The following is a 57,671-nucleotide window of genomic DNA, read 5'->3' on the forward strand; positions in this document are numbered from 1 at the left end:
TGGGCGAAACCCGCGAGGAAATCTCCGAAGCCCTCCGAGACCTCCACCAGGCAGGGTGCGACCTGATCACCATCACCCAATACCTGCGCCCCAGTGAGCGGCACCTGCCCGTGGACCGCTGGGTCAAACCCCAGGAATTCGTCGACCTGCAGCACGAAGCCGAAGAAATCGGCTTCCTCGGCGTCATGTCCGGCCCCCTGGTCCGATCCTCCTACCGCGCCGGACGCCTCTGGGCCACCGCCATGCGCAAAAAAGGCCGCGACATCCCCGCCGAACTCGCCCACATCGCCGAAGGCATCCAGGACTCCGGCACCACCCGCCAGGAAGCCGCAACCCTCCTGGCAGCGCACTCCTGACCTCGGATTCGTGAAGCCGCCAAGGGCCGGACGCCGGAAGTTCCCAGCGTCCGGCCCTCGCGTTTAAGTCACGTAGAATTGAGGCACTATGGCGAAATCCCCTGACTCCAGCAACTCCACCTCCGCGGGCTCAAGCGCGGTGAAGCGCAGCATCTTCTCGCGCAAGCCGAAGGAAGCAAAGGCCAAGAAGCCCAGCAGGCTCAAGCAGATCGGCGAGGTCTTCACCATGACCCGCCGCCACGACCCCATGGTTCCGTGGCTGATGCTCGCAGTCTTCCTGGGTGTTGTGGCCGTGAGCTTCCTGGTGGGATTCTGGCTGGATAACTGGATCACCGGCCTGATCATCGGCATTCCGCTCGGCCTGCTGGCCGCCACCTTCATCCTGTCCCGCCGCGCCGAACGTGCGGCGTTCGCGCAGATCGAAAACCAGCCCGGTGCCTCCGGTGCCGCTCTGGGGACCCTCCGCCGTGGCTGGATTACCGAAGAACAGCCGGTGGCTGTCAACCCCCGCACGCAGGATGCCGTCTTCCGCGCGGTAGGACGTCCCGGCGTCGTCCTTGTCAGCGAAGGCCCCACCCACCGGGTGAAGCCGCTGCTCGATGCTGAGCGGAAGCGCCTGGCGCGCATCCTGCCCAACGTCCCCGTGCACACCATCCAGACGGGACGCGGCGAGGGCCAGGTGCCGCTGAGCCAGGTGGCCAAGCAGATGGGCAAGATGAAGAACGAACTGACCAAACTGGAAGTCAGCACCGTGTCCAAGCGCATCGCCTCCATGGGCAACAGGCTTCCAATCCCCAAGGGCATCGATCCCTACAAAGCCCGCCCCAACCGCGGGCGCTAGCCAAGAGGACGCCCCGGTACCGGCACAGCCGGCCGCCGGGGCGTTTTTTCTTGCGCCCGGACCGGCCCCGCGCTTCCAGCTATGACAAGGACTTGACCATGCCCCTCAGGACAACAGTGATCCGTGCCTTCCGTATTCTCGCAGTGGCCGAGGCCTGCAGTTGGGCTGCACTCCTGGCCGGGATGTACTTCAAATGGATTGCCGGCACCACGGAGGTTGGCGTGGAGATTGCCGGGCCTGTCCACGGTGCGTTGTTCATCGGCTACGGGGTGGCTGCGCTTACGCTGTGGCGCCTGCAGCGCTGGCCGTTCCTGGTGGCTGTACTGGCCGGTGTCTCCGCTGTCTTCCCGTTCGCCACCATCCTCTTTGAGCGCTGGGCCGGGCGGCGCGGCTACCTCACTGCTTCCCGGGCAGACCAGGCCGACGCCACCCTCGAACCCAGCCGGGCTTAGCTGATCAGGACCCCTGACGTGAAGTCAGTTGAGGCAGGGACTGCGCCGGTGAAGGGCACCCAGGGCCGGCGGCGGGTGGTGGCAGTCCTCTCCCTGCTCGGGGCAACGCTCTTTTGGGCCGGCAACTATGTCGTGGGCGCAGGCGCGGTCCAAAGCATCGACCCCCTGAGCCTGGTGTTCCTGCGGTGGGCCATCGCGCTGGTGCCGCTGCTGGTGATTGCCCAAGTGGTTGAGCGGCCGTCCTGGCGGTCCGTCCTGGCCGCCTGGCCCTGGTTGCTCGCGTTGAGCGTCTGCGGCCTGCTCGGCTACAACCTCCTCCTGTACTTCGCCCTGAAGCACACGGACGCGTTCAACGCATCGCTGATCAACGCGTTCAATCCTGCGCTGATCACGCTTGCCGCTGCGGTCTTCCTGCGTGAGCGGCTCACACCGCTGGCGGTGGCAGGCGTCCTGATGGCCCTGGCCGGCGTCCTGATCGTCATCAGTGGAGGAAATATTGGGCGCCTGGTGTCCACCGGTTTCGGCCCCGGTGAGGTGATCATGGTGGGCGCCATCGTGGTCTGGACGGCGTACACCATCATCGGCCGGTTGGCGCCGAAGATCCCGCCTATCACCGCAACGGCGGTCCAGGCAGCGGTGGTCGTGGCTATTCTGGGCCCGGTCCGCTTCGCCACGGGCGGCGTGGCGCTTCCCTCAACGGGCACCGTGCTGGCATCACTGCTGTTTATCGCCATCTTCCCGTCAGTGCTGTCCTACCTGCTGTGGAACCGCGCACTGACGGTCCTGCCTGCGGGCGGTGCAGGAGTGTTCCTCAACCTCATCACCGTCTTCACCGCGATCCTGACCGTCCTTGCCGGACAGGTGCACACCACCGCCCAACTGGTGGGCGGCGCCGTCGTCATTGCGGGCGTGGTGGTGACCAACGCCCCGGCGTTCCGGCGGCAGAAACGGATCAGGGAACTGCCGGGAGCATAAGCGGGACCAGCTAGCGCCGGATCAGGAGCGTATTCATGGCCTTGTCGTGGAGGCCGCGCTGGTCCGGGTCGAAAATCACGGCGGGGATCACCAGGCACAGCAGCACTGTCCTGACCAGGGCGGCCAGCGGGCCGGGGGTACCGCCGCCCGGTTTGATCACGGCAATGCCCATGATGCGGTGGCCGATGCTGTAGCCGAGGGTTCCCACCAGCAGGATCTGTTCAATGGCGAATACCGCCAGGGTGGCCCAGGAGTCGCCGCCGAAAGCGAAGTTGCTGATCAGCAGCGCGATGCCCCAGTCGATGCAGAGGGCCGCGATGCGCCGGCCCGCCCGGGCGATGGACCCGGGGCCGGACTCCGGCAGGCCCAGGCGCTCCCCCGGATACTTCGAGATGCCGGAGGTGTCTGGTCCGCTGAGCCAGGAGCCAATGTCTTTGCGATCTACCACCACCCAAGTTTACCGGGCATGGCAGGTCCACCACGCCCACAGTGTGGATGGGGCTCGACCACAGTGTGGACGGACGATAGCGTGGTCATAGCAGGGCATTCTGTAACCTGCCCGAAACAATGCGGACACGGACGGGAAATGCCGTATCCATAGGCTGTTAGCAGTTTCAAGCAATCCCCCGGCAGGTAAGCGCAGCAGGGAAAACCCCGCGTTCTCCCTGCTTTTGGATTGCGCTGGGTCGTATGGCTTGCATGCCAGATATTTACATATGCGTTAGGAGCATAGATGTTCAAGACTGCGGACGAAGTCCTCAAGTTCATCAAGGACGAAGATGTAAAGTTCGTCGATATCCGCTTCACCGATCTTCCGGGCGTCCAGCAGCACTTCAACGTCCCCGCCAAGAGCGTCGACGCGGACTTCTTCGTCAACGGCCAGCTCTTCGACGGTTCCTCCATCCGCGGCTTCCAGGGCATCGCCGAGTCTGACATGCAGCTGATCCCGGACGTCACCACCGCGTTCCTGGACACCTTCCGCATGGAGAAGACCCTCGCGCTGAACTTCTCGATCGTGAACCCCCGCACGGGCGATCCCTACCACCGCGACCCCCGCGGCGTGGCCGAGAAGGCTGAAGCCTACCTGGCCTCCACCGGCATCGCCGACACCGCATTTTTCGCTCCCGAAGCCGAGTTCTTCGTGTTCGACAACGTCCAGTACCAGTCCTCGCCGCAGGGCAGCTTCTACAAGATCGACTCCGAGGAAGCCCACTGGAACACCGGCCGCGAGGAAGAGGGCGGCAACCTGGGTTACAAGACCCCCGTCAAGGGCGGTTACTTCCCGGTCTCCCCCACCGACAAGCAGGCTGACCTGCGTGACGCCATGTGTGTTGCCCTGGACGAAGCCGGCCTCGAGGTCGAGCGCAGCCACCACGAAGTTGGATCCGCCGGCCAGGCCGAGATCAACTACAAGTTCACCACCCTGACCCACGCCGCCGATGACCTCCAGAAGTTCAAGTACGTCATCAAGAACACCGCTGACGCCTGGGGCAAGTCCGTCACCTTCATGCCCAAGCCGGTCTTCGGCGACAACGGCTCCGGCATGCACTGCCACCAGTCGCTGTGGAACGGTGGCGAGCCGCTGTTCTACGACGAGAAGGGCTACGCCGGCCTGTCCGACACCGCCCGCTGGTACATCGGCGGCCTGCTGAAGCACGCTTCCGCCGTCCTGGCCTTCACCAACCCCACGGTGAACTCCTACCGCCGCCTGGTCAAGGGCTTCGAGGCTCCGGTCAACATGGTCTACTCGCAGGGCAACCGCTCCGCCGGTATCCGCATCCCCATCACCGGTTCCAACCCGAAGGCCAAGCGCATCGAGTTCCGCGCTCCGGACCCCTCCTCCAACCCGTACCTGGCGTTCGCTGCCCAGCTGATGGCCGGCATCGACGGCATCCGCAACCGCATCGAGCCCCCGGCTCCGATCGACAAGGACCTCTACGAGCTGCCCGCCGAGGAAGCCAAGGACATCCCCAAGGCTCCGGGCTCGCTTGAGGAAGCCCTCGAGGCACTGCGCGAGGACAACGAGTTCCTGCAGGCCGGCGGCGTCTTCACCCAGGACCTGATCGACACCTGGATCGAGTACAAGTACGAGAACGAGATCCGCCCGCTGTCCCTGCGCCCGAACCCCTACGAGTTCGAGCTCTACTACGGCGTCTAGTCAGCAGCCTGCCCTGCAGGACAGCTGATACAGCAAAGGCGGCCACCGGTGTTCAACCGGTGGCCGCCTTTCGTTGTGTCCGGGGGCGTCGCGGCCGCGGACGGAGACCATAAGGTGGGGGCCCGCCTCCAGACGTGCTGAGACCGGGAGCCGGACCCCCTGACGAATGCCCCCCGAGACGAAGACTATCCAGCCTTCCCCCCAACAAGGTTGGAGAACACCGCCAATCCACATAATCGGGCAAACGCTTGCTAAGCGCAATGCCGGCACGGCGGGTTACGTCAAACGCCTTACGGATGCAGGTTTTCGGCGAAGCTGTGGAACATGGTCCGCTGCGGCCCCGCCGGGCCGCCCAGGTAGGGCCCTGCATCGACAAAACCGGCACGGCGGTAAGCGGACAGTCCCGCCGGGTTCTCGTCGTTGACGGAGAGTACGACGCCGGTCTCGCAGCTTTGGTGCCGGTCGGTAAGTTTGCGGGCTGCCTCCACGGCCGCGGCCGCTGCCAGGGTCCCAAGCCCTTTGCCCTGGTGCCGCCGGTCGATGAGGAACCCGCGCAGCAGCCAGGCCGACTGGTCGTCGGGCCAGCCGGCGAGCCCCGCCGCCCCTGCCTGCAAAGTCAACAGCCCAACGGCGGCACCGCCGGCCTCCACGACGTACGGCCGGCGTGATGCTTCGGCCAGTCCTGCCAGGGCCATCCGCAGCGGGTCGCCCACGAAGCGGTCCTGGCCCGGCAGCAGCGACATCCCCGCAATGGCTCCGAACTGTATGGCGCGGGCATCGTTGTCCAGGTCCCGCAGCGGGATGAGCCAGACCCAGTCAGTGCCCATAAAAGACACGCTCGAAAACAGCACGTGCCCGCCGGCTCACCCGCAGGTAGTCCTCCTCCAGGGCGGCAGCGTTTCCGGGCTCGTAGCCGCACCAGCGCGCCACGGCCTCCAGGTCCCGGCGGGAGGAAGGGAGAAGGTCGGAGGCCTTGCCATTCCAGATGACGTTGGCGGACCGGATGCGGCTCGCCAGCCGCCAGGCCTCCGCCAGCAGCTTGGCATCCGCAGCATCAAGCAGGCCAAGTTCCGCGGCAGCGAACAGGGCCTCCAGCGTGGACGTGGTCCGGAGCTCCGGATGTTTCCCGGCATGCTGGAGCTGGAGCAGCTGGACCAGCCACTCGACGTCGCTGAGGCCACCGCGTCCCAGTTTGAGGTGGCGCGCGGGGTCGGCGCCGCGCGGCAGCCGTTCTGATTCCACCCTTGCCTTGATGCGCCTGATCTCACGCACGTCCTGCTCCGCCACGGTTTCCGGGTACCGGATGGGGTCGATGAGGGAGAGGAAGTCGGCTGCCAGGGTGTCGTCGCCTGCCATGGGCCGTGCCCGCAGCAGGGCCTGGGCTTCCCAGATGAGGGACCAGCGGCGGTAGTACTCGGCGAAGGAGTCCAGGGAGCGCACCATTGCGCCGTTCTTGCCCTCGGGCCGTAAGTCGGCGTCCATCTGGAGGACCCGCTCTGCCATGATGGCCGGCTTCAGCGGCTGGGTGAGCAGGCTGGACACCTTCGCCACGATGCGGGCGGCCTGTTCCTGGGCCTCAGCGTCGGAGAAGCCGGGAAGGGCGCGGTGAACGTACATGACATCAGCATCGGATCCATAGCCGATCTCGCGGCCGCCCTGGCGGCCCATGGCCACCACCAGGACCGTGGTCTTGAGCGGCCCGCCGGCGGAGACGATGCCTTCCGCTACGCGCAGGGCGCCCAGGACGGCCGCCCGGTCCGTGTCCGCCAGGGCCCTGCCTACCTGGTCCTGGTCAAGGAGGCCGGCTGAGTCAGCAATGGCGATGCGGAGGATCTCCCGCCGCCGGATCAGCCGGATAAGCCGCATGGCGCTTTCCGGGTCCGAGTGCCGGGACATCTTGGCGGTGATCTCCTGCCACTGGGCTTCGAAGCCCACGGGCACCAGGTCCTTGTCCTGTCCCAGCCATGCCACGGACTCCGGCGAGACTTCCAACAGGTCCGCGATCAGCCGGGAGTTGGAGAGCATGTGGCACAGGCGTTCGGCGGCGGCATTGGAGTCGCGCAGCAGGCCGAGGTACCAGTGGGTGGTGCCCAGCGCCTCGCTGACGCGGCGGAAGGCGAGCAGCCCCGCATCAGGGTCCACACCTTCGGCGAGCCAGTCGAGCAGGATGGGCAGAAGCTGGCGCTGCAGGGCGGCGCGGCGGCTCACCCCGGCCGTCAGGGCCTCGATGTGGCGCATCGCTCCCTGCGGATCCCGGTATCCTAGGGCGGCAAGCCGGCCCTGCGCCGCTTCGGGAGTCAGCCTGGCGTCCTCGCTGCTGAGCTTGGCCGCCGAATTCAGCAGTGGCCGGTAAAAGATGCGCTCGTGCAGTTCGCGGACCGAGCGCTTGGTGCGCTGCCAGGCGGAAAGCAATGAGTCCGGGGTGGGCCGCTCATTGGAGAACGGCCCCAGCACGGCCTTGGCCAGGGAGCGCAGCGCCGGCTCAGCCACCGGCATGAGATGGGTGCGGCGCAGCTGGAACAGCTGGATCCGGTGTTCCAGCAGCCGCAGGTAGCGGTAGGCGTTGTCGAAGGCTGCGGCGTCGGAGCGGCCGATGTAACCCCCGGCGGACAGTGCGGCGATCGCGGAAGTAGTGTCCCGCCGTCGTAATGACTCGTCCGCCTTGCCGTGCACCAGCTGGAGCAGCTGCACGGTGAACTCGACGTCGCGCAGTCCGCCGCGGCCTAGCTTGATCTGGCGCTGCTCCTCGGCGACCGGGATGTGCTCGGTCACCCTGCGCCGCATCGCCTGGACGGATTCAACGAAGCCCTCGCGCCCCGCGGAGTTCCAGATCAGCGGCGCCACGGCGTCCTCGTAGGCCTGGCCCAGTGCGGCGTCGCCGGCGATGGCTCGGGCCTTGAGCAGCGCCTGGAATTCCCAGCTTTCCGCCCACCTGGCGTAGTACGTCTCGTGGGAGGCGAGGGTGCGGACCAGGGGCCCGGACTTGCCCTCGGGCCGCAGGTTGGCGTCCACCTCCCAGAGGCCGGGTTCCCGGGCCACGGAGGAAATGGCACGGGAGATGCCGCTGGCCAGGGCCGTGCCGATGGTGTTGGCGTGGGCGTCCTCCAGGCTGCCCGGGTCCACCACGTAGATGACGTCGACGTCGGAGATGTAGTTTAGTTCCCGGGCTCCGCACTTGCCCATGCCGATCACTGCCAGGCCGACGTCGGCAACCTCCGCAGGGCTGTGCTGCTCCGCCGCTTCCGCGCGGGAGACTGCCAGGGCGGCCTCGATGGCGGCTGCGGCCAGGTCGGCGAGTTCCCCGCCCACGGCCGGCAGGAAGTCCAGCGGATCCGCGGCGCACAGGTCCTTGACGGCGAGGTCCACCAGGCCGCGGCGGTAGGCCGTGCGCAGGGCTGCGTAGGCGTCCACACCGGTGACGGAAGCAACGGGCCGGGCGGCGCGGGGGTCCGCGCCGACGGACTGCAGGAGCGTGGCGCGCAGCCGGCCCGGGTCGGCGGGCAGGGGTTCGGGACTGGCCCGGACCCGGAAAGCTTCCAGGTGCTCAGGGTGCCGGATGAGGAACTCCCCCAGCGCTTCCGAGGCGCCGAGGACCCGGTACATCGGCTCGCTGGCCTCCGGCTCGGCGGCGGCCAGGTCGCGCAGCTGCGGGTGCTTTTCGATCAGCCGGACCAGGGACTGCAGGGCGGTGTCCGGGCTGGCGGCAAGCTGCAGCCCGGCAAAGAGCCTGTCCTGGTCCAACCCCTCGAGTTCGCGCGCGGCAAGGAACCGCTCGCCCTTTTCCAGGTCGCTGAATCCGGCCGCGATGAGGCGGCGGGCCAGGCTCACGCCGGGCACCTAGAGGATGCCGAGGTTGCGCTGCAGCTCGTAGGGCGTCACCTGCAGCCGGTAGTCCTGCCATTCGGCGCGCTTGTTGCGCAGGAAGTGCTCGTAGACCTGTTCACCCAGGATCTGCGGCATCAGCTCCGAATCCTCCATGGAGCGGATGGCGTCGTGCAGGCTTGCCGGCAGTGGATCGTGGCCCATGGCGCGGCGTTCGGCCGAGCTCAGCGACCAGACGTCGTCCTCGGCAGCGGCGGGCAGGTCGTAGCCTTCCTCGATCCCCTTGAGGCCGGCGCCGAGGAGGACGGCGTAGGCCAGGTAGGGGTTGGCGGCGGAGTCGATGCCGCGGTACTCGATCCGGGCTGACTGGCCCTTGCCGGGCTTGTACAGCGGCACGCGGACCAGCGCGGAGCGGTTGTTGTGGCCCCAGCTCAGGTAGCTCGGGGCCTCGCCTCCACCCCACAGCCGCTTGTAGGAGTTCACGAACTGGTTGGTGACGGCGGTGAACTCCGGGGCGTGCTTGAGGATGCCCGCGATGAACTGGCGGGCGGTCTTGGACAGCTGGAACTCGGCACCGGCCTCAAAGAACGCGTTGCTGTCGCCCTCGAACAGGGAAAAGTGCGTATGCATGCCGGAACCGGGGTGGTCGGTGAACGGCTTGGGCATGAAAGTCGCGTAAGTGCCCTGCTGGAGCGCCACTTCCTTGATGACGGTGCGGAACGTCATGATGTTGTCTGCCGTCTGCAGCGCATCCGCGTAGCGGAGGTCAATCTCGTTCTGGCCCGGGCCGGCCTCGTGGTGGCTGAACTCCACGGAGATGCCCACTGATTCCAGCATGGTCACCGCGGTGCGACGGAAGTCCTGCGCCACCCCACCGGGGACGTGGTCAAAGTAGCCGCCTTCATCCACCGGAACCGGAGCGCCGTTGGGGCCCGGCTCATGCGACTTGAGCAGGTAGAACTCGATCTCCGGATGGGTGTAGCAGGTGAACCCCATGTCAGCGGCCTTGGCCAGGGTCCGCTTCAGCACGTTGCGCGGGTCAGCGGCGGAGGGCTCGCCGTCAGGGGTGAGGATGTCGCAGAACATGCGCGACGTCTGTTCAGTCTCGCCGCGCCACGGGAGGATCTGGAAGGTGGCAGGATCGGGCTGGGCCAGCATGTCCGATTCGAAGACCCGGGCCAGGCCTTCAATGGAGGAGCCGTCGAAGCCCAGCCCTTCCTCGAACGCGCCCTCGACTTCCGCCGGGGCCAGTGCCACGGACTTCAGCGATCCCACGACGTCGGTGAACCACAGGCGTACGAAACGTACGTCGCGCTCTTCGATTGTGCGCAGGACAAACTCTTGCTGGCGGTCCATGATGGCCTCTTCTCCGGTCAACGTCCATGCTCCGGGCCCATGCAAGGGGAAAGCCGGCAGCAGTTCATCAACACTGTACTAATCATTCTGCGCCGATGCCGAAGCCTGCGCCGTGCGTAACACAGCATTAACCTCCCAGTCCCATAATCCTGCCTCCAGGCCACCCCCGGGTCCCGTTTCCGGCGCCCGCTGCCATGCGCAACCGACCACGCCATGACGCATATCACTGCTCCCGGGAGGATGGGCGCGGTAGCTAGGACGCCCGGTACCGCATTACGCTCATCCCATGGCCTCCAACAGCTCCGACTCCAGCGCGTCCGCAGAAGTACCCGCCCCCTACGGCAGTGGCCCCGGCGTGCCGGCCCCGGCCGAACGGAAGCCGGCAAAGGTCCGTCTCCACCACCTCCAGCAGGCAAAGCGGGACGGCACCAGGTTCGCCATGCTGACCGCGTATGAGCAATACACGGCCGAGATTTTTGATTCCGCCGGCATCGAAGTGCTCCTGGTGGGAGATTCGGCCTCCAACAATGTCTTCGGCAACGAGACCAGCCTCCCTGTCACCGTGGACGAACTGCTGCCCCTGTGCCGTGCCGTGGCACGCTCGGCACGACGCGCCCTGGTGGTGGCGGACCTGCCCTTCGGCAGCTACGAGGTCAGCGCCGAACAGGCCGTGGCAACCGGTGTGCGGTTCCTGAAGGAAGGCCTGGCGCACGCGGTCAAAATGGAGGGCGGGAAGTACTACGCACCCACGGTCCGGGCCATGGTGCAGGCGGGCATTCCCGTCATGGCGCACATCGGCTTCACACCGCAGAGCGAGCACGCACTGGGTGGCTACCGCGTGCAGGGCCGTGGCGACGACGCCCAGCGGCTGATTGACGACGCCCGCGCACTCGCCGATGCCGGGGCGTTCTGCGTGCTGATGGAAATGGTGCCTGCAGAGACGGCAGCGGCCGTGGACGCAGCTGTCAGTGTTCCCACCGTAGGAATCGGTGCGGGGAATGCAACTACCGGACAAGTCCTGGTGTGGCAGGACATGGCCGGACTGCGGGGCGGCCGGATGGCAAAGTTCGTGAAGCAGTACGCGGACCTGCGCAAAACACTGCTCGACGCCGCCACCGCCTATGGCGACGACGTCAGGTCAGGCGAGTTTCCCGGCCCGGAGCACTCCTTTTAGGCCGGCACCCACCCGACTGTTCAGTCGTCGTCGCCCTTTTCCCAGGCCTCGTTGCGCGCCCTGACCTTTTCGATGGCGTGCTCCGCTTCTTCGCGGGTCTTGTACGGCCCAATGAGCTGGCTCCAGTCCGAGAGCCGGTCTTCTTCCACTTCGTGGGTGTTGATGTTGAACCAGTACTCAGTCATCGTTGCTCCTCGTTCCGTCGACAGGGGAAGCGGGAGGTGATCCACGTAACACAAACACTTACGCGTCCCTCCGCCGCTTGTCGGTTGTTAGGCCTTCTGTGGTGCCTTATATGATCAATCTATGCCTTCCCTTGCCTCGACTGCACCCATTGGCACCCTCACCCCGGGTACCCTGAGCCCGCAGCGTCCCGTACCGGCGTCCATCCCCCGTCCCGAGTACGTCGGCAAGCCTGCCCCGGCCAAGTTCACCGGTTCGGAGGTCAAGTCCGCCGAGACCATCGAAAAAATCCGGATCGCCGGAAAGATCGCAGCGCAGGCCATCGTGGAGGTGGGCAAGCACATCCAGCCCGGTGTCACCACGGATGAGCTGGACGAGGTGGGCCACGAATTCCTGCTGGACCACCGCGCCTACCCGTCCACCCTCGGCTACCGGGGCTTCCCCAAATCGCTGTGCTCGTCGCTTAACGAGGTCATCTGCCACGGCATCCCGGACAGCACGGTGGTCCAGGACGGCGACATCCTCAATATCGACATCACCGCGTTCATTAATGGCGTCCACGGCGACACCAACTACACCTTCCTGGTGGGTGACGTGGACGAGGAATCGCGGCTGCTGGTGGAGCGCACCCAGGAGTCGCTGAACCGTGCCATAAAGGCGGTGGCGCCGGGCCGTGAAATCAACGTCATCGGCCGGGCCATACAGTCCTACGCCAAGCGCTTCGGCTACGGCGTGGTGCGCGACTTCACCGGCCACGGTGTTGGCGAGGCCTTCCACACCGGCCTGATCATCCCGCACTATGATGCCGCCCCCGCCTACAACACGGTAATCGAAACCGGCATGGTGTTCACGATCGAACCGATGCTCACCCTGGGCACCGTGGAGTGGGACATGTGGAGCGACGACTGGACCGTTGTCACCCGGGACCACAAGCGCACCGCCCAGTTCGAGCACACCCTGCTGGTCACCGAGACCGGCGCCGAGGTCCTCACCCTGCCGTAGCCTGTCCCATGCCCGCAGGGCATGGCTGCCGGTGCAGACCGGACACCTGTTATGGGCCCCTACCGGCCCCTTTATCCCGCCCGCCCCTGTCAAGAACGGAATCCCATTGGCCAAGAAGGACGAGAAGTCGCACAAGAACGCACCGCTGATCGGAATCGACATCGGTGGTACGGGCATCAAGGGCGGCATTGTCGACCTGAAGAAGGGCAAGCTCCTGGGTGAACGCTTCCGCGTGCCCACTCCCCAGCCTGCTACCCCGGAGGCCGTTGCCGAGGCCGTGGCCCTGGTGGTGGCCGAACTCTCGGCCCGCCCTGAGGCCCCGGAAGCCGGCTCCCCCGTGGGCGTGACCTTCCCCGGGATCATCCAGCACGGCGTGGTCCACTCGGCCGCCAACGTGGACAAGAGCTGGCTGGATACCGACATCGACGCCCTCCTGACGGCACGGCTGGGCCGCCCCGTGGAGGTCATCAACGACGCCGACGCCGCCGGCCTGGCCGAGGCCCGCTACGGCGCAGGCGCCGGAGTGTCCGGCACCGTCCTGGTGATCACGCTGGGCACCGGCATCGGTTCAGCGTTCATCTTCGACGGCAAGCTCGTGCCCAACGCGGAGCTGGGCCACCTGGAAGTTGACGGCTTCGACGCCGAATCCAAGGCGTCCGCCGTGGCCCGTGAACGGGATGGCCTGTCCTGGGACGAGTACAGCGTCCTGCTGCAGCGCTACTTCTCGCACGTGGAGTTCCTGTTCTCGCCGGAACTGTTCATCGTGGGCGGCGGCATCTCCAAGCGCGCCGACGAGTATCTTCCCAACCTCAAGCTGCGCACGCCGATTGTTCCGGCCGTCCTGCGCAACGAAGCGGGAATTGTGGGTGCGGCGCTGGAAATAGCCATCAAGCACCAGCTGTCCAAATAGGAGTGGTGCCGGTGGCGGCTGCGGCTTCCCCTCCGCTGCCGCCACCGGAGTCTAGAGGGGGCTCTTCTCGGAGCTCTTGGCGCCTGCCGTGCCCTTGGCTTCTTCCTCCGCCTCGTGGCGCAGCAGGGCAATAGCAGTTTCAAAATCCTCAAGGGATTCGAACGCCTGGTAGACACTGGCGAAGCGCAGGTACGCAACCTTGTCGAGCTTCTGCAGCGGCCCGAGGATCACCAGCCCAACCTCGTGGGCGTCAATCTCGGCGGCACCGGATGCGCGGATCTGCTCTTCCACTTCCTGCGCCAGCATGGCGAGGTCGTCCTCGCTGACCGGGCGGCCCTGGCAGGCCTTGCGCACACCGTTGATCACCTTGCTGCGGCTGAAGGGTTCACCCACGCCGGACCGCTTGATGACGGACAGGCTGGTGGTTTCCACGGTGGTGAACCGGCGGCCGCATTCAGGGCACTGCCGGCGGCGCCGGATGGCGGAGCCGTCATCCGCCATGCGGCTGTCAACAACACGGGAATCGGGGTTGCGGCAGAACGGGCAGTACATGGCGTTCCCCCTTTTCGCTTGTGGTGTGCAACGTCTGTGAAAGCCATCAGCACCGCCGGGGGGCGATGCCGTGGCGTCTTTCAGTTTACGGGCAGATGTGGGGTAATAACAATCCTGTAATTACTACATGTAGTGGTGTCATCCAAGGCCCGGGAAACGCGCTGTGACCGCGTCGCCGTGGGCGGGAAGGTCCTCCGCCCGGGACAGGCTCACGATGTGCCCGCTGACCTCGGCGAGGGCCTCCCTGTTGTAGTTGATCACCTGGATGGCCCGCAGGAAGGTAGTGACGTTCAGCCCTGACGAGAAGGCTGCGGTGCCGCTGGTGGGCAGGACGTGGTTGGAGCCCGCGCAGTAGTCGCCCAGGCTGACAGGGCTGTAGTCGCCCACGAAAATCGCGCCGGCGTTGCGGATGCGCGCGGCCACGGCTGCTGCGTCCCGGGTCATGATTTCCAGGTGTTCGGCTGCGTAGGCGTCACAGGCTGCGATGCCCTGCTCCAAACCGTCCACCAGCACCACGCCGGATTGGGGGCCGGACAGCGCCTCCTGCACCCTGGCCGAGTGCTTGGTGGCTGCCGCCTGGAGCGCCAGTTCCGCGCGCACCGCCGCGGCCAGCTCCTCGGAATCGGTAATGAGGACCGATGCCGCCTTGGGGTCGTGCTCGGCTTGGCTGAGAAGGTCCGCGGCTACCAGCGCCGGCTGGGCGGAGTCGTCGGCCAGGATGGCGATTTCCGTGGTTCCAGCCTCCGAATCGATGCCCACGACGCCCTTGACCAGCCGCTTGGCCGTGGCCACGAAGATGTTGCCCGGCCCGGTAACCACGTCCACCGGCTCCAGTGCCGGGCCGGCGTCCGTGGCTTCAACGCCGTAGGCGAAGGCGGCGATAGCCTGGGCCCCGCCGATGGCGTAGACCTCGGTGATGCCCAGCAGGGCCGCGGCGGCCAGGATGGTGGGGTGCGGCAGGCCCCCGAACTCCTTCTGCGGCGGCGAGGCCAGGGCGATGGATTCCACGCCCGCCGCCAGGGCGGGCACCACGTTCATGATCACCGACGACGGGTACACGGCAAGGCCGCCCGGAACGTACAGTCCCACGCGGGCCACGGGCACCCAGTTCTGGCTCACCACAGCGCCGTCGCCCAGTTCGACATCGACGTTGCGTGGCCGCTGCCCGTCGGCGAACTTCCGTGCCCGGCTGATGGACTCCTCCAGGGCAGCCCGCACGGCCGGGTCCAGCTGGTCCAGGGCCTCGGCGATGGCCTCCTGCGGTACCAGCGGGTGTTCCTGTGCCACACTGTCGAACCTCGCGGCAAGCTCGGCCAGGGCAGCAAAGCCGCGCTGCCGGACGGCCGAGATGATCTGCAGGACCTTGTCCTCGGCGTCCGCCACGGTCTGGCCCTTGGCGCGGGGAACAGCCGCGCGCAGGGCCGCGAGGGTGAGGTTGCGGCCCCGGAGATCGATGGTGCGGAAGTCGACGGCGGCTGTCACGGGGGCGGGAAGGTCCGGGGAAGTGGTCACCCGTCTATTTTACGGGGCTGATGGTGCCGCCGGTTCCGGGACCGCCGGCGTGCGGCTTCCTGCCCGCCGTGCCCACCAGTTCCAGGACGAAGACCGACACGGCCGCGGCGGCCGGCCACAGCAGCAGCACCGGCCACGCCCGCAGCGAGAAGGCAATGCTCGCGTTGGCGGAGGCATCCACTGCCGGGCCCCACAGCCGGGCTGCCAGGATGCCTGTCCCCCAGGCCACCAGGCTGCCGGCCGCGGCTCCCAGCAGGCCGGCCAGCAGCGCTGCCTGCGGGTCAGGGCGTTTGCCGTCGGCCAGGAACACGGCCAGCAGGCAGCCGGCCAGCACCAGGATGCCGGCGAGGGTAAGGTCGCGCGGCAGCCAGACAAGGGGGGCGTTGCCGGAGGCCAAAGCTGGATCGCGCGTGATCAGGTTCAAGCCGCCCGGCGCCAGAAGCCACCACAGGAGGCCGGCCGGAATTCCCGCCGCCGCCGGGACCAGCAGCAGGGACCATGGCAGCAGCCGCCTGGCGGGGCGGGCGAAGTTTGTCATGCAACACACCTTAACAAAGCTTCCTGGGACGCCATCCTGCGTGCTGACGGCGCGGCCGGTTTTCCCGCCGTGACCGCGGGCCAATACGCTTGGAGAAAGAGATTCGCCCCCTAGTACAGGAGTCCCGGTGACCGACAACAGCGAGCCGTTCGAGCAGACCTTCAGGGAGATGTTCCGCCGGCACGCTGCGGGCGTCGCCATCATCACCGTGAACTACCAGGACGAGCCCTACGGTTTCACCGCCACCTCCGTGGCCTCACTGTCCGCCAAGCCGCCGAGGTTCACCTTCAACATGGCGCGCAGTTCCAGGTCCTGGCCCGCGGTGGCCAACACCCAGTACCTGGGCGTGCACATGCTCGGGCTGGAGAACCAGGAGTTGGCAGCGCGCTTTGCCCGGCCCGGCAACCGGTTCGAGGGCAACCACTGGGAGACCGGCCCGCACGGGGTGCCCATCCTCAAGGACGTCGCCGGGTGGCTGATCGGCGAGGTGCAGATGCGCCTCTCCTTCGAGAACAACGCAGTGGTGGTGGTCCAGGTGGTGGACGGCCAGGTGGGCGGCGAAGGGTCACCCCTGCTGTACCACGGCGGCGCCTACGGGCAGCCGGTGCCACTCGACTACGAAATCTAGCCCCGGGTAAAGCGTCCCGGACCAAAAGACGCGGACGACGGCGGGAAGCGCTTCCCGCCGTCGTCCGCGTCTTTGTCAGGCGCCTGGTCTGTCAGGCGTCCAGGCAGGCCGGACCCAGCAGGACCTTCAGGTCACCGAACAACGACGGGCTGGGGTTGACCCGGAGGTGGACGGGAAGGCCCATGATTTCCGTGCGGGTGTCGCCCTGGAGGTGCAGCCTGACCTCCGAGTTGCCCCGGTGGGTGCGCAGCACGTCGCCCAGCTCGGTGACCACCGCTTCGGTGGCCTTGTGCGTGGGCATGGTGATCACCAGCGGCCCGTGCAGCCCTTCACTGAGGTCCGGCACGGACAGCTCCATGCAGTTCAAGGTGATGGCGCCGTCGTCGCGCTTTTGCAGCCTGCCTTTGACCACCACGATCAGGTCCTCGGCCAGCACGGATGCGATGGGCCCGTAGACCTGGCCGAAGAACATGACCTCGATGGAACCGCCCAGGTCCTCCACCTCGGCCCGTGCGTACGCGTTGCCGCTGGCCTTGGCGATGCGCCTGCTCAGCGAGGTGATCATGCCGGCGATGGTGATGATCGCACCGTCCTGCGGCCCGTCCTCACCCAGGATGGTGGTGATGCTCATTTCGGCGTGCTGGCTGAGCAGCCCCTCCAGGCCCTGCAGCGGGTGGTCCGACACGTACAGGCCCAGCATGTCCCGTTCGAAGGAGAGCTTGTCCTTTTTCTCCCACTCGGGCAGGTCCGGGATTTCGATGCTCAGCGAGGCCTCCGATTCGGCCTCCTCGAAACCGGCGAAAAGGTCGAACTGGCCAATCGCCTCGTTGCGCTTCAGGGTGATGACGGAGTCGATCGCTTCTTCATGGATCATCGCCAGGGCGCGGCGTTGGTGGCCCAGCGAGTCGAAGGCACCCGACTTGATGAGGGACTCGATGGTCCGCTTGTTGCAGACCACGGCGGGAACCTTCATCAAGTAGTCCTTGAAGGAGGTGAACGCGCCTTCGCTTTCCCGGGTAGCCACCATGGCTTCTACGGCGTTGACGCCCACGTTGCGGATGGCGCCCATGCCGAAGCGGATGTCGTTGCCCACCGGGGTGAAGTTCAGCGCGGACTCGTTGACGTCCGGCGGAAGCACCGTGATGCCCATGCGCCGGCATTCGTTGAGGTAGATCGCGGACTTGTCCTTGTCGTCGCCCACCGAGGTCAGCAAGGCGGCCATGTACTCCGGGGCGTAGTGCGCCTTGAGGTACGCGGTCCAGTAGGAGATCACGCCGTACGCTGCCGAGTGGGCCTTGTTGAAGGCGTAGTCGGAGAACGGCAGCAGGATGTCCCAGAGGGTCTTCACGGCCTCCATGGAGTACCCGTTGTCCTGCATGCCCTGGGAGAAGCCGGCAAACTGCTTGTCCAGTTCGGACTTCTTCTTCTTGCCCATGGCGCGGCGCAGAATGTCTGCCTGGCCCAGCGAGTAGCCGGCGAGCTTCTGTGCCACGGCCATGACCTGCTCCTGGTACACGATCAGGCCGTAGGTACCCCCGAGGATCTCCTTGAGCGGCTCCTCCAGCTCAGGGTGGATGGGGATGACTTCCTGGATGCCGTTCTTGCGCAGCGCGTAGTCGGTGTGCGCGTTGGCGCCCATGGGGCCGGGCCGGTAGAGCGCCAGGACGGCGGAGATATCTTCGAAGTTGTCAGGCTTCATCAGCTTGAGCAGCGACCGCATGGGACCGCCGTCGAGCTGGAACACGCCCAGGGTGTCGCCGCGGGCCAGGAGCTCGTAGGACGGGGCGTCGTCCAGCTCAAGGTTCTCCAGGTCCAGGTCGATGCCCCGGTTCATCTTGATGTTCTCAAGGGCGTCGGAAATGATCGTCAGGTTCCGCAGGCCCAGGAAGTCCATCTTGATCAGGCCCAGGCCCTCGGACGTGGGGTAGTCGAACTGGGTGATCACCTGGCCGTCCTGGAAACGGCGCATGATGGGGATGACGTCGATGATCGGGTCCGAGGACATGATGACACCGGCGGCATGGACGCCCCACTGGCGCTTCAGCCCTTCGATGCCCAATGCGGTCTCGAAGACTTTGGCAGCCTCGGGGTCGGTGGCAATCAGCTGCCGGAAGTCCCCCGCTTCGCCGTAGCGCTTGGCTTCGGGGTTCTGGATGTCCGCCAGCGGAATGTCCTTGGCCATGACGGCCGGCGGCAGTGCCTTGGTGAGCTGCTCGCCCATGCTGAAGGGGTAGCCCAGCACGCGGGAGGAGTCCTTGAGGGCCTGCTTGGTCTTGATGGTGCCGTAGGTGACGATCATCGCCACGCGCTCGTCGCCGTACTTGCGGGTGACGTAGTCGATGACCTCGGAACGGCGCCGGTCATCGAAGTCGACGTCGAAGTCGGGCATGGAGACGCGGTCCGGGTTCAGGAACCGTTCGAAGATCAGGCCGTGGCGCAGGGGGTCCAGGTCGGTGATGCGCATGGCGTACGCCACCATGGACCCTGCACCCGAGCCACGCCCGGGACCTACGCGGATGCCGTTGTTCTTGGCCCAGTTGATGAAGTCTGCAACCACCAGGAAGTAGCCCGGGAACCCCATGGAGGTGATGACGCCAAGTTCGTAGTCCGCCTGCTTGCGGACCGCGTCCGGGACGCCGCCGGGGTAGCGGTACTGCAGGCCCTTGTCCACTTCCTTGACCAGCCATGAGGTCTCGTCCTCACCGGGCGGGCAGGGGAACCGCGGCATGAAGTTGGCGTCGGTGTTGAAGGACACCTCGCAGCGCTCGGCGATCAGCAGGGTGTTGTCGCAGGCATCGGGGTGGTCGCGGAACAGCTCGCGCATCTCCCGCGGGGACTTGAGGTAGTAGCCGCTGCCGGAGAAGGCGAACCGGGACCCGCCGTTGTCATAGGTGGGTTCCAGCAGCGTCGAGCCTGACTGGATGGCCAGCAGCGCCTCGTGTGCCTTCGCGTCATGTTCGTGGGTGTAGTGGAGGTCGTTGGTGGCCACCAGTGGCAGGTTCAGGTCCTTGGCCAGCCGCAGCAGGTCGCCGGTGACCCGCCGTTCAATGTCCAGCCCGTGGTCCATCAGTTCGCAGAAGTAGTTCTCCGCACCGAAGATGTCCCGGAATTCTGCCGCGGCTTCCAATGCTTCGCGGTACTGGCCCAGCCGGAGCCGGGTCTGGACTTCGCCGGAGGGGCAGCCCGTGGTGGCGATAAGTCCCTCGGAGTAGGTGTTCAGCAGCTCCCGGTCCAGCCGTGGCCACTTGCCGAAGACGGAGTCCAGGGAGGCGATGGATGAGGCGCGGAAGAGGTTCCGCATGCCCACGTTGTTGTAGCTCAGGAGCGTCATGTGGGTGTAGGAGCCACCGCCGGACACGTCGTCCTTGCGCTGGGATTCATCGCCCCAGCGCACACGTTCCTTGTCCGTACGGGCGGTTCCGGGCGTCACATAGGCTTCGACGCCGATGATCGGCTTGATGCCCTTGTCCGTGGCTTTGCGCCAGAAGTCGAACGCGCCGAACAGGTAGCCGTGGTCGGTGGTTGCCAGCGCCGGCATGCCCAGCCGCTCGGTTTCATCGAACAGCTCCCCCAGGCGGGCAGCTCCATCCAGCATGGAATATTCGGTGTGGGTGTGCAGGTGGACAAACGAATCATTGCTGGAACTCACCGCACTATTCTAAGCGCTGCCCCGGTGCAGTTTTGCCAGGCAGTCCGTGTCAGGCCTGGCCCGATTCCAGCACTTCCAGGGCGTAGGAAAGGTCCTGCGGGTACTCGCTGGTGACCGTAACCCGCTCCCCCGTCACGGGGTGGTCAAAGGCCAGTTGACGGGCATGCAGCCACTGCCGCGTGAGCCCCAGGTTGGCAGCCAGGCGGGGATCGGCGCCGTAGGTGAGGTCGCCGGCGCAGGGGTGGCGGAGGGCGGAAAAGTGCACCCGGATCTGGTGCGTCCGCCCGGTTTCAAGGTGGACCTCCACCAGGCTGGCCTTGCCGAAGGCTTCCAGGACTTCGTAATGGGTCACGGAGGGCCGCCCGTCCTCGATGACGGCGAAACGCCAGTCGTGGCCGGGGTGGCGGCCGATGGGGGCGTCGATGGTACCGGTCAGGGGGTCGGGCAGGCCCTGCACCACCGCGTGGTACACCTTGTCCACGGTGCGCTCCTTGAACGCCCGCTTGAGGGCTGTGTAGGCCCGCTCTGACTTGGCCACCACCATCACACCCGAAGTTCCGACGTCGAGCCGGTGGACGATGCCCGCCCGCTCGGGGGCTCCCGAGGTGGAGATCCGGTAGCCGGCAGCGGCGAGCCCGCCAACCACGGTGGGGCCCACCCAGCCCGGCGAGGGGTGGGCTGCCACACCGACGGGCTTGTCGACGACGACGAAATCGTCATCGTCGAGCAGGATGTTCAGGCCTTCCACAGCTTCCTCCACGACTTCCAGCGGGTCCCGGCGCTCCGGCACGGTGACGTCCAGGATTTCCCCTGCCACGAGTTTTGCCGACTTCGGCAACGCCTTGCCCTTGTTCAGCACGTGACCTTCCGCCAGCAGGGTCGCGGCAACGGAACGGGACACACCCAGGATGCCGGCCAGACCGGCGTCGGCCCGTGTGCCGCCAAACTCTTCGGCGACGACAATGCGCTCACTCATGGTCGGGCTTGTCCCTGTGTCCGCTCCCCAGCCGCGTTCCGTCGAGGGCGATCCCCCGCAGGGTCAGGATGCAGATGATGGCGACAGCGGACACCACGGCGGAATCAGCGATATTGAAGATGGCGAAGTTGGGGAGTTGGATGAAGTCCACCACGTGCCCCATGCCAAAGGACGGCTCACGGAAAAGCCGGTCCGTGAGGTTGCCCAGGGCGCCGCCAAGCAGCAGGCCCAATGCCAGCGACCACCAGGCCGAGCCCAGCCTGCGCACCTGGAACAGGATGGCGATGGCAACGCCTGCCATGATGATGGAAAAGACCCAGGTGACGTTCTCGCCAATGGAAAAGGCCGCACCTGAATTGCGGATGAAATACCAGTGGAGCAGGGGTGGCAGCACGGGGATCCGCTCACCTTCCACCATGGTGGAGGTCACCCAGAGTTTGGTCAGCTGGTCCAGGACATAGGCGAAAACCGCGAAGCCGGCAAACAGGGACAGCAGGACTGCCCGGCGGGGGCGGGGCGAGGGAGGGACAGGGCGTGCCGCGCCTGCGGCAATTTCGTCAGTCATGGTGCTTTCAATTCGGGGAACTGGGCGTCAATGCCAAAAGCCGGCGGCCGAGGAATCCTCAGCCACCGGCTTTCAGAATACGTGCTGCCAGACTTAGTTCGCTTCGCTGACTTCCGGCGTCGCAACGGAGCCACGGGCATCCAGGTCGCGGAGCTGGCCTTCGATGTAGGCCTTCAGGCGTGAACGGTAATCGCGTTCGAAGCCGCGGAGCTGTTCCACCTTGCGCTCCAGGACCGAGCGCTGCTGCTCGAGTGCGCCGAGGATCTTGCGGGACTTTTCCTGGGCGTCGTTGACGAGGCTGCTGGCTTCGATCTGCGCCTCGGCGATGATCTTGTCCTTCTGCGCCTGGCCGTCGGCGACATGGCGGTCGTGCATCTGCTGTGCCATGGCGAGCAGACCTGCGGCGGATTCGGCGGAGGGGGTAGCGACAGCTGCGGGCGCGGCCGGTGCGGCAGCAGCCGGGGAAGCGGGCTCGACGTCCTTCTTCTTGGCTTCGGCGGCCTTGGCTTCCGCTTCTGCCTTCTCGCGGGCCTCGTCCTTGTCGGCCTTGACCGGCGCGGGGACCTTCTCCACCACAGGTGCGGCAGCGGAGCTTGCCGGCACGCTGGAACCGGCTTCGGCGAGCTTCTTGCGGAGCTCGTCATTTTCCTGGTTCAGGCGGCGGAGTTCAACGACGATTTCGTCCAGGAAGTCGTCAACCTCGTCCTGGTCATAGCCCTCACGGAACTTGGTGGGCTGAAAGCGCTTGTTGACAACGTCTTCTGGCGTCAAAGCCATCTGGTCACCTCACTGGTCTGGTTAGTCAGTAGGCCTTCCGGCCGTCAAAACTACGGTACCTAAATTTGGTCTGCTTACTCTAATTCAACACTGCAGTGTCAAACCGGAGGTTTCTTCGCTTTACAGTAGCCGCTCATTAGCGGAACAACCTGCATTGCCGGTCTAATTGCTGGCTCAGGCCAGGCTCCTGGTGACGCTCATCGCAATGCTGACGCCGATGAACAGGATCAGGAAGCCCAGGTCCAGGGAAATGCCGCCCAGCCGGAGCGGCGGTATGAGCCGCCGCAGTCCCTTGAGCGGAGGGTCCGTGATGGAGTACACGGCATGTGCCACCACCAGGGCCGCGCCCCGCGGGCGCCATTCCCTGGCGAACATCTGTACCCAGTCGAACACCAGGCGGATGATGAGGGCAACAAAGAACAGCAGCAGGGCGAGATAGAGAAGTCCGAAAACAATTCCCATGACTTATTTCATATCTCCATATTCGTGCGGCACGTCCATGATGGATGCCGCTGTTGTGCTGCCGGTGTCTTGTCTATTTCAGCACAGATGCCAGACAGGTGTCCCTGCCTGGCATCTGACGAGCCCTGATGTTCAGCTTTGGTTGAAGAAGCTGGCCTGGGTATCACTGGCCTTCTTGTCGTCACCGATCACTTCGACATAGGACGGTGAGAGCAGGAACACCTTGTTGGTCACCCGCTCGATGCTGCCCCGGAGGCCAAAGACGAGGCCGGCGGAGAAATCCACCAGGCGCTTGGCGTCAGCCTCACCCATGTCCGTGACATTCATGATTACCGGAATGCCGTCCCGGAAGCTCTCACCGATGAGCTTGGCATCGTTGTAGGAGCGCGGGTGGATGGTAGTGATCTGGCGCAGACCGGTGTTCTCTTCGCGGCTCGAGGCCGCACGCTTAATCGGGGTCACAGGGGCGCGGTATTCCTCTTCAGGGGCGTAGGACGCCTCGCGGCTGACTTCGCGGACCGGTGCCGGGGCACGGCGTTCCTCGCGGTCAACTTCCATCGGTTCGTCCTCATCCTTACGTGTGGTCTGTTGCTCGGGCTCGTAATGCTCGTCGCCGTCGGCGAGCCCAAGATAGATCATTGTCTTGCGCAGAGCGCCGGCCATGGTCGACTCCTAATCGTGTCCCGTAAGCGGGCCGCCCAATGATTTGACAGCACTGGAGTCCCCCGCCCATCACTTCCAATAGGTCCGACGCTACCCCACGGCGGGACGGGAACCGAGAATATCGGAACCGATTCGCAGGTGTGTCGCCCCGAACTTGATGGCAGCTTCCAGGTCCTGGCTCATGCCTGCGGAAATGGCCGTCGCGGCGGGGTAAGCCGCTGCGAGCCGGGCGGAAATCCCGGCAAGCTTTTGGAACGCCGGCTCCGGCGGCATCCCCAGCGGGGCAACTGCCATCACGCCGGCCAGGCTAAGGGCTTTCGAGGCGGCGATACGTTCTGCGATGACCGGCACATCGGTGGGGGCAGCCCCGCCGCGGTGCGTGCCGGCGTCGTCCGTCTGATCATCCAGGTTGACCTGGATGAAGCAGTCCAGCGGGGCGCGGCCGCTGGACTCCATCTCGTTCCCCACCGCCTTTGCCAGCGCATCCACGAGCGGCGTCCGGTCCACCGAGTGGACCGCGGAGGCATAGCGTGCCACGGACTTGGCCTTCTTGGTCTGCAGTTGGCCCACGAAATGCCAGGTGAGGGCAAGGTCGGCCAGCTCCAGGGCTTTGGCGGCTGCTTCCTGGTCGCGGTTCTCACCGACGTCCTTGATCCCCAAGGCTGCAAGCCGCCGGATATCCTCTGCCGGGTGGAACTTGGTGACCACGATCAGGGCGGGCAGCCGGTCGCTGCGGCCCGCCCTGTCAGCCGCCTTCACGATCCGGGACCGTACCGCGGAGATCCGCTGGGCAAGTTCTGCGGTGCGGGTGTCTTCACCCTGGCCCTGCCCTGGCGCCGACAGCTCAGTCATGGCACCAGACCAGCCCGGCGAAACGGCCCGTATGGCGGTCCCGGCGGTATGAATAGAGGGTTTCCGTCTCAAGCGTGCAGGCGCCTGTGTATTCCACGTCCACCCCAACGGCCTCCAGCTGGCTCCGCGCCCCGGCTGGAAGGTCAAGGGCGGGGGTGTCCCAGGACGTGGTGCTCCGGGTTGCGGGAACCAGGGCGGCCACGTCATCGCGCAAGGCAGCGGGAACTTCGTAGCAGGCCCCGCAAATCGACGGTCCCAGCCAGGCACGGATCCGGGTAGCGCCAAGGGACTCCATGCGCTCCACCGCGGCAGGCAGGATGCCGTTTGCGACACCGGGGCGGCCGGCATGAACGGCCGCAAGGACAGGGCCGTCGCCGGACTCCCCCGCCAGCAGCACCGGAATGCAGTCCGCCACCATGACCGCCAGGGGCAGGCGGCGGGACACCATGGCGTCGGCTTCAGGCGCCGCCGACTCGGTATCCATCAGCGCCACCGTGGTGCCGTGGACTTGGTTCATGAAACGCAGAGACTGCGGTGCCACGCCGATGGACTGCTCCAAACGTGCGCGGCGCCCCTGGACCGCAGCGGGATCATCCCCCACGTGCAGTGCCAGGTTCCCGGCATCCACATTGGTGAATGCGGCCGACACCCCGGGCAGGATGTCGGCACGCCAATGGAACAAGCCGCCGCCTACTTCAGGAAGTCGGGGACATCCAGGTCATCCGGGTGGTTGCCGGTCAGGTCCGGCTCCACCACGGAAGGCAGGTCGACGTCGAAGCCGGAGTCCGCGGGGACAGCCGAGGGACGCTGCTGGCCCCAGTTGCTGAGTCCCGCGGCGCCAATGCCGGCGTGGAGCGGCTGGACGTTCTGCTGGTGGTTTCCGTTGCCCTGGTGGTTTCCGTTTTGCGGGGCCGAGGCCGGAGCGGCGGCAGGGGCAGCGGGCCGCTGCGGGGCGGCCTGCGGCTGGGACTGGTCCATGGAGGGCGAGGTGGCCTTGACGTCGTCGAACCCTGCCGCGATCACGGTCACGCGTGCTTCATCGCCAAGGGCGTCATCGATAACGGCGCCGAAGATGATGTTGGCTTCGGGGTGGGCCACTTCCTGGACCAGCCGTGCGGCCTCATTGATTTCGAACAGGCCGAGGTCGGAGCCGCCCTGGATGGACAGCAGCACGCCGTGCGCGCCGTCGATGGATGCTTCCAGCAGCGGCGAGGCGATGGCCAGTTCGGCTGCCTTGACTGCGCGGTCCTCGCCGCGGGCGGAGCCGATGCCCATGAGGGCTGAGCCGGCGCCCTGCATAACGGACTTAACGTCCGCGAAGTCGAGGTTGATCAGGCCCGGCGTGGTGATGAGGTCCGTGATGCCCTGGACGCCCGAGAGCAGGACCTGGTCAGCGGAGCGGAACGCGTCAAGGACGGACACATTGCGGTCGCTGATGGACAACAGGCGGTCGTTGGGGATCACGATCAGCGTGTCCACCTCGTCGCGCAGGGCATCGATGCCCGCCTCGGCCGAACCGGCACGGCGGCGGCCCTCGAAGGTGAAGGGGCGGGTGACCACACCGATGGTCAGGGCTCCAAGCGAGCGGGCGATGCGGGCAACGACCGGCGCGCCGCCGGTGCCCGTGCCGCCGCCCTCGCCGGCGGTGACGAAGACCATGTCGGCGCCGCGGAGCACTTCCTCGATTTCGTCCGCGTGGTCCTCGGCGGCCTGCTTGCCCACCTCGGGGTTGGCGCCTGCACCCAGGCCGCGGGTCAGCTCGCGTCCGACGTCGAGCTTCACGTCCGCGTCGCTCATCAGCAAGGCCTGGGCGTCGGTGTTGATGGCGATGAACTCAACACCCCTGAGGCCGACCTCGATCATGCGGTTGACTGCGTTCACGCCACCGCCGCCGATGCCGACGACTTTGATGACGGCCAAGTAATTCTGCGGAGCTGCCACGTTACGTGTCCCTTGTTCGTGTCTTATTGCGAAAACTGATGGTGAGCTTGAAACCCTCAACCCTAACCCTCCACTTGAAGGTTAGAGTTATGTCAAGTAACTCTTGTCTGTGACGGTATTTCCTCTGGAAGACACATTCAATAACCGGGTCCGCGTGTCGGATTAATACCGGGAAAGAAAGCGCTCAGCGCGTCACGGGGTGCCGGGGCACACTGACATCGTAGACCTTGACCGGGTTCTTGGGATCTGCCGGAGCCTTGAGGAGCGCGGCCAGGACCTTGGCTTTGAGTTCCTTCTCCGAAGCGTTGCCCCACACGATGGTCTGGCCGTCCACCAGCTTGAGTTCCACGGCGTCCACGGACTGCGCTGAGGCATTGGACAGCTTGGCCAGCACGTCTGCGGGCAGCGCCCCCAGGACCGCCGCGGTGGCCCGGAACAGGTCCTGGCCAATCGCCCCGGCGCCGCCGTCGATCACGGGAAGGGAGGCCGCCGAGGGATCATCAGTGGTGCCCAACTGCACGCCATCGACGTCGACCAGCTGGTACTGCTCCCCCTGCTTGACCAAAGCCACGGGTACCCGCTCGTGCACGGCGACGGCAAGGGTGGATGGCGGGCGCGCCTCAACGGAAACGGATTTCACCTGGATCAGTGAACCAAGCAGGCCGCGCACGTCGTCGTCGCTGATTTGCGGCAACGGTTTTCCGCGCAGGGGCTCCAGCGCGGCCTGCACCTGCTCCGGGGTGACCAGCCGGGTGCCGGAGACCGAGACGGTCTTGAGGGCAAGGACAGGTGAGTAGACGGCGGCGGCCAGCAGGGCGGCCACCAGCGCAATCACGGTTCCGACGGCGAGCAGGACTTTCTTCCGGCGCCGCCGGCCCTTCGGCTCGGGGAACGCCAGGACGGTTGCCCCGGCCGGTTTCTGCTCCTGCGCCGGCTTCCGGGCGGGTTTCTGTGCCGCCTGCTCCGGAATGCTGCGCGATGCGGTAATCACGTCCCCGCCGGCGCCGCCGGTCGCCTCATTCGGCGTGCCGGTCCCCTGCCCGGGAGCCGGGCGGGTGTTCCGTTTGGGCGGGGCGTAAGTGGGACGCCGGGAGCTAGGCACGCAGCGCCTCCACGATCCGGGGCCCGTAAGCCGTGACGTCGCCCGCGCCAACGGTGAGGACAACGTCCCCTTCCCCTGCCACTCCGGCGAGCGTCTTCACCGCGTCCTCTGCGCTGACCAACCGGCCACCCTCCGTGAGGTGGTCGGCAATGAGCTGGCTGGTGACGCCGGGAATGGGGTCTTCCCTTGCGGGGTAGATGTCCAGGACCAGGGCGGTGTCTGCGAGGTTGAGGGCATCGGCAAACTCTGCGGCGAACTCGCGGGTGCGGGAGAACAGGTGCGGCTGGAACAGGACATGCACCTTGTTGCCCCCTGCCACCGAACGGGCTGCGGTCAGGGCCGCACGGACTTCAGTGGGATGGTGGGCATAGTCGTCAAACACCCGCACCCCCCGCTCCGCGCCCTTCAGCTCGAAGCGGCGGGAGGCACCGGCGAAGCTGGCCAGGCCCTCGGCCGCTGCGGCCGGGTCCACGCCCAGTTCAAGGGCAACGGCAAAGGCGGCAGCGGCGTTCAGGGCGTTGTGCCTGCCGGGAACCTGCAGCGACAGACCGTACCGGGCACCGCCTGTTGCCACCGCAACCTGGCCGGGGCCGCCGTCGTCCAGCCTGATGTCCGCAGCCTCGCCGGTACCGTACAGGACCACCCGCGTGTTGCCCCGCGCCTTGGTCCGGTCCGCGAGGGCCAGGGCGCCGGCATCGTCCGCGCAGGCCACCAGCAGGCCGTCCGCGGGCAGCAGCTCAGTGAAGCGGTCAAAGGACTGGTAAACGGCTTCAGCGGTGCCGTAGTAGTCCAGGTGGTCAGGCTCCACGTTGGTGACGACGGCGATGCGGGGCCGGTAGTTCAGGAAGGAGCCGTCGGACTCGTCTGCCTCGGCGACGAAGATTCCCGAGGCCCCGTGCGCAGCGTTGACGCCAAGCGCGGGAATGTTGGCTCCCACGGCGAAGCTGGGATCCAGGCCCGCTGCCCGCAGCAGGACGGTGATCATCGACGTCGTGGTGGACTTGCCATGCGTTCCGGCCACGGTCACCACAACGTCGTCGCCCATGGTGGCCGCCAGCGCCTGCGAACGGTGCAGCACCGGCAGCCCCGCTTGCCGCGCTGCCGCCAGTTCAGGATTGTCTTCACGGATTGCCGATCCGGCCACGACGGTCTGCGCGTCGCCCAGGTTGCCGGCCGCGTAGCCCACCGCTATGCGCGCTCCGGCAGCGGCGAGGTCCGCCATGACCGGCAGGTCCTTGGCATCGGAGCCGCTGACGGGGACGCCCCGTGCCACCATGATGCGGGCCACGGCGGACATGCCTACTCCCCCGATGCCAATGAAGTGCACCTTTCCAAGGGAGTCCAGGCCGGGCGTGTTGTGGGAGGTCATGCTGATACCGCTTCCAGGACAAGACCAGCCATTCGCTGGTCGGCGTTTCGGATGCCGAGCCGGTAGGACTTGGCTTCCATGGCGGCGAGCCGTGCTTTATCGGTGATCAACGGAAGCAGCTCGCGCTCAACCCATGCAGCCGTGAAGTCGCGGTCAGCCACCAGCAGTGCGCCTCCGGCCGCTACCAGGCCCTTTGCGTTCAGCGCCTGTTCGCCGTTGCCGATGGGCAGGGGTACCAGGACAGCCGGAACCCCCACGGCGGCAACCTCGGACACTGTGGCGGCCCCGGACCGTGCCAGAAGCAGGTCCGCGGCAGCATAGGCAAGTTCCATTCCGTCGATGTACTCCACCTGCCGGTACCCCTTGGCAGTGAGGGGTTGCCCGGCCTGGTCCAGGACGGTTTTGCCGCGGCCGGTGATGTGCAGGGTCTGGACGCCGGCATCGGCAAGCAGGTCCACGGCGGCGGCAATGGTCCGGTTGATGCTCTGCGCCCCGGATGATCCGCCGGTGACAATCAAGGTTGGCTGCTGGGGATCAAGCCCCAGCGCCTCCCGCGCGGCAGTACGGGCGGTCTTCCGGTCAAGGCCGGAGATCTCCTTGCGCATGGGCATCCCCACGTGCGCCGCGTTGCGGAGTGGTGTGCCGTCGAAAGCCACAGCTACCCGTCCGCCAAGGAAGGCTCCCACCCGGTTGGCCAGTCCGGGGCGCGCATTCGCCTCATGGATCACGATGGGCGTGCCGCGCTTCCTCGCCGCCAGGTACATCGGGGTGCAGACGTATCCGCCCACGCCCACCAGCACGTCAGCCTGAGCCCGGTCCAGGATGGCTCCGGCCTGGCGGACCGCGCCGGCCAGCCTTCCGGGCAGCCGGAGCAGGTCCGCGGACGGCTTCCGCGGAAAAGGCACGCGGTCGATCGTGGCAAGGTCCACGCCGGCGGCGGGAACCAGACGGGTTTCCATTCCGGCGGGCGTTCCGACGGCCAGGACGGCGGCATCGGGGGCTTCGCTGCGAATGGCGGCGGCGATTGCGAGCAGGGGGCTGATATGGCCGGCGGTTCCGCCGCCCGCAAGGACGATAGAGGGTTTTGTCGAAGTCATCTGGGGTAGGCACGCTTTCTGGAATTCTTTGGTTGGCTCTTGTCCCGCCCCGGCCGGATCCTGAACTTAAGGATCCGCTTGGGGCGCATGGCCGGGGCCATCTGCTCCCGGGCCAGCGAGAGGACCACCCCCACGGCGCACAGCGACATCAGCAGGGCCGAGCCGCCATAGGAAATAAACGGCAGCGGCACGCCGATGACGGGCATGAGGCCGGTGACCACGGACATGTTCACCGTGGCCTGGCCCAGCAGCCACACCATGATGGTGCCCGCAAGGACCCGGTGGAACATGTCCTCCTGTGCCACCACCACGCGGTAGATCGCAGCGCCGAGGATCGCGAAGAGAACCAGGACGACGACGGTCCCCACCAGGCCAAGTTCCTCGCCGATGATGGCAAAGATGAAGTCGTTGTGGGCTTCGGGAATCCAGCTGTACTTCTGCCGGCTCTGTCCCAGGCCCACTCCCAGCCAGCCCCCTGAGGCAAGGCCATACATGCCGTTGGTGGCCTGGTAGTTGGCGTCGATGCCGTCGGCGCAGGACTGGCCGGTCCACCATGAGGTGATGCGGCACATGCGGTTCGAACTGGTGACCGCCATGACCGCCGTGCCGGCAGCGGCGATAAGGCCCGCGATGCCGAAGAGGTAGAGGGGAACGCCTGCGAAGAAGAGTGCGGCTGCCATGATCATCATGATGATCATGGCAGTGCCCAGGTCGTTCCCCACCAGGATCAGCACGACGATGATGGCCGCCATGGGGACGGCGGGGACCAGCACGTGCTGCCAACGGTTGAGCAGCTTGCCTTTCCTGGCCAGCACCGTGGCAAGCCACAGCGCCAGGGCGAGTTTTGCCGCCTCGGAAGGCTGGAACGTGATGCCGCCCAGGTCAACCCAGTTCCGGTTGCCGTTGATCTCCGTGCCAACCAACTGCACCACGACAAGGAGCACCACGGCCAACCCGACAGCGGGCCACGCGAGCCGCTTCAGCCAGGTGACGTTGATGCGCGACAACACGAACATGGTGAAGATGCCGATGGCGGCGAAGACGCCCTGCTTCAGCGCGTCCCCGTAGGGCGACTTTCCGGCGGCGATCGATTCGACGCTGGAGGCAGAGAGGACCATCATGATCCCGATGGCAGTCAACGCAAGCGTGGCGCCAAGGATGAGGTAGTACGTGGAGCCGTTCCGGGACGTGCCCGTTCCCTCCAGGGCGGCCCAGAAGCGCCGGTACAGAGTGCGCAGTTTCCTGCCTGCAGAGGCTGGCTGCCGGGAGGCGGAAGCAGTGGAGCCAAGGCGCGGCCTGCCGGCCTGGGGCCGGGTGGGCGTACTGGCCATCGTTACTCCTCGCCGGTGTGGGCCTGCCCTTCCACCAGCTCGCGGACAGCGTCGATGAAAGTACCACCACGGTGAGCGTAGGAAGAGAACTGATCCATGGAAGCAGCTGCCGGAGCCATCAGCACGGTGTCCCCGGTCTCGGCGATCCGTGCTGCTGACTCAACGGCCCAGGACATCACCCGTTCTCCCTTTGCGGGGGAACCGCCGGAGGTGCCACCGGACGCGGAAGCAGTCTGCACCCCTTCAGTCTCACCTGCCCCCGGTTCGATCACCGGGACATCGGGCGCGTGTCGCTGGAGGGCTTCCCGGAGGTGGGCGGTGTCCGTCCCGATCAGTACCACGGCCTTGAGGCGCGCGGCGTGGTCCCTTACAAGCTCGTCGTAGCTCACGCCCTTGGACAAGCCACCGGCGATCCAGACAACGTTGCTGAAAGCCGACAGGGATGCTGAAGCTGCGTGCGGATTGGTGGCCTTGGAGTCGTTGACCCAGAGGACGCCATTCATGCGGGCGACCGGCTGGATGCGGTGGTCGCCCGGGACGTAGTCGAGGATGCCCTGGCGGACTGCCTTGGCGTCCACGCCATAGGCGCGCACCAGGCCGGCTGCGGCAAGGGCATTGGCCACCATATGGCGTGGGGCCAGCGGTCCCAGGTCTGCCATGGAGGCCAGTTCAGCCGCGCTGTTCCTGCGCTCCTCGATGAAGGCGCGGTCCACCAGCAGCCCCTCCACCACTCCGAGCATGCTGATTGCCGGCGTGACAGTGGTGAAGCCCACCGCACGGCAGCCTTCCACGACGTCGGCGTTTTCCACCATGCGCTCGGTTTCAATCTGCTCGGCGTTGTAGATGCAGGCCTTCTGGGTCCGCTCGTACACCTTCGCTTTGTCCGCGAGGTAGGAATCATAGGAGCCGTGCCAGTCGACGTGGTCTTCGGCTACGTTCAGGCAGACGCTGGCCACCGGCGAAACGGATTCCGCCCAGTGCAGCTGGAAGCTGGAGAGTTCGACGGCGAAGACGTCGTACTCGACGGGGTCGCGGAGGGCATCCAAGATGGGGGTGCCCACGTTGCCGACGGCGACGGCTTTGAGGCCCGCTGCCCGCAGCATGGATTCGGTCAGTCCCACCGTGGTGGTCTTGCCGTTGGTGCCGGTGATTGCCAGCCAGTCGGCCGTCTTCCGGCCTTCCCTGGTCCGCACCCGCCACGCGAGTTCGACGTCGCCCCACACCGGAATGTGTGCCCGTGCCGCTGCGGCGAGCAGCGCCTGGTCCGGGCGCCATCCCGGCGAGGTCACAATCAGTTCCGGAAGCTCGCCGTCGATGCGCGGGATGTGCGTCACGGCGTCGGGGCCGAGCAGCACGTCGGCGGCGCCCACGATCTTCAGGGTGTCCGCGTGGGCGCGGGCTGTGTCACTGGTGGCGGCGTCGACCACGACGACGCGTGCACCGAGTTCGATCAGGGTGTCCGCAGCGGCGAAACCGGATACCCCGATGCCGGTGACGACGACGCGCAGGCCGGCCCAGTCGGAGTCCCAGGAGACGAGGTTTGCCAGGCGTGGGGAAACGGTCACAGCAGTACAACCCATTCAGCGTAGAAGATGCCCAACCCGACGGCGACGAAGAGTCCGCCCAGGATCCAGAACCGGACCACGACGGTCACTTCGGCCCATCCCTTTAGCTCGAAGTGGTGCTGCAGCGGTGCCATCTTGAACACGCGCTTCCCGCCGGTGGCTTTGAAGTAGCCCACCTGGATGATGACGGACAGGGTGATCAGCACGAAGAGGCCGCCCACGATGCCCAGCAGGAGTTCGGTCCGGGACAGGATGGCGAAACCAGCCACCGCGCCGCCGATGGCCAGCGAACCGGTGTCGCCCATGAAGATCTTGGCCGGCGATGTGTTCCACCAGAGGAACCCCACCAGCGCGGCGCTGAGGATCGCGGCCAGGAGCGCCAGGTCCAGGGGGTCCCTGACCAGGTAGCAGCCGCTGCCGGCCTCCCTGGGGGATCCGCAGGCCTGGTTGCTCTGCCATATGCCCATCAGCGTATAAGCGCCGAAAACCATGATTGACGCACCGGCGGCCAGGCCGTCCAGGCCATCGGTGAGGTTCACGCCGTTCGTGGCCGCGGTGACGATCAGGTTCGACCAGATGACGAAGAGGATGGCACCAAGGACCGTCCCGCCGAAGGCAAGGTCGAGCCAGGGCAGGTCGCGGACCAGGGAGATCTTTGTGGACGCGGGCGTCAGGCCTGCGCCGTTGGGGAAGTTCAGCGCCAGGATGGCGAAGATGATGCCTACGGCGGCCTGGAGGATGAGTTTGGCCTTGGCGTTGAGGCCAAGGCTGCGCTGCCGGGAAATCTTGATGAAGTCGTCCAGGAAGCCCACCAGGCCCATGCCCACCATGAGGAACAACAGGATCAGGGCCGAGGCCGATGGTCCAGGCGAGTCAGGGTTCATCATGAGCATGATGAGATGCGTAAGGCCGTAACTGAGCAGCACGGAGGCCACCACCACGGTTCCGCCCATGGTGGGGGTACCGCGCTTGGTGTGGTGCGATGTGGGCCCGTCGTCACGGATGAACTGGCCGTAGCCGCGACGCACCAGGAGACGGATGAAAAGCGGGGTGCCCACCAGGGAGCACAGCAGGGCCAGGCCTGCGCCGATCAACAGGGCAATCACAGCAGAGTGCTCCTTTCGTCGGCAGGGGTGGAGGTTGGGGGTAATGCTATCCGATCGCCCAAATGGCGAAGTCCCACGCTGTTGGAGGACTTGAACAACACCAGGTCGCCGGACTGGAGCTCGGCGTCCAGGACTTCAAAGGCCTCATCCACCGTCTCGGCAAAGAGGCACTCGTCCCCCCAGGACCCTTCCTGCACGGCCGAAACGTAGAGGGCCCTGGCTTCCCGGCCCACCACCAGCAGCCTGGAGATGTTGAGCCGCACCACCTGGGTGCCGACGGCGGTGTGCTCGCGGATGGAGTCTTCGCCCAGTTCCAGCATGGCACCCAGGACAGCCCAGGTGCGGCGGCCGCGGCCAAGGTCGGCAAGGGTTCGAAGGGCTGCCCGCATGGACTCCGGGTTGGCGTTGTACGCATCGTTGATGATGGTGACGCCGTCCGCCCGCTCCGTGCGCTCCATGCGCCAGCGGCTCGCGGCCGCCTGGTTGCTTAGCGAATCCGCGATGTGGTCTCCGGGTACGCCGGCAGCCCACGCGGCTGCAGCGGCTGCGAGCAGGTTTCCCACGTGGTGCGCACCGATGAGCCGGCTGCTTACATGCCGGGGAGGGGCACCATCCGGAAGTTGGAGGTCGAATTCGGGGCTGCCCCCGGCGTTGGTATCGGAGTTGAGCGCCTGGACCTGCGCGTCCGCCCGTCCTTCTGCGGAAAAGCCGAGGACGGCAGCGGAGGTACGGCTGCGCATGGCGGCCACACGCTCGTCGTCGAGGTTGATGACCGCGGTCCCGCCGGCGGTCAGGCCTTCGACCATCTCACCCTTGGCAAGCGCAATGTTTTCCACTCCCCCGAACTCGCCGGCGTGCGCGGTGCCCACTGCCAGGACCACGCCGATGTCCGGCTTGACCATCTCTGCGAGGTAGCGGATGTGGCCAATGCCGGTGGCCCCCATCTCGATGACCAGGTAGCGGGTATCGGTGCCGGCCCGGAAGACCGTGAGCGGCACGCCCACCTCGCCGTTGTAGGAGCCTTGCGGCGCCACCGTGTTGCCTTGCGTGGCCAGGATTCCGGCCAGGAGGTCCTTGGTGGTGGTCTTGCCGGCTGAGCCGGTAATTCCGACCACTGTCAGCTGGTCTCCTGCTGCCGCACGTGCGGCCCGGATGCGGCGGACGGCTTCGGCGGCAAGGGCGCCCATGGCCAGGACGGCGTCGGCCACCACGATCGACGGGTACGCGTCGCCGTCCGGTGCCGGCACGGGGCGCTCGACGAGCGCCAGCACCGCACCCGCGGCAAAGGCGGCGTCGATGAAGTCATGGCCGTCGGCGTGCTCGCCTGGCTTCGCGACGTAAAGCGAACCCGGGGTGGCTTCGCGTGAATCCGTCACCACCGAGAGGGGCGTAAGTCCGGGATCGGCGTCCAGGCGCCCGTTGGTGATTTCGGCGATTTCCGCCGCAGTAAATGCAATCATCTCGGTCTAGGACTCTATCCGGTCGTCATGGAGAACGTTGAATCCCCTGGCTGTCAAGGCGTTGCGCAGTTCCACCCTGTCGTCCAGGGCGAGATTGACGCCCTTCACTTCCTGCCAGACCTCGTGCCCCCGGCCGGCCACCAGGATGGTGTCCTGTGGGCGCGCCAGGGACACGGCGTGGTGGATGGCTTCGTCGCGGGGGAAGACCTCCAGCAGCTCGGCCCCCAATGACCCGCTGTCCAGGGCTTCGCGTGCCCCGGCCATCACGTCGGAGCGGATCGCTGCCGCGTCCTCGTCGTGGGGGTCGTCGTCGGTGATGATCACGGTGTCGGCAAGCCGGGCCGCGATGGCACCCATTGCGGGTCGTTTGCCCTGGTCCCGCTGTCCGGTGGCACCGAACACCACGATCAGCCGGGAGTCCGGTTGGGGCGGGCGGACTGCTTCCAGGGCCCGGGCCAGGGCGTCGGTGTTGTGGGCGAAGTCCACCACGGCGGCGGGCTGCTCGGCGATCAGCTGCATGCGTCCGGGCACGGCCACCGTGAAGGGGTCGGCACTGTCCAGGGCGGCCTGCAGGTCGGCCAGGTCCACGCCGGAGGCGAGGACCATCAGCGCAGCCAGGGCAGCGTTGGCAACGTTGAAGCTTCCGGGCAAACCTGTGTGGATTTTCAGGGTGGCGCCAGCGGGACCGGCAAGGGTGAAGTCGGTACCCAGCCCCCGTGGCGCCGTCGCTGCCATCGTCCAGTCCGCCTGGTTGCTGCCGTCCGTGCTGAGCGTGGTGACCGGCACCCGGGTGCTGCCGGCCAGCCGGCGTCCCCACTCGTCGTCGACCGTCACCACCGCCCGGCGCGCGCGCCCGGGCGTGAAGAGTTCCGCCTTGGTGGCAAAGTACTCCTCCATGGTGTTGTGCAGGTCCAGGTGGTCCTGGGTGAGGTTGGTGAAACCCGCGACGTCGAAGAGCAGGCCGTCGACGCGCTGGTAGGAGATGGCGTGGGAGGAGACCTCCATGGCGGCGGCGTCAAGCCCGCGTTCGCGCATGAGCGCCACGAGCCCGTGGACCTCGGTGGATTCCGGCGTGGTCAGGAGGCTGGGGATCGGCTTCCCGCCGGCCAGGATCTCGATGGTTCCGATCAGACCGGTCTTCTGCCGCAGGGCACGCAGCAGGGAGGTGATGAAGTAGGTGGTGGTGGTCTTCCCGTTGGTTCCGGTGACACCGAACAGCCGCAGTGGCTGCCCGTCATCGGCCTGGCTGCGGTAAATCATGGCGGAAAGCGGTCCCACCTCGTTGCGGGGATTCCCGACGACGAGCACCGGGACCGGTGTGTCCGCGGACAGGGCGAGCAGCCGTGCCCCGGCGTCGTCGGTGAGGACGGCCACTGCCCCTGCACCGATGGCGTCGGAGGCGAAGTCCGCCCCGTGCCTGGTGGCTCCGGGGAGCGCCACGTACAGGTCGCCAGGCTCCACAGTGCGCGAGTTGAGCGATATGCCGGTGATCTCCGCGTCAGCGGCAGGTTCGGGCACGGCTACGCCAAGGGCCTGCCCGACGGCGGCCAGCGGGACGGCAGCTACGGCTGCGGGCCGGAAGCGGCCTGGACTTTCGTCCCGGCCAGCGTCGCTGCCGGGCGTGGTGAACTCTGACAAGGGGATCTCCGATGGTGCTAGTGCGTGCCCGGCATGGTTCGCCCCGGGCACTGTGATGCGCTGGATGCTGCTGGTACTTCCGGCCCCGCGCGGCGGCTATTTGGCGTACTGGGGCATCCTGGCCGGCGTACCGGTTGAAGGCTGGACGTTGTAGGTCCGCAGCGCCTGGCTCATGACGGACCGGAACACCGGCCCGTTGGTGATGCCGTAGATGCTGCCCTTCGGCCGCTGGAGCACCACCTCCACAATAAACCGCGGATCATCCATCGGCGCCATTCCCACGATGGAGGCCGTGTAGCCGCAGTAGCCCGACTTGCCGTCGTCGCATGGCGACTCGGACGTGCCGGTCTTGGCTCCCACCCGGTAACCGTCGATCCCGGCGTCCTTGATTTCGCCCTCGGTGACGGCGCTTTCCAGGATATCCTTGACCTGCTGGGCCGTACTGCCGGAGACAACCTGCCGCGACGGCTGGGCCGGCACCTTCTCCTCGGTGCCGTCAGGCGAAATGTAGGAATCGATCAGCCGTGGCTGCAGCATGACGCCGTTGTTGGCGATGCTTTGGTAGGCACGGACGGTCTGCAGCGTGGACTGGGAAACGCCCTGCCCGAACAGCACGGTGTACTGCTGGCGTCCATCCCACTGGTCCGGCGGTGTGAGGATGCCCGAAGCGGTCGCCGGCAGTCCGATGTCCGGCGCCTCGCCAATGCCGAACTTCTTCAGCCAGTCATACCGCTGTTCCTTGCTGAGCCGCTGGCCGGCCATGACAGTTCCGGTGTTCATGGAGTACCCGATGATGCCCGCAAGCGTCCGTTCCTCGGTTCCGTGGGTGAACGCGTCGCTGAACGTCTGGCCATCAACCGTGTAGGTGGGCGGGATAGTGAAGGTGTCCAGCGGTTTTGCAAGTCCCTCGTCGATCACAGCTGCCGCAGTCATCATCTTCTCCACGGAGCCGGGCTCGTAGGCTGCGGTCACGGAGCGGACACCGCGGTCCTTGGCAGCCACGAGTCCGGGGTTGTTCGGGTCCGGTGAGTTCGTGTCTGCCAAGGCCAGGAGGTTCCCGGTCTTGGCGTCCATCACGATGATGACGCCCCATTCGGCGCTGAGCTTGTCCGCCTGGCTCTGGATGGCCTGCTGGGCAAAGTACTGAAGATCGGAGTTGAGCGTGAGCTTGACGTCCTTGCCGTTCTGGGGCGGGGTCAGCTCGTCAAGGCCCACCGGAATGCGCAAGCCATCGGCGCCAATCTCGAACAGGCGCTTGCCGTCCTTGCCCTTGAGTTGGTCGTCCTGGGTTTGCTCAATACCGGCCAGGCCGGTGGTGCCGTCCTGGAGGAAACCCACCACTCCCCCGGCCACGGCACCGTTCGGGTAGACGCGCTTGCTCACGCCCTCGGCAACGATGCCGGGCACCTGGAGTTTGGAGATGCGGTCCTCGACGTCAGGCTTCACGTCCTTGGCCACGATGTAGTAGGGCTGCTGGCCGGTGACGGCATCCCGGACAGCATTCGTGTCCATGCCAAGGGCGGCCGCAAGCTCGGAAATTGCCTGGTCGCGGCTGACGTCCACCAGCTTTTCATGGCCGTCCGTCTGGTCCAGCCGCTTGTAGGATTCCGTCTTGGTGTTGACCCGCTGGTCCACCACGATGTTGTAGCGGATCACGCTGTTGGCCAGGACGGTGCCGCGGGAGTCCAGGATGCTGCCACGCTCCGCAGGCAGGATGGCGGAGGTCATCCGGCTGTTCAACGCCGCTTCAGCCATGCCCCCGACGTCCAGCCCCTGGACCAGGAAAAGCTTCCCGCCCACCACCAGCAGGAGCGTGAGCATGACGCCCAGTCCCAGTCGCAAGCGTTTCGTGGCGTTGGGTGCCTTGCCTTGTCCTGCCTTGCCGGTCTTCTCCGCCACCGTGATATTCCTTGCTGCTCGACGCTGCTGCCTGACCTGCCCCTTGGCCTAGTGTCCGGGGACCTTCTGCTGGGGCGCCGGAACGGAGCCGCCGTGAAGCGCGGGTGCCGGAGCCGCCGCAGCAGCCTTGGCGGCGGCTGCCGCCTGGGCTGCGGCTGCCGGCTGGGCCACATTGGCCGGTGCCGTGCCCGTAGCTGGGGCCGGGCCTGCCGACGGAGCGGGGGCCGCTTTGCCCGCGTCCGGCGTCGTGGCCTTGTCCGCTGTTGCACCCGTGGGAGCCGGTGGAACAATGAGCTGCCCGGCCACGGCCGGCGCCGGAATCACCGCTCCTCCTGCCGCACCCTTGACTGCAGGGGTGGCTTTTCCGGTGACTGAGAGGGTGGACAGGTCAATCTGGCCCTTCACCGTGGAGGCCACCATGCCAAGCTCGGTGGCTTTGGCCGCCAGGTTCTGCGGGGCCTCGTAGTTCTGCACCTGCTGGGTGAGGTCCTGGTTCGTCTTGGTCAATGAGCTCTGCTTGGCGCGCAGCTCCACCAGCTGGTACTGGGCGGTGGATACAGAGATGTTCAGGACCAGTACAGCGACCAAGGCGACGGCGAGCATGGCAAAGCAGAGCACGACGAAGGGGGCCCGGCGCCTTTTGGGCGCCGTGCGGACCACGGAAAGCGGTGTACGCCCCTTCCGGCCGCCGCCGGGTTCACCTGCAGGCTTGGCATCTGCCGCCGAACTACCGGAAACGATGGGAAAGTTCTTGACGGCGGCGGTGCTCATGCAGCTCTCCTGGCTCTGATTCGTTCTGCCGCGCGGAGCCTGGCGGAGGCAGCGCGCGGGTTTTCAGCAATTTCGACGGCGGTAGGCACCTCAGTGCCTTTGGTCAGGGTCTTAAGTTCAGGCTTGTGTTCTTCCAGCTCGACGGGGAAGCCAAGCGGAGCTGAAGACTTGGAACGGGCCTGGAGGACACCCTTGACGATCTTGTCCTCCAGGGAGTGGTAGGACATGATCACGATGCGCCCGCCCAGAGCCAGTGAGTCGACGGCGGCGGGGACGGCCCGTTCCAGGACGTCGAGTTCTTCGTTGACCTCGATCCGCAGGGCCTGGAAAGTCCGCTTGGCAGGGTGTCCGCCGGACTTCGCCGCAGAGGCGGGAACCACGGACCGGATCTGCTCGACGAGCTCGCCGGTGGTGGTGAACTCCTTCACCGCACGTGCTGCAACGATCCTGTTGGCGATCCGTCCGGCGAACTTCTCCTCGCCCCACTTGCGGATGATCCGGACCAGGTCCGCTTCGCTGTAGGTATTGACCACATCCGCTGCCGTTTGGCCGCGGCTGGTGTCCATCCGCATGTCCAGCGGGGCGTCGAACGAGTAGGCGAAGCCGCGCTCCCGTTCATCGAGCTGCAGCGAAGAGACACCAAGGTCCATCAGGATGCCGTGCACTTCGGCCACGCCGAGGTCTGCCAGAACGTCCTGGATTTCGTCGTAGACCGCGTGGACCAGGTCGGTCCGGGCGGCGAAAGGAGCCAGCCGCTCCCCCGCGAGGGCCAGCGCTTCCTCGTCACGGTCGATGCCGATGAGGTGGAGGTCGGGGAACCTCTGGAGCATGGCCTCCGAGTGGCCGCCCATCCCCAGGGTTGCGTCTACGGCGATGGGGGTTTCGCCGCGGAGCCTCGCCGCTTCGAACCCCGGTGCCAACAAATTGATGCACCGGTCGCGGAGGACCGGCACATGGCGTTCGGACGTGGGCTTGGGTTGATCGGTCATGCCTGGTCCTTTCCCGCCGTCGTTGTCACCTGCTGCTTCTGGGACCAGATCCCCATCCGCGCCTACCGTTCCGCCCGCCTGGCTCCGGGGAAGGTGAGCCAGGTTGGCAGCCGGTGGGCCGGCTGGAGATCTCATCCAAGAAACCACCTGCTGCCCCGCTCCGGGATTCAGAGAATGCCTGGAATGGGATCGTCAGTTTCGGAAAAGGCCGTCTCCTTCTCCGCGAGGTACTCATTCCAAGCCTGGGCGTCCCAGATCTCGGCGCGGGTACCGGCGCCGATGACGGCAAGTTCCCTTCCGAGTCCTGCATACTCCCGGAGCGCCGGTGGAATGGTCACGCGCCCCTGCTTGTCAGGTACCTCGTCAGAGGCTCCAGAGAGAAATACGCGGATGTAGTCACGTGCCTGCTTGGAGGAAATTGGCGCCTCCCGCATTTGCTCGTGAACCCGTGCAAATTCCTTCTCACTGAAGACGTAGATGCAACGTTCCTGGCCCCTTGTGAGCACCAGGCCGCTGGCAAGCTCCTCGCGGAACTTAGCGGGGAGAATGATCCGCCCCTTTTCATCCAGACGCGGCGAGTGAGTGCCCAGAAACACTGGCCCACCGCCTGTCCGCTGTCAGGAACTGCACATCCCCTATGTTGCAACCACCCTCTTATGTCCTCCACATTACTCCACTTTCCACCACAGTCAACGCAAAACGGCTCCTGCGGCGCTGTAATTATGGGATGAAAGGCCTGAAATGGCGGGAAATACGCGTGGTGGTGGAAAGTGGAGGGCTTTTGGCCTTGCTGGGCCCAAGCGAATCCCTCAGTGGCCGGGCACCGGCAGAATGCGTGGACTGTGTTCCTTAAACGCGAAAAGACCCGCCGTAGCGGGTCTTCACGGGCGCTCCCCCTGTATCAGGGGAGCGGAATGGAGGGACGTGGGACGCGGAGTCCCAAGGTGGTTACGGCTCCCCCCTGCGGCGCTCGTCCCAGCGCTCTTCCAGGCTGCTCATGAATGAACTCCGTTGCTTGCCTGGCTTTGTTCCCCCGCCCTTGGCGGCAGAACCCCCACGGGAACTTCGCATTGTGGCGAAGTACACTCCGCCGCCCATGACCACGAAGCCCAGGACCCCGACGAAGATGTTCTGGAGGGTGACACCGACCAGCAAGAGGAAGACACCTGCCAGCGCGCACAGGACCCCAATAACAACATGCCTCGTGGACCATGAACGCCCGGGGTCCGAACCCATTGAGTTCGCGAACTTCGGGTCGTCCTCGTGAAGCTGCTTCTCAAGCTGCTCAAGCAGCTTCTGTTCGTGCTCCGACAGCGGCATCACGACCTCCTTTTGTAGGCCAACGTCCGGGCTGATCCCAGCCACTACTTCTACTCCGTAGAACGCCTGCCGTTGCTGGTAAGTTCCCCGTTTTGCCGGCCGTGGCAAAACGGGAATTCAGCATGCGGTCGCGGGAGCGGGAGCATGTCCAAGAGGGTCCGGCAGTAAGTCCATTCACTCGAAACTATGTATCTATAAGGATAGATTGTTGAGGGCTGATCTGAAAGACGGCAATGACTTCGGCGAACCCGTCAGGCAGGCCGTTGCGTGCCGTCTCCGGGCCGGTTTTCCGGCTCCATCAGACGTGCGGGCAGGACAGACTTGCTGCCAAACCTCCGGGTCACCTCATCAAGGGCCTGCTCGGCCGCCCTCCAGTTCTCGTCCCGGCGGTCGATGCTTAGCTGGAGCGACGTGCGCGCTGCCTCCTCGAGCTGCTCCGCCCGGACTCCAACGAGCCTTACGGCCATGGCCCTGGTTCCGAGCGACTCCAGGAGCTGCAGCGCCACTGCGTAGATCAGCTGGGCGCTGTCCACCGGAGTATGCACCGTCCTGCTGCGGGTTACCGTGGAAAAATCGGCGAAGCGCAGCTTCAGCGCCACTGTCCTGGCCACCATTCCGGAGCTCCGCAACCGGGCGGCGGTGCGGTGCGAGAGCCGCAGGAGTTCACGGCGAAGGCGTGCCTCGTCGTCGGTATCCGTGGCAAAGGTCTCTTCGGCTCCGATGCTCTTCTCCAGCCGCACCGGGGTAACCGGTCGGGGGTCGATGCCCCAGGCAAGCTGGTGCACATGCTCCCCGGTGGCCCCCAGGACCTTCTTGAGCGAGGACACCGGTGTTGCGGCAACGTCCGCCACCGTCCTGATTCCCATCTTCGCCAGGACCTCCCCGGTCTTGGCGCCCACACCCCACAGTGCACCCACGGGGAGGCTGTGCAGATACGGCACGGTTTCATCCGGTCCGATAAGCAGGAGCCCGTCGGGCTTGCATCGGGTGGAGGCAATCTTCGCTACGAATTTGGTCTCTGCGATCCCCACGGAGGCAGTGATGCCCAGCTCCGCGGCGACCCGACGGCGGATCAGCTCACCGATTCCCCTGGGCGGCCCCAGCCGGCGGAGTGCGCCGGTGACGTCCAGGAACGCCTCGTCCACGCTAAGCGGCTCCACGAGCCCGGTGATGGATTCGAAGATGGCCATCAGCTGCCCCGACACCTCGTAATAGAGCTTGTGCCGGGGTTCAATGACCACCGCCTGCGGGCACATGCGCATGGCCACGGCCATGGGCATTGCGGATTTCACCCCGAAGGCGCGGGCCTCGTAGGAGCCGGAGAGGACAACTGAGCGCTCTCCCGGGAAGCCCACTATCACGGGCTTGCCGCGAAGTTCGGGGCGCGTCCTGAGCTCCACGGAAACGAAGAAAGCATCCATGTCCACGTGCATGATGCATGTGCGCCTGCGCCCCTGGGGGCGCGCGGCTGATGGCTGGTTCATACCTGCGGGCCCCACGGCTGCAATCCTATCGGCTTGTGGCGGCTTTGCTGTTTGTCAGGGGCGCAGCGCAGGCTGGCTAAACTGGAGGCTGGTTTTGCCAACAACACCAGGAGGAAAGTCTCTGTGACGGCTATTGGAATCTCTAAGCCAGCAGGCTTGGCCGCGCTTGCCGCTGCGGCGGTGCTGGCCCTGGCCGCCTGCAGCCAGACCCCATCCGGACAGGCAGAGCCATCCCAGTCCGCGTCCGTTGCTGCCACCCAGTCCACCCTCACGGCCGCTCCCAGCCCGTCGGCGTCACCGAATACCTCCGCGACGGTCGGCGCGGTGGTGGCGGGCTTTCCGCAGCAGCTCCTCCCCCTGATGACCGGGGCAACAGTCGTGTCCAGCAGCTTCGACAAGGCCTCCGCCCCGGCCACGGCCGCCCTTGTCGGGACCGTCACGGCCCCCACCGCCTCCGTCCTTGACTTCTATACAAAAGCCTTGGAAGGCCAAGGCTTCAAGGCCGTCCCCGGGGACAAGGTGGGCGGAGTCGCTTCCAAGGATTTCGTCCGCGGTGACAACGAGACCGTCAACCTCTCAGTGGTTGAAGCCGCCGGCGTTTCCACGTTCACCATCGGCGCCAACGTGGCAGCTGAGTCAGCCAAGTGACCGGGGCAGAGCAGCTACGGAATGAACAAGCCGACTTCGTGGCGGGTGTGGCAGGCGAACTGACTGGGTTCCTGACCGAGAGGCAGTCAGTAATGTCCGGCATCTCCCCGGATATCGAACCAATCATGGGTTCCATCTCGAACCTGGTCACCGGCGGCAAGCGCCTCCGTGCCCTGATGTGCTACTGGGGCTGGCGCGGCGCAGGGGGCGAGGCCGGAGCCAGCCAGGTGGTCACAGCCGGCGCTGCGCTTGAGCTGTTCCAGGCCGCCGCATTGATCCACGACGACATCATCGACCGCTCCGACACCCGGCGCGGTGGTCCCAGCGTGCATCGGCGCTTCAGCCAGCTGCATACCTCCCAGGGCTGGGCCCTGGACAGCGAACGGTTTGGCCAGGCGGCAGCCATCCTTGCGGGCGATCTTTGCCTGTCCTTCAGCGAGGAGGCGTTTACCGATATCGGCGAACGGGCTGCGTCGGGAAGCAGGGCGAGGCTGATTTTCAACCTGATGCGCGCAGAGGTCATGGCCGGCCAGTACCTGGACATCCTGGAGGAAGTGGCGGGACCTGTCCGGGACCGGGCGGGGGCGGTCGGAAGGGCGCAGTCCATCATCCGGTTCAAGAGCGCCAAATACTCCACCGAGCACCCCCTGGCCCTGGGCGGAGCCCTCGCCGGAGCAACGAATGAATTGCTCCGCGGCTATTCCGCCTTCGCCCTTCCACTCGGCGAAGCCTTCCAGCTCCGCGATGACGTCCTTGGCGTGTTTGGCGATCCTGTCACCACCGGCAAACCGGCAGGCGACGATTTGCGCGAAGGAAAGCGCACTGTCCTGGTGGCCCTCGCCCTGGCCCAGGCTTCCCCTGAAGAGTCCGCATTCATTGATGCGAGCCTGGGCAGCCCCGGGCTTTCGGACGATGACATCGTGGAAATCCGGCGCATCATCGAGGATTCCGGAGCGTTGCAGGCCACCGAGGTCCTTATTAGTGAATTCGGCGCTGCGGCCTTCGAGGCACTTGACGGGCTCCCCTTGGAGGAGTTGCCCAAAACCGCGCTGCGGAAGCTGGCTGAAGCGGCCGTCAGCCGAGCCTCCTGAGGCGGACGTTTACCAGGCCAGGGTCTGGGCCCTGCGCCTGATTTCGGCCTTGCGGCCTTCGCGCAGGGCATCTATAGGGCGGCCGCGCAGTGACTCGTCGGCAGTAAACAGCCAGACAATAAGGTCCTCGTCCGAGTAACCGGCGTCAGCCAACACCACAATGGTGCCCTTCAGGCTGTCCACCACCTGGCCGTCCTGGATGAATTCGGCCGGAACGGACCGGATTTTTCGTTCCCCCACCCGCAGCGCCGCCAGCGCACGTTCATCAATAAGGCTGTGGACCTTGGTGATGGAAACATCCAATAAACGGGCGACATCGGGCAGTGGCAACCACTCGCCCACCAGGTTTTCTACATTACTCACGGATCAAGGTTGCCATGTGGCCCGCCCCGGCGCCTAGTCGGGGCAATTCATTCCGGCCCTGGCCTGCGGACACTCCCGAAAAGAAGGCATTACACGGAATCAGGAATTTCTTGTGCTAATCGCAAATTCATGAGAGATTCACATTCATCACAGTTGTAACAGGAATAACTTAAGTCACAGTAGTATCAAGATTGACAGCGGCATCCCCGTCCGCGTCCGCACCCGCAGTTGAGAAGAGGATTCTTTCCGATGACGATGTCCCGCTCGCCCAAGCAGCCCCCCAAGCCGAGTCTGCCGATGATTGCCGCCACCACCGCGGCACTGCCAGCGGTCGTCCTGTCATCCCTGGCCCTTGCCCAGCCCGCTGCAGCGCAGCAGCCCGCGCGGAGCATCCCCAGCAGCCTCGCAGCTGCAATGAAGGCCCAAGCCGACGCGAAGGCAGCCGGCGCTGTGATCCCGGCTTCTGTTGTCTCCACCACCATTCCGGCAGCATTCCAGCCGGCCCAGCCGGCGGCCCCCGCCGAGTACACGATCGTCCGCGGCGATACGGTCAGCGCTATCGCGGGCCGTTTCGGCCTGGACACAGGTGAGATCCTCAAGCTGAACAACCTGCAGGCCAACACCATCATTTACCCTGGCCAGAAGCTCAAGCTGTCCGGTTCGCCTGCTCCCGCCGCACCCGCGCCTGCGCCCGCCGCTGCCCCTGCAGCCCCGGCGCCAGGCGCCGGGGCAACCTATACAGTGAAGTCCGGCGACACCCTGGGCGCCATCGCGGCCAGGCACAACGTGGCGCTGTCGGATGTCTTCACATGGAACAACCTCTCCATGCGTTCCATCATCTATCCCGGACAGAAGATCAAGGTGGGCGGCGGGTCCGCCCCTGCTCCGGCCGCACCCGCGCCGGCGGCTCCAGCACCCGCACCCGCCGCCCTGGCCAGCACCTCGGCACCGGCAACAGGGTCCTACACGATCAAAGCCGGCGACACACTCTCGGCCATTGCGTCCCGCAACGGCGTAAAGCTGTCGGACCTGCTGTCTGCCAACAAGCTGAGCATGAGCACCATCATTTATCCAGGCAGCAAACTGGTCATCCCCGGTGGCTCCGGCCAGCCGGCAGCGCAGCCCGCGGCACCCCAGCCGGCTGCTGCTCCCCTGGTGCCCAGCTCGTTCCTCGGATTCAGCTACCCGGCTGCTGTTGTCAGCTCGGCCAATGAGAACAAAGCTTTGCTGAACGCTTCACCCGTTCCCTCGCGGGAGGAGATGAAGAACATCGTTGCCGACACGGCGCGCCGCATGGGTGTGGATACTTCCCTGGCCCTTGCCTTTGCCTTCCAGGAGTCCGGTTTCAACCAGCGCGCCGTATCACCGGCGAACGCAATCGGCACCATGCAGGTCATTCCCAGCTCCGGTCAGTGGGCGTCGGACCTGGTGGGACGGAAGCTGAACCTGCTGGACCCTTACGACAACGCCGCAGCCGGCGTGGCCATCATCCGGCAGCTGCTGGCCACCAGCAAGGACCAGGACACTGCGATCGCCGGTTACTACCAGGGCCAGTACTCGGTGAGCAAGTACGGCATGTACGACGACACCAAGGCATACCTTGCAGCGATCAAGGCCCACCAGAAGAACTTCAGGTGAGCTCCTGACACTGACCAGTGCAGTAGTGCGGGTCCGAACCGTTACCGGTTCGGACCCGCTTTCGTTTCGGGCGCGTTTTGCTGCGGGATTAGGATCATAAGGTGCAGGAACACGTGTCGGACCCCGTTGCAGGGACGCTGGTGGACAACCGCTACGCAGTCATCTCCAGGCTTGCCCGCGGCGGCATGTCAACTGTCTATCTCGCCGTGGACCAGAGGCTGGACCGCGAAGTGGCGCTCAAGGTGCTGCATCCGCACCTTGCTGCTGACGAGAACTTCCTTGGCAGGCTGGGCCGGGAAGCAAAGGCAGCTGCCCGGCTGTCGCATCCCCACGTGGTGGGCGTCCTGGACCAAGGCAATGACGGCACCACGGCCTACCTTGTCATGGAGTACATCAAGGGCCACACGCTCAGGGATGTCATCCGGGACCGGGGCGCCCTGCCGCCCAGGCTGGCGCTGGCACTGATTGATCCCGTGGTGGAGGGTTTGGGCGCGGCGCACGCAGCGGGTTTCATCCATCGTGATGTGAAGCCCGAAAATGTCCTGATCGCCGATGACGGCAGGATCAAGATCGGTGATTTTGGCCTGGCCCGTGCCGTCACCAGTTCAACCAGCACCGGAGCGCTGATCGGGACGGTGGCCTACATCTCACCGGAGCTGGTTTTGGGCAAGCCGGCAGACGCGCGCAGCGATGTCTATTCCGTGGGGATCATGCTGTATGAAATGCTGACCGGCCGGCAGCCGTTCGAGGGCGAGGTTCCCATCCAGGTGGCCTACCAGCACGTCAACGGGACGGTTGGGCCGCCGTCGGACCAGGTGCCCGGTCTGGCGGGAGAGGTGGACGAGCTGGTGCAGTGGTGCACGGCCAATGATCCCGAGAACCGGCCGGTGGACGGCAACGCGCTGCTTCAGGAACTGCGGCATATCCGGACCCACCTCACGGACGCCGAACTCGACCTGCTGCCGCCCGCAGCGGTTGGTCCCGCGTCGCAGCACCACACCGAGGTCCTGGCGCGCGCCAGCAACCCGACAACGTTGCTGCCGCCTTCGCGGCCTGCTGCGCCGCCGTACCCGCCCGGGCACTTAACGCCCGGACAGCACACGGTGGACGAAGGACAGGCTCACACCGCCCGCGTGGCCTACCACCAGCGCCCCGGGCTGGCACTGCCCGACGACGACGATTCGGACGGCGAGTGGTCTCCCCCGCCGCCCCGGCTGGGCAAACGGGCCCAGCGCCGTGCCGACAAGGAAGACGAAAAACTCCGGGCCGTGGCCGCTGCCACCCCGGTGCGTACGCTGCGGGAGGGAAACCCACGGCGACGCGGCGTCCTCTGGGTCCTGGTCCTGATCCTCGCCGCATTGCTGGCCACCGGCGCGGGATGGTTTTTCGGCATGGGGCCCGGCGCGGCCGCCGCCGTACCCGCCGTAGCCAACAAGACAGTGGCCCAGGCCCAGCAGGTCCTGAGCGGGGTGGGTTTCCGTTCCACGACGAGCGATGTGTTCGACGACGAGGTGCCCTCCGGACTGGTGGTGGGCAGTGAGCCGGCTGCGGGGACCGAGATCCGGAAGTTCCAGCCCGTCTCCCTGCTGGTCTCCAAGGGTCCTCAGCTGTTTCCCTTGCCGAACCTCACCGGTGGCACGCTGGACCAAGCAAAGAGTTCCCTGAACGCGGCGCAGATGGCCCTGGGGACCGTGGCCGAAAAGTTCGATGAAGACGCGGAGGCGGGCATCGTCCTGTCGCAGGACCCGGCAGCCGGCACCCCCGCACGTCATGGCACCCCGGTGGCACTTGCGGTTTCCAAGGGTCCACAGCCGATTGCAGTTCCCTCCGTCATAGGTAAGTCCGAGGATGACGCCGTGGCGGCAATCGAGGCCGCGGGCCTTACAGCCCGGGTGGCCCCGGATGAGGTGTTCGTCCGGAACGTCCCGGAGGGCGACGTGGCCAGCCAGTCCCCGGCCAACGGGACACTGACCAGGGGCGGGACGGTGACCTTGACCATCTCCAAGGGCCCCAGAATGGTGAACGTCCCCAGCTACATTGGCAAGCAGGCCTCCGAGGCGCGCAAGGCGCTGGAGGCACTGGGTTTCCAGGTCCGGGTAAATAACATCCTCGGTGGTTTCTTCGGCACCGTGCGGGACCAGTCGCCGGTGGACCGGGAGGTCCCGGAGGGCTCGGTCGTCACCATCACCGTGGTATAGCAAAGGTGGGCCGGCACCGCCGGCCCACCTTTGGCAGTGGTGTCCCTAGTGCTTGGCGAGGGCGCCGGCCACCAGGAAGGCCATTTCGAGGGACTGCATGTGGTTCAGTCGCGGATCGCAGACAGACTCGTAACGGTCCAGGAACGCATCCTGGTCGATCGGGTCCGCGCCGCCCAGGCATTCGGCCACGTCGTCGCCGGTCATCTCCACGTGGAGGCCACCCGGCACCGTCCCCAAGCCGTGGTGTACCTCGAAGAACCCGCGCACTTCGTCGATGACGTCGTCGAAATTTCGTGTCTTGTAGCCGTTGGGCGAGGTGACCGTGTTGCCGTGCATGGGGTCGGTGACCCACAGGACCTGCGCGCCCGAGGCGGTGACCTTCTCGACGACGGCGGGCAGCTTTTCACGGATGTTGCCGGCGCCCATGCGGGTGATGAACGTCAGACGGCCGGGCTCGCGGTCCGGGTCCAGCTTGTCGATCAGGCGCAGGGCGTCATCGCCGGTGGTGGACGGGCCGAGCTTGACGCCGATGGGGTTGCGCACGCGTGACAGGAAGTCGACGTGGGCGTGGTCCAGTTCGCGGGTGCGTTCCCCGATCCACAGGAAGTGCGCGGAGGTGTCGTAGGGGAAGCCGGTGCGGGAGTCGATGCGGGTCAGGGCCCGTTCGTAATCCAGCAGCAGGGCCTCGTGGCTTGCGAAGAACTCGACCCGCTTGAGTGCCTCGAAGTCGGCGCCGCAGGAGTCCATGAACTTGATGGCACGGTCGATGTCCCTGGCCAGCGACTCGTAACGGGCGTGCGCGGGATTCTCGGTGAACCCCTTGTTCCACTGGTGGACGGAGCGAAGGTCCGCGAAGCCGCCCTGTGTGAAGGCCCGGATGAGGTTCAGGGTGGACGCGGAGGTGTGGTACGCGCGCAGCATACGGGAGGCGTCGTGTCCGCGGGATTCCGGGGTGAACTCGTAGCCGTTGACGATGTCGCCGCGGTAGGCCGGCAGGGTGACGCCGTCGCGGGTTTCGTCGTTGGAGGAACGGGGTTTGGCGAATTGGCCTGCCATCCGGCCCATCTTGATTACGGGCATGGCCGCACCGTAGGTGAGCACCACGGCCATCTGGAGGATGGTCTTGACGCGGGCGCTGATCTTGTCCGCCGTAGCGGCTTCGAAGGTTTCCGCGCAGTCGCCGCCCTGCAGCAGGAACGCCTTGCCCTGGGCCGCAGCGGCCAGCCGCTCACGAAGCACGTCCACTTCGCCTGCGAATACCAGCGGCGGAAGGACGGACAACTCCTTCACAGACGCATCAAAGACTTCCCGGTCCTGCCAGCTGGGCTGCTGGGAAATGGGGAGGTCCCGCCAGTGGTCCAGTCCGGGATAGTTGGCCGCTCCGCTCTGGGCGGTGCTGGACAGCGAAAAGGCGGGTTTTGCAGATAGCTCAGTCACCCTCTAAGACTAGCGGCAGGGGGACGCCGGAGGGCACCGGGGCGTCACGCTGCCGGCTCTGCCCGTCACAACTGCGGTGTGTCCCCCGCGAAGGTTCCCCTATCCCGCCGCTGTTGTGCCGGCGTCGTCCTCCACGTCAGGAGGCCCGGCGGCCGGACTGCCGGCACCGGTGTCCAGCACGAACTCTCCCTCGGCTGCCACCGGGGCGGCCAGGGGCTCGGCTGCCGCCTTTGCTTCCCCGGGCTTGCCGGCCAGCCGAAGTTTCACCACGGCCGCATATTCGTCCACGTACTCCTGCCCCGAGAGCCGCAGCAGGCTGGACATGATCTCGTCCGTGACCGTGCGCTGGACCGTCCTGTCCTCGGCCTGCTCCCGGAACTGGCTGAAGTCCAGGGGTTCACCGAAGATCATGCCGATCCTTCGGATGTTGGGCAGCCTTTTGCCAATGGGCTGGACTTTGTCGGTGCCGATCATGGCAACGGGGATGACGGGGACGCCCGCCTGCAGTGCCAGCCTGGCCACGCCCACCTTTCCGCGGTACATCCGCCCATCGGGGCTCCGCGTGCCCTCGGGGTAGATGCCCAGCAGGCCGCCTGCGTTGAGCACTTCCATTCCCGCATTCAAGGATGCGGCGGAAGCTGCGCCGCCGGACCTGTCCATGGGCAGCTGGTTGGTGAGGCGGAAGAACGCGGCTGTCAGCCTGCCCTTGATGCCCGTCCCGGTGAAGTACTCCGATTTTGCCAGGAAGACCACGGGCCGGCGCACCATGAGGGGCATGAAGATCGAATCGGAAAACGAGAGGTGGTTGGAAGCGATGATGGCCGCCCCCTGCGCCGGGATGTTGTCCAGGCCTTTGACCCAGGGCCGAAAAAGCAGCTTGATCGCCGGACCGAGGAAGATCCTTTTCATGACCCAATAGAACACGTGGTGAACCTCTCCGGAAGGCAGCTTCCAGTCCCCGCATCGGGCCTGGCCAGCGATTCAATGCAACCCTACTCTAGTGAGATTTGGGTGGAACAGTGACACGATGGAGTCATGACTGAAAGCAGCATTCCGCCCCGTCCGGCCGCTTTCAGCTATCCAGGCCACGGCGCCAATGCCCGCATCGGGGTGGCCTTATGCCACGGATTTACGGGCAGCCCGCTGAGCATCATGCCATGGGCGCAGCACCTGGCGGACCTCGGGTACGCGGTGGCCGTCCCTCTCCTGCCCGGGCACGGGACAGACTGGCGCCAACTCGCACTGACCGGCTGGAAGGACTGGTACCGCAGCTACGAAAAGGCTTACCTTGACCTTGCTGCGCGGACGGACGCCTGCTTCACCGCGGGCCTGTCGATGGGCGGCGCCATCGCGCTCCTTGCCGCCGCCCGCCATCCGGTGGCGGGGGTCAGCGTAGTCAACCCGGGCCTGAGCTTCTACGACTGGCGTGTCCGGATCATCGGCCTCCTTAAGTACGTCCAGCGCACCACCGTCCCCCTCCAGGAGGACCAGACCGGCGCCCCCGCAACCGACGACGGCGACTACGCGCTGACTCCCCTGTCTGCGGTGCACGAGTTGAAGAAACTGTTCCGTGCCGCCGAGCGCGGCCTGCCCAGCGTGGACGCTCCCGTCCAGGTTTTCAAGTCGCGCACGGACGCCGTGGTGCCGCCGACCTCCCTAGCCCTGCTGCGGAAAGGGCTGGGCGCGAACCTTGTGGAGGTGGAGGAGCTTGCCAGCAGCGGACATGTGGCTACTCTGGACGTTGACGCGCCCGCCATCTTCGCCGGATCGGGCGAATTTTTCGCCGGCCACGCCCGCCGCACCACTACCTTGGAGACGCCATGACGTCCGGCCCTGACCACAGCCCGTTCAGCAGCGCCTTCAGCGGCGAAGGGCCCCGCACGGGAGTGGTGCTGTCCCACGGCTTCACGGGGAGCCCGCATGGCCTTCGCGCCTGGGCCCAGGCATTCGCGGCGGCCGGTTTCGCCGTCCGGATGCCTCTGCTGCCGGGGCATGGGACCACGTGGCAGGAGCTTGCCCGCACCCGCTGGCAGCAATGGCACGGCGCCCTGGATGATGCCTTCCTGGAATTGGACGCCGAATGCGACCAGGTTTTCGCAGCCGGCCTGAGCATGGGCGGTACCCTCGCCCTGCGCGTCGCCGCCACCCGCCCCGTGGCTGGTGTGCTGCTGGTGAACCCCGGCCTGGTGATTGACGATCCGAGGGCGCCGCTGGCCGGACTCCTCAAGCTGGTTTTGAAGAGCACCCCATCGATTGGCAACGACATCCTTAAAGCGGGGGTGGATGAGGGCGCCTATGCCCGCACGCCCGTGGCCGCGGCCCACGAATTGAACAAGATGTTCAAGGACACGGTCCGGCTCCTTCCCCGGGTCACAGCCCCCGTCCAGGTTTACCGCTCCACCGTGGACCACGTGGTGTCTGATGCGAGCATGGACGTCCTGCGGCGCGGCCTGTCGCATGCCCAACTGGAAGTGGTCCGGCTTGAGAACAGCTACCACGTGGCCACCCTGGACAACGACGCCGACCGCATCTTCGAGGGTTCAGTGGACTTTATCCGGCGCGTGCTGCAGATAACGGCGGCCAGCCCTGCACGGTCAGGACAGGAGGTGCGCGGTGAACAGGCCTGACTCGGAACAGCCTGACCAGGGGGCCAACCAGGACGACGCCGTATGGCTGGACCTGGTGGCACGGCTTGAGTCGGACGCGGTGGCGATACGCCCCGATTCCCCCGGAGCCGGGGAACAGCCGCCCGCCGGGACGGAAACCGCCCCGGAAACGCCGGTGGCGCCCTCCTTCCGCGACTTCGATCCGCTGGGCCTGGCTGGGACTGCCCCTGCCGAACTGTCCGCGGCGGAACGCCAGGCGGAGGCAGGAGGGCAGGGCGCAAGCGCCGCCCCGGAGGGTCCCAGGGACTATGAACTGGACGACGGCGACGAAGAGTTCGTGCCGGAGGAACCGCCCAGCCTGGCCGGCACCGAGCCGCTGACCATGCTGGCCTGGCTCGGTGCCGTGGGTGGCCCCGTGGCACTGCTGTTGTCGGCGATGTTCTGGCGCTCGGCGCCCCTGCTGGCCATTGTCGGCATCGTTGCCGCGTTCGTCCTTGGGACGGTGTACCTGATCATGAAGCTGCCGCAGGAAAAGAACGGGGACGACGACGGCGCCAGGGTGTAGCGCGCCCCGGCCCGCCGTCGTCGTCAGCTAAGTTGTAGCCAACAAGCCCCGCGGTCAGCTGCGGACGCGGCTGCTGACTCGCGAAAGGTCCGCGGCGCCGATGAGCCCCGCGTTGGGACCCAGGGCCGCAAGCTCGATGCCCGCGGCCGGGCGGAAGCCCCGGCCCGTCAGGTTACGGGCGAAGGCTTTGCGGGCGGGCTCCACCAGCAGGTCGCCGGCCGAGCAGAGGCCGCCGCCGATCACGAAGAGGCCCGGGTCCAGGGCTGCCGCCAGGTTGGCCAGACCAAGTCCAAGCCATTCCCCGACTTCCTCGATCAGCTCGCGGGAAGCGCGGTCGCCGGCCAATGCCAATTCGGTCACGATGGCGCCGGTGATGGCTTCGGGATGTCCGTGCACGGCTGCCAGCAGGTCCTGCGCCACCGGCGAGTTGGACCGGGCCAGCAGCCTCGCTTCCCGCCCCAGGGCGTTGCCGGACGCATACTGTTCCCAGCATCCACGGTTGCCGCATTCGCACCGGTGGCCCCCGGGCATGATGATCTGGTGACCGAACTCCCCTGCCACGCCGAACCGGCCGCGCTCCACCCTGCCGTCCATCACCATGGCACCGCCAATACCGGTGCCCAGCGTGATGCAGACCAGCCGGTCCTCCCCCTGGCCGGCACCGAAGCGCCACTCGGCCCATGCTGCCGCGTCGGCGTCGTTGGTCAGGAGTACCGGCCGTCGGAGCAGCCGCTGGAGGTTCTCACGCAACGGCTCGTTGCGCCAGGCCAAGTGTGGGCTGAAGAGGACGGTTCCGCCGGCCAGGTCCATCCACCCGGCAGCGCCGATGCCCACAGACCAGATTCGGTGCCCCTGGCTGAGCTCCTCCACCAGTTCCACGATGACCTGCTCCACCGCGCGGGGATCCGTTCCGGGGGTGGAGCGGCGGGCCTCGCTGAGGATGCGCCCCTCTGCATCCACCACACCCGCGGCTACCTTCGTTCCACCGATATCTATCCCGATGGCCAGTCCCTTGCGGCCCAGGCGGAGCTGTCCGGCGCGGTAGGTGGCGGGACGGCGGCGCCAGGGAGCTGGTCTTTTCAGGGGGCCGGCCTGATTGCCGGGCAACGGTCCGTACATAGTCCCCCATTCTAGGCGGGCGGCAAGATTGTCTTGACATATCGGGCCGCACGCCGCGTCCATTGACGGCTAAGTTACTCGCCAGTAGGTTTATGTACTGCACTGTTCCGCCCGGGGTACTAGTCTTTAGGCAACCCCCTGCGCGGGACTTCAGATATCAAAGGAGCTATAGTGCGCGAATTCAGTGTTCCGCCCCTGGTTGTTGTCCCGCCGGAAACCAACATCACCGACCTGGTGTTGCGGCAGGCGGAGAAGCCCAGCAATCCGGCACTGTTTTCCCGCCTGGACCCGGCAGGTTCCTGGCGCGACGTCCCAGCCTCCGAGTTCCTCGCTGACGTCAAGGCGCTGGCCAAAGGCCTGATCGCCAGCGGAGTGGGCGCCGGGGACCGTGTGGGCATCATGTCCCGCACCCGCTACGAGTGGTCCCTGGTGGACTTCTCCATCTGGTTCGCCGGCGCGGTTTCCGTTCCAATTTATGAAACTTCCTCCCCCTCCCAGGTCGCCTGGAACCTCGGGGACTCCGGCGCCGTTGCCGCTTTCGGCGAATCCGCCCACCACGAGAACGTCATCCGCCAGGCCGTCACCGCCGAAGGGCTCACAGCGGTCCAGCACGTGTGGCAGCTCGAGGGCAACGGCTTGGACAGCCTCCGGGAGGCGGGCCGGGACGTCAGTGATGACGAGCTGGAATCCCGCCGCAGCGCAGCCGGGCTCCACGATGTGGCCACCATCATCTACACCTCCGGAACCACCGGACGTCCCAAAGGCTGCGAGCTCACGCACGGCAACTTCGTGGAACTCTCGGACAACGCCCTGGCCATCATCGGCGAGATCGTCCATGAGAAGGCCAAGACCATCATGTTCCTGCCTCTGGCCCATGTGTTCGCCCGCTACATCTCGGTCCTGGCCATGGCCGCCGGAACCACGGTGGCCCACACCCCTGATATCAAGAACCTGCTGGCCGACCTGCAGAGCTACGAACCGACCTTCATCCTGGCCGTGCCCAGGGTCTTCGAAAAGGTTTACAACTCCGCGCTGACCAAGGCAGAGGACGGCGGGAAGGGCGCCATCTTCCACCGCGCCGCCGAAACCGCCATCGCCTTCTCGAAGGCCCGGCAAGACGGACGGGTGGGGCTGGGCCTGAAGCTGCGGCACGCTTTGTTCGACAAGCTGGTCTACGGCAAGCTGCGGGCGGCCATGGGTGGACACGTGGCCCACGCGGTGTCCGGCGGCGGCCCCCTGGGCGAGCGGCTGGGGCACTTCTTCCAGGGCATCGGCCTGCAGGTGCTGGAGGGCTACGGCCTCACCGAGACCACCGCCCCCATCACGGTGAATACGCCGTCGCGGATCAAGATCGGCTCGGTGGGCAAGCCGCTGCCGGGCAACGCGGTGAAGATTGCCGACGACGGCGAGATCCTGGCCAAGGGCGTCTGCGTCATGCGGGGCTACTACCAGCGGGATGACCTCACCGCAGAAGCCTTCACTGACGGCTGGTTCCACACCGGGGACATCGGCCGACTGGATGACGAGGGCTTCGTCTGGATTACCGGCCGCAAGAAGGAAATCATCGTCACCGCCGGCGGCAAGAACGTCATACCTGCCCTGCTCGAAGACCAGATCCGGGCCGACGCCCTGGTGTCACAGGTGCTCGTGGTGGGCGACAACAGGCCCTTCATCGGGGCCCTCGTAACCCTGGACCAGGAAGCCCTGCCGGGCTGGCTCCAGCGCCACAACCTCCCCGCAGACACCACGCTGGAGCAGGCAGCCGCCAACCCCGTGGTGAAGGCTGCAGTCCAGGACCTGATCACCGCAGCCAACACATCAGTTTCCCAGGCCGAGGCCATCAAGTCCTTCCGCATTGTCCCGGCCGACTTCACCGAAGCGTCCGGCCACCTGACCCCGTCCATGAAGGTGAAAAGGGCACAGGTCATGAAGGACTTCGAAACCGTCATCGAAGAGATGTACTCAGCCCCGCGCCCCTGACGCCTACAACAACGAAAGGGTCCTCCCGCCTTGGGAGGACCCTTTCGTTGTGCCTGGAACTTCCTACTGCTCGACGACCAGTATCAGGTCTCCGCCCTGGACCTGCTCGACGGCGGAGATGGCGAGGCGGGAGACCTTGCCGGCCACCGGCGTCGTGATGGATGCTTCCATCTTCATGGCCTCGATGGTGGCCACGGTGTCTCCTGCCTTGACCGTATCGCCGGGCTTGACCGTGACGGTAACGGCGCCGGCGAACGGTGCGGCCACCTGGCCGGGCTGGGCGGGATCGGCCTTTTCGGCGGCCTTGACGTTGCTCACCACGGAACGGTCACGCACTACCACGGGACGGGACTGGCCGTTGAGGGTGCACATGACGGTGCGCATCCCCTTCTCGTCCGGCTCCGAGACGGCTTCCAAGGAGGCGATGAGGCGGACGCCGCGCTCCAGCTGGATCTCGTGCTCGGTGCCGCGCTGGAGGCCGTAGAGGTAGTCGCGGGTGTCCAGGACGGAAATGTTGCCGTACGTCTCCACGCTCTTCAGGTAGTCCTTCG

General features: G+C 66.2%; 52 protein-coding genes and 1 pseudogene (1 of these 53 running past the window's edge). 17 read left to right on the plus strand and 36 right to left on the minus strand.

All coding sequences use genetic code 11. The features are described 5' to 3' along the window. The 4 genes and pseudogenes from ACFO0G_RS18415 to ACFO0G_RS18430 form a co-directional block, all read left to right on the plus strand. A pseudogene (locus ACFO0G_RS18415) lies at positions 1-356 on the plus strand (lipoyl synthase); the annotation flags it as partial. Positions 357-444: 88 nt separating this feature from the next. Next, positions 445-1,197: a DUF4191 domain-containing protein gene (locus ACFO0G_RS18420; RefSeq protein WP_286403390.1), complete on the plus strand. Its 753-nt coding sequence runs from the start codon at positions 445-447 to the stop codon at positions 1,195-1,197. A gap of 98 nt (positions 1,198-1,295) precedes the next feature. Beyond that, the gene (locus ACFO0G_RS18425; protein WP_286403388.1) at positions 1,296-1,649 is read left to right on the plus strand and encodes a DUF3817 domain-containing protein; all 354 of its coding nucleotides are present in this window, start codon (positions 1,296-1,298) and stop codon (positions 1,647-1,649) included. Positions 1,650-1,667: 18 nt separating this feature from the next. Beyond that, positions 1,668-2,624, plus strand: a complete 957-nt coding sequence (locus ACFO0G_RS18430; RefSeq protein WP_286403387.1) for a DMT family transporter — start codon at positions 1,668-1,670, stop codon at positions 2,622-2,624. Positions 2,625-2,634: 10 nt separating this feature from the next. Here the strand turns inward: ACFO0G_RS18430 and ACFO0G_RS18435 are convergent, their stop codons facing one another. Beyond that, positions 2,635-3,072, minus strand: coding sequence for an RDD family protein (locus tag ACFO0G_RS18435; protein ID WP_286403385.1), 438 nt, complete (start codon positions 3,070-3,072; stop codon positions 2,635-2,637). A 285-nt stretch (positions 3,073-3,357) separates the two neighbouring features. Here ACFO0G_RS18435 and glnA (ACFO0G_RS18440) point away from each other — a divergent pair, with 285 nt between their 5' ends. Beyond that, complete coding sequence (gene glnA, locus ACFO0G_RS18440) at positions 3,358-4,782, plus strand: type I glutamate--ammonia ligase (protein ID WP_142134301.1); 1,425 nt, start codon at positions 3,358-3,360, stop codon at positions 4,780-4,782. 290 nt (positions 4,783-5,072) lie between these two features. Here glnA (ACFO0G_RS18440) and ACFO0G_RS18445 read toward each other — a convergent pair whose 3' ends face one another. From ACFO0G_RS18445 to glnA (ACFO0G_RS18455), 3 genes are read right to left on the minus strand one after another with little or no spacing between them, the layout of a single operon-like run. After that, positions 5,073-5,609: a GNAT family N-acetyltransferase gene (locus ACFO0G_RS18445; RefSeq protein WP_286403381.1), complete on the minus strand. Its 537-nt coding sequence runs from the start codon at positions 5,607-5,609 to the stop codon at positions 5,073-5,075. Then, complete coding sequence (locus ACFO0G_RS18450) at positions 5,599-8,610, minus strand: bifunctional [glutamine synthetase] adenylyltransferase/[glutamine synthetase]-adenylyl-L-tyrosine phosphorylase (protein WP_286403379.1); 3,012 nt, start codon at positions 8,608-8,610, stop codon at positions 5,599-5,601. The genes ACFO0G_RS18445 and ACFO0G_RS18450 overlap by 11 nt, the downstream gene beginning before the upstream one ends. A 9-nt stretch (positions 8,611-8,619) precedes the next feature. Continuing rightward, a complete protein-coding gene (glnA, locus tag ACFO0G_RS18455; RefSeq protein ID WP_141160830.1) occupies positions 8,620-9,960 on the minus strand; it encodes a type I glutamate--ammonia ligase in 1,341 nt (446 codons plus the stop codon). A 286-nt stretch (positions 9,961-10,246) separates the two neighbouring features. Between glnA (ACFO0G_RS18455) and panB the strand changes: the two genes are divergently transcribed. Next, positions 10,247-11,134, plus strand: coding sequence for a 3-methyl-2-oxobutanoate hydroxymethyltransferase (gene panB, locus ACFO0G_RS18460; RefSeq protein ID WP_286403376.1), 888 nt, complete (start codon positions 10,247-10,249; stop codon positions 11,132-11,134). Between the two features lie 20 nt (positions 11,135-11,154). Here panB and ACFO0G_RS18465 read toward each other — a convergent pair whose 3' ends face one another. After that, the gene (locus ACFO0G_RS18465) at positions 11,155-11,319 is read right to left on the minus strand and encodes an SPOR domain-containing protein (RefSeq protein WP_255175160.1); all 165 of its coding nucleotides are present in this window, start codon (positions 11,317-11,319) and stop codon (positions 11,155-11,157) included. 121 nt (positions 11,320-11,440) lie between these two features. Here ACFO0G_RS18465 and map point away from each other — a divergent pair, with 121 nt between their 5' ends. Together map and ppgK are read left to right on the plus strand one after the other, a co-directional pair. After that, a complete protein-coding gene (gene map / locus ACFO0G_RS18470; protein WP_286403370.1) occupies positions 11,441-12,319 on the plus strand; it encodes a type I methionyl aminopeptidase in 879 nt (292 codons plus the stop codon). Between the two features lie 106 nt (positions 12,320-12,425). Continuing rightward, positions 12,426-13,229, plus strand: a complete 804-nt coding sequence (gene ppgK, locus ACFO0G_RS18475; protein ID WP_142134309.1) for a polyphosphate--glucose phosphotransferase — start codon at positions 12,426-12,428, stop codon at positions 13,227-13,229. A gap of 51 nt (positions 13,230-13,280) precedes the next feature. Here the strand turns inward: ppgK and nrdR are convergent, their stop codons facing one another. The 3 genes from nrdR to ACFO0G_RS18490 form a co-directional block, all read right to left on the minus strand. Then, entirely contained in the window at positions 13,281-13,781 is a 501-nt protein-coding gene (gene nrdR, locus ACFO0G_RS18480) for a transcriptional regulator NrdR (RefSeq protein ID WP_286403366.1), read from the minus strand. Between the two features lie 138 nt (positions 13,782-13,919). Continuing rightward, entirely contained in the window at positions 13,920-15,293 is a 1,374-nt protein-coding gene (gene hisD / locus ACFO0G_RS18485) for a histidinol dehydrogenase (RefSeq protein WP_286403365.1), read from the minus strand. A 4-nt stretch (positions 15,294-15,297) separates the two neighbouring features. Then, complete coding sequence (locus tag ACFO0G_RS18490) at positions 15,298-15,831, minus strand: hypothetical protein (protein WP_286403364.1); 534 nt, start codon at positions 15,829-15,831, stop codon at positions 15,298-15,300. Positions 15,832-15,958: 127 nt separating this feature from the next. Between ACFO0G_RS18490 and ACFO0G_RS18495 the strand changes: the two genes are divergently transcribed. Further along, positions 15,959-16,459, plus strand: a complete 501-nt coding sequence (locus tag ACFO0G_RS18495; RefSeq protein WP_286403362.1) for a flavin reductase family protein — start codon at positions 15,959-15,961, stop codon at positions 16,457-16,459. 91 nt (positions 16,460-16,550) lie between these two features. Here the strand turns inward: ACFO0G_RS18495 and dnaE are convergent, their stop codons facing one another. The 23 genes from dnaE to dinB form a co-directional block, all read right to left on the minus strand. Beyond that, entirely contained in the window at positions 16,551-20,108 is a 3,558-nt protein-coding gene (gene dnaE / locus ACFO0G_RS18500) for a DNA polymerase III subunit alpha (protein ID WP_286403360.1), read from the minus strand. A 49-nt stretch (positions 20,109-20,157) separates the two neighbouring features. Next, entirely contained in the window at positions 20,158-21,084 is a 927-nt protein-coding gene (locus tag ACFO0G_RS18505; RefSeq protein WP_286403359.1) for an RluA family pseudouridine synthase, read from the minus strand. Beyond that, on the minus strand, positions 21,077-21,649 hold the full coding sequence (gene lspA / locus ACFO0G_RS18510) for a signal peptidase II (RefSeq protein ID WP_286403357.1): 573 nt from the start codon (positions 21,647-21,649) through the stop codon (positions 21,077-21,079). Before lspA ends, ACFO0G_RS18505 begins: the two co-directional genes overlap by 8 nt. Before the next feature lie 93 nt (positions 21,650-21,742). Then, positions 21,743-22,426, minus strand: a complete 684-nt coding sequence (locus ACFO0G_RS18515) for a DivIVA domain-containing protein (RefSeq protein WP_286403355.1) — start codon at positions 22,424-22,426, stop codon at positions 21,743-21,745. 174 nt (positions 22,427-22,600) lie between these two features. Then, positions 22,601-22,888 (minus strand): YggT family protein, encoded by a 288-nt coding sequence (locus tag ACFO0G_RS18520; RefSeq protein WP_142134322.1) that lies wholly within the window; start codon positions 22,886-22,888, stop codon positions 22,601-22,603. Positions 22,889-23,020: 132 nt separating this feature from the next. After that, entirely contained in the window at positions 23,021-23,551 is a 531-nt protein-coding gene (locus ACFO0G_RS18525) for a cell division protein SepF (RefSeq protein ID WP_141160844.1), read from the minus strand. A gap of 90 nt (positions 23,552-23,641) precedes the next feature. After that, complete coding sequence (locus ACFO0G_RS18530) at positions 23,642-24,403, minus strand: YggS family pyridoxal phosphate-dependent enzyme (protein ID WP_286403352.1); 762 nt, start codon at positions 24,401-24,403, stop codon at positions 23,642-23,644. Beyond that, positions 24,396-25,085, minus strand: coding sequence for a peptidoglycan editing factor PgeF (gene pgeF, locus ACFO0G_RS18535; protein WP_286403351.1), 690 nt, complete (start codon positions 25,083-25,085; stop codon positions 24,396-24,398). Before pgeF ends, ACFO0G_RS18530 begins: the two co-directional genes overlap by 8 nt. Positions 25,086-25,093: 8 nt before the next feature. After that, positions 25,094-26,344, minus strand: a complete 1,251-nt coding sequence (gene ftsZ, locus ACFO0G_RS18540) for a cell division protein FtsZ (RefSeq protein WP_142134327.1) — start codon at positions 26,342-26,344, stop codon at positions 25,094-25,096. A gap of 184 nt (positions 26,345-26,528) precedes the next feature. Beyond that, a complete protein-coding gene (locus tag ACFO0G_RS18545; RefSeq protein ID WP_286403348.1) occupies positions 26,529-27,446 on the minus strand; it encodes a cell division protein FtsQ/DivIB in 918 nt (305 codons plus the stop codon). Further along, positions 27,439-28,815, minus strand: a complete 1,377-nt coding sequence (murC, locus tag ACFO0G_RS18550; protein WP_376979448.1) for a UDP-N-acetylmuramate--L-alanine ligase — start codon at positions 28,813-28,815, stop codon at positions 27,439-27,441. The genes ACFO0G_RS18545 and murC overlap by 8 nt, the downstream gene beginning before the upstream one ends. Further along, positions 28,812-29,912: an undecaprenyldiphospho-muramoylpentapeptide beta-N-acetylglucosaminyltransferase gene (murG, locus tag ACFO0G_RS18555; RefSeq protein ID WP_286403344.1), complete on the minus strand. Its 1,101-nt coding sequence runs from the start codon at positions 29,910-29,912 to the stop codon at positions 28,812-28,814. The genes murC and murG overlap by 4 nt, the downstream gene beginning before the upstream one ends. After that, positions 29,909-31,243 carry a putative lipid II flippase FtsW gene (gene ftsW, locus ACFO0G_RS18560; protein ID WP_286403343.1) on the minus strand — a complete coding sequence of 445 codons (1,335 nt, stop codon included), beginning with the start codon at positions 31,241-31,243 and terminating at the stop codon, positions 29,909-29,911. Before ftsW ends, murG begins: the two co-directional genes overlap by 4 nt. A gap of 2 nt (positions 31,244-31,245) precedes the next feature. Continuing rightward, complete coding sequence (gene murD / locus ACFO0G_RS18565; protein ID WP_286403342.1) at positions 31,246-32,823, minus strand: UDP-N-acetylmuramoyl-L-alanine--D-glutamate ligase; 1,578 nt, start codon at positions 32,821-32,823, stop codon at positions 31,246-31,248. Continuing rightward, positions 32,805-33,914: a phospho-N-acetylmuramoyl-pentapeptide-transferase gene (gene mraY / locus ACFO0G_RS18570; protein WP_142134337.1), complete on the minus strand. Its 1,110-nt coding sequence runs from the start codon at positions 33,912-33,914 to the stop codon at positions 32,805-32,807. Before mraY ends, murD begins: the two co-directional genes overlap by 19 nt. Beyond that, positions 33,911-35,374 (minus strand): UDP-N-acetylmuramoyl-tripeptide--D-alanyl-D-alanine ligase, encoded by a 1,464-nt coding sequence (locus ACFO0G_RS18575; protein ID WP_286403340.1) that lies wholly within the window; start codon positions 35,372-35,374, stop codon positions 33,911-33,913. Before ACFO0G_RS18575 ends, mraY begins: the two co-directional genes overlap by 4 nt. A gap of 6 nt (positions 35,375-35,380) precedes the next feature. After that, entirely contained in the window at positions 35,381-37,012 is a 1,632-nt protein-coding gene (locus ACFO0G_RS18580; protein ID WP_286403338.1) for a UDP-N-acetylmuramoyl-L-alanyl-D-glutamate--2,6-diaminopimelate ligase, read from the minus strand. Positions 37,013-37,108: 96 nt separating this feature from the next. Then, positions 37,109-38,911 carry a peptidoglycan D,D-transpeptidase FtsI family protein gene (locus ACFO0G_RS18585; protein WP_286403337.1) on the minus strand — a complete coding sequence of 601 codons (1,803 nt, stop codon included), beginning with the start codon at positions 38,909-38,911 and terminating at the stop codon, positions 37,109-37,111. A gap of 48 nt (positions 38,912-38,959) precedes the next feature. Then, positions 38,960-39,682 carry a cell division protein FtsL gene (gene ftsL / locus ACFO0G_RS18590; protein WP_286403335.1) on the minus strand — a complete coding sequence of 241 codons (723 nt, stop codon included), beginning with the start codon at positions 39,680-39,682 and terminating at the stop codon, positions 38,960-38,962. Next, positions 39,679-40,671: a 16S rRNA (cytosine(1402)-N(4))-methyltransferase RsmH gene (gene rsmH, locus ACFO0G_RS18595; protein ID WP_142134347.1), complete on the minus strand. Its 993-nt coding sequence runs from the start codon at positions 40,669-40,671 to the stop codon at positions 39,679-39,681. The genes ftsL and rsmH overlap by 4 nt, the downstream gene beginning before the upstream one ends. Before the next feature lie 167 nt (positions 40,672-40,838). Continuing rightward, positions 40,839-41,267, minus strand: coding sequence for a division/cell wall cluster transcriptional repressor MraZ (gene mraZ / locus ACFO0G_RS18600; RefSeq protein ID WP_018763545.1), 429 nt, complete (start codon positions 41,265-41,267; stop codon positions 40,839-40,841). Positions 41,268-41,619: 352 nt separating this feature from the next. After that, complete coding sequence (locus ACFO0G_RS18605) at positions 41,620-41,991, minus strand: DUF3040 domain-containing protein (RefSeq protein ID WP_286403332.1); 372 nt, start codon at positions 41,989-41,991, stop codon at positions 41,620-41,622. 251 nt (positions 41,992-42,242) lie between these two features. Next, positions 42,243-43,475, minus strand: a complete 1,233-nt coding sequence (gene dinB, locus ACFO0G_RS18610) for a DNA polymerase IV (protein ID WP_376979453.1) — start codon at positions 43,473-43,475, stop codon at positions 42,243-42,245. A 123-nt stretch (positions 43,476-43,598) separates the two neighbouring features. On the opposite strand from dinB, the gene ACFO0G_RS18615 reads away from it, so the two are divergent. Continuing rightward, complete coding sequence (locus tag ACFO0G_RS18615) at positions 43,599-44,123, plus strand: hypothetical protein (protein WP_286403331.1); 525 nt, start codon at positions 43,599-43,601, stop codon at positions 44,121-44,123. After that, entirely contained in the window at positions 44,120-45,214 is a 1,095-nt protein-coding gene (locus ACFO0G_RS18620) for a polyprenyl synthetase family protein (RefSeq protein WP_286403329.1), read from the plus strand. Before ACFO0G_RS18615 ends, ACFO0G_RS18620 begins: the two co-directional genes overlap by 4 nt. 9 nt (positions 45,215-45,223) lie before the next feature. Here the strand turns inward: ACFO0G_RS18620 and ACFO0G_RS18625 are convergent, their stop codons facing one another. Further along, a complete protein-coding gene (locus ACFO0G_RS18625; RefSeq protein WP_376979456.1) occupies positions 45,224-45,577 on the minus strand; it encodes an Rv2175c family DNA-binding protein in 354 nt (117 codons plus the stop codon). Between the two features lie 249 nt (positions 45,578-45,826). Between ACFO0G_RS18625 and ACFO0G_RS18630 the strand changes: the two genes are divergently transcribed. Both ACFO0G_RS18630 and pknB read left to right on the plus strand, forming a co-directional pair. Beyond that, entirely contained in the window at positions 45,827-47,215 is a 1,389-nt protein-coding gene (locus ACFO0G_RS18630; protein ID WP_376979458.1) for a LysM peptidoglycan-binding domain-containing protein, read from the plus strand. 101 nt (positions 47,216-47,316) lie between these two features. Continuing rightward, on the plus strand, positions 47,317-49,413 hold the full coding sequence (pknB, locus tag ACFO0G_RS18635; protein WP_376979460.1) for a Stk1 family PASTA domain-containing Ser/Thr kinase: 2,097 nt from the start codon (positions 47,317-47,319) through the stop codon (positions 49,411-49,413). 45 nt (positions 49,414-49,458) lie between these two features. Here the strand turns inward: pknB and ACFO0G_RS18640 are convergent, their stop codons facing one another. Together ACFO0G_RS18640 and ACFO0G_RS18645 are read right to left on the minus strand one after the other, a co-directional pair. Continuing rightward, positions 49,459-50,850: a class II 3-deoxy-7-phosphoheptulonate synthase gene (locus ACFO0G_RS18640; protein ID WP_286403324.1), complete on the minus strand. Its 1,392-nt coding sequence runs from the start codon at positions 50,848-50,850 to the stop codon at positions 49,459-49,461. Positions 50,851-50,949: 99 nt separating this feature from the next. Next, positions 50,950-51,774 (minus strand): lysophospholipid acyltransferase family protein, encoded by an 825-nt coding sequence (locus tag ACFO0G_RS18645; RefSeq protein ID WP_376979462.1) that lies wholly within the window; start codon positions 51,772-51,774, stop codon positions 50,950-50,952. A gap of 111 nt (positions 51,775-51,885) precedes the next feature. Here ACFO0G_RS18645 and ACFO0G_RS18650 point away from each other — a divergent pair, with 111 nt between their 5' ends. The 3 genes from ACFO0G_RS18650 to ACFO0G_RS18660 are packed head-to-tail and all read left to right on the plus strand — an operon-like array spanning position 51,886 to position 54,021. Beyond that, on the plus strand, positions 51,886-52,674 hold the full coding sequence (locus ACFO0G_RS18650; RefSeq protein WP_376979464.1) for an alpha/beta hydrolase: 789 nt from the start codon (positions 51,886-51,888) through the stop codon (positions 52,672-52,674). Further along, entirely contained in the window at positions 52,671-53,477 is an 807-nt protein-coding gene (locus tag ACFO0G_RS18655) for an alpha/beta hydrolase (protein WP_376979466.1), read from the plus strand. Before ACFO0G_RS18650 ends, ACFO0G_RS18655 begins: the two co-directional genes overlap by 4 nt. Then, complete coding sequence (locus ACFO0G_RS18660; RefSeq protein ID WP_286403316.1) at positions 53,464-54,021, plus strand: hypothetical protein; 558 nt, start codon at positions 53,464-53,466, stop codon at positions 54,019-54,021. Before ACFO0G_RS18655 ends, ACFO0G_RS18660 begins: the two co-directional genes overlap by 14 nt. A 54-nt stretch (positions 54,022-54,075) precedes the next feature. On the opposite strand, the gene ACFO0G_RS18665 is transcribed toward ACFO0G_RS18660, so the two are convergent. Then, entirely contained in the window at positions 54,076-55,140 is a 1,065-nt protein-coding gene (locus ACFO0G_RS18665; protein WP_376979468.1) for an ROK family glucokinase, read from the minus strand. A gap of 171 nt (positions 55,141-55,311) precedes the next feature. Here ACFO0G_RS18665 and ACFO0G_RS18670 point away from each other — a divergent pair, with 171 nt between their 5' ends. Further along, positions 55,312-57,120, plus strand: coding sequence for an AMP-dependent synthetase/ligase (locus ACFO0G_RS18670; RefSeq protein ID WP_376979470.1), 1,809 nt, complete (start codon positions 55,312-55,314; stop codon positions 57,118-57,120). A 63-nt stretch (positions 57,121-57,183) separates the two neighbouring features. Here ACFO0G_RS18670 and ACFO0G_RS18675 read toward each other — a convergent pair whose 3' ends face one another. After that, positions 57,184-57,671 carry the final stretch of a pyruvate carboxylase gene (locus ACFO0G_RS18675; RefSeq protein WP_376979472.1) on the minus strand. The gene runs 2,911 nt beyond the window's last position, so 488 of the gene's 3,399 nt are visible here — the last part of the coding sequence; its start codon lies beyond the right edge, outside the window; it ends in the stop codon at positions 57,184-57,186.

Origin of the sequence: Arthrobacter sedimenti (assembly GCF_042652025.1) — a bacterium.
Lineage (GTDB): Bacteria > Actinomycetota > Actinomycetes > Actinomycetales > Micrococcaceae > Arthrobacter > Arthrobacter sedimenti.

Bases quoted from the DNA above. Each gene is read 5' to 3' on its own strand.
- rsmH (WP_142134347.1), bottom strand. From the start codon at position 40,671: ATGACCGATCAACCCAAGCCCACGTCCGAACGCCATGTGCCGGTCCTC.
- ACFO0G_RS18505 (WP_286403359.1), bottom strand. From the start codon at position 21,084: ATGAGTGAGCGCATTGTCGTCGCCGAAGAGTTTGGCGGCACACGGGCC.
- ACFO0G_RS18575 (WP_286403340.1), bottom strand. From the start codon at position 35,374: ATGATTGCATTTACTGCGGCGGAAATCGCCGAAATCACCAACGGGCGC.
- dinB (WP_376979453.1), bottom strand. From the start codon at position 43,475: ATGAACCAGCCATCAGCCGCGCGCCCCCAGGGGCGCAGGCGCACATGC.
- murD (WP_286403342.1), bottom strand. From the start codon at position 32,823: ATGGGTTGTACTGCTGTGACCGTTTCCCCACGCCTGGCAAACCTCGTC.
- ACFO0G_RS18630 (WP_376979458.1), top strand. From the start codon at position 45,827: ATGACGATGTCCCGCTCGCCCAAGCAGCCCCCCAAGCCGAGTCTGCCG.
- ACFO0G_RS18420 (WP_286403390.1), top strand. From the start codon at position 445: ATGGCGAAATCCCCTGACTCCAGCAACTCCACCTCCGCGGGCTCAAGC.
- ACFO0G_RS18425 (WP_286403388.1), top strand. From the start codon at position 1,296: ATGCCCCTCAGGACAACAGTGATCCGTGCCTTCCGTATTCTCGCAGTG.
- ACFO0G_RS18650 (WP_376979464.1), top strand. From the start codon at position 51,886: ATGACTGAAAGCAGCATTCCGCCCCGTCCGGCCGCTTTCAGCTATCCA.
- ACFO0G_RS18530 (WP_286403352.1), bottom strand. From the start codon at position 24,403: ATGACTGAGCTGTCGGCGCCAGGGCAGGGCCAGGGTGAAGACACCCGC.
- ftsL (WP_286403335.1), bottom strand. From the start codon at position 39,682: ATGAGCACCGCCGCCGTCAAGAACTTTCCCATCGTTTCCGGTAGTTCG.
- map (WP_286403370.1), top strand. From the start codon at position 11,441: ATGCCTTCCCTTGCCTCGACTGCACCCATTGGCACCCTCACCCCGGGT.
- ACFO0G_RS18490 (WP_286403364.1), bottom strand. From the start codon at position 15,831: ATGACAAACTTCGCCCGCCCCGCCAGGCGGCTGCTGCCATGGTCCCTG.
- murC (WP_376979448.1), bottom strand. From the start codon at position 28,815: ATGACCTCCCACAACACGCCCGGCCTGGACTCCCTTGGAAAGGTGCAC.
- ACFO0G_RS18515 (WP_286403355.1), bottom strand. From the start codon at position 22,426: ATGGCTTTGACGCCAGAAGACGTTGTCAACAAGCGCTTTCAGCCCACC.
- ACFO0G_RS18665 (WP_376979468.1), bottom strand. From the start codon at position 55,140: ATGTACGGACCGTTGCCCGGCAATCAGGCCGGCCCCCTGAAAAGACCA.
- ACFO0G_RS18465 (WP_255175160.1), bottom strand. From the start codon at position 11,319: ATGACTGAGTACTGGTTCAACATCAACACCCACGAAGTGGAAGAAGAC.
- ACFO0G_RS18605 (WP_286403332.1), bottom strand. From the start codon at position 41,991: ATGCCGCTGTCGGAGCACGAACAGAAGCTGCTTGAGCAGCTTGAGAAG.
- panB (WP_286403376.1), top strand. From the start codon at position 10,247: ATGGCCTCCAACAGCTCCGACTCCAGCGCGTCCGCAGAAGTACCCGCC.
- glnA (WP_141160830.1), bottom strand. From the start codon at position 9,960: ATGGACCGCCAGCAAGAGTTTGTCCTGCGCACAATCGAAGAGCGCGAC.
- ACFO0G_RS18445 (WP_286403381.1), bottom strand. From the start codon at position 5,609: ATGGGCACTGACTGGGTCTGGCTCATCCCGCTGCGGGACCTGGACAAC.
- ACFO0G_RS18655 (WP_376979466.1), top strand. From the start codon at position 52,671: ATGACGTCCGGCCCTGACCACAGCCCGTTCAGCAGCGCCTTCAGCGGC.
- ACFO0G_RS18525 (WP_141160844.1), bottom strand. From the start codon at position 23,551: ATGGCCGGCGCTCTGCGCAAGACAATGATCTATCTTGGGCTCGCCGAC.
- glnA (WP_142134301.1), top strand. From the start codon at position 3,358: ATGTTCAAGACTGCGGACGAAGTCCTCAAGTTCATCAAGGACGAAGAT.
- nrdR (WP_286403366.1), bottom strand. From the start codon at position 13,781: ATGTACTGCCCGTTCTGCCGCAACCCCGATTCCCGTGTTGTTGACAGC.
- lspA (WP_286403357.1), bottom strand. From the start codon at position 21,649: ATGACTGACGAAATTGCCGCAGGCGCGGCACGCCCTGTCCCTCCCTCG.
- murG (WP_286403344.1), bottom strand. From the start codon at position 29,912: ATGACTTCGACAAAACCCTCTATCGTCCTTGCGGGCGGCGGAACCGCC.
- ftsW (WP_286403343.1), bottom strand. From the start codon at position 31,243: ATGGCCAGTACGCCCACCCGGCCCCAGGCCGGCAGGCCGCGCCTTGGC.
- ACFO0G_RS18520 (WP_142134322.1), bottom strand. From the start codon at position 22,888: ATGGGAATTGTTTTCGGACTTCTCTATCTCGCCCTGCTGCTGTTCTTT.